Annotated in this window: 53 protein-coding genes and 1 pseudogene (2 of these 54 only partly in view); 13 read left to right on the top strand and 41 right to left on the bottom strand. The window is 29.5% G+C overall.

Features of this window, described 5'->3' with window-relative positions; all coding sequences use genetic code 11:
- On the bottom strand, positions 1-1,079 hold the start of the coding sequence (locus PHEL85_RS02285) for an ABC transporter permease (protein ID WP_036822994.1). Its footprint begins 1,414 nt before the window's first position; 1,079 of the gene's 2,493 nt are visible here — the first part of the coding sequence; it begins with the start codon at positions 1,077-1,079; its stop codon lies beyond the left edge, outside the window.
- A 44-nt stretch (positions 1,080-1,123) separates the two neighbouring features.
- On the bottom strand, positions 1,124-1,813 hold the full coding sequence (locus tag PHEL85_RS02280; protein ID WP_036820518.1) for an ABC transporter ATP-binding protein: 690 nt from the start codon (positions 1,811-1,813) through the stop codon (positions 1,124-1,126).
- A gap of 101 nt (positions 1,814-1,914) precedes the next feature.
- Between PHEL85_RS02280 and PHEL85_RS02275 the strand changes: the two genes are divergently transcribed.
- On the top strand, positions 1,915-2,652 hold the full coding sequence (locus PHEL85_RS02275; RefSeq protein ID WP_052108425.1) for an arylesterase: 738 nt from the start codon (positions 1,915-1,917) through the stop codon (positions 2,650-2,652).
- Positions 2,653-2,689: 37 nt separating this feature from the next.
- Here PHEL85_RS02275 and PHEL85_RS02270 read toward each other — a convergent pair whose 3' ends face one another.
- The 4 genes from PHEL85_RS02270 to PHEL85_RS02255 are packed head-to-tail and all read right to left on the bottom strand — an operon-like array spanning position 2,690 to position 6,063.
- Positions 2,690-3,505, bottom strand: a complete 816-nt coding sequence (locus tag PHEL85_RS02270; protein WP_036820516.1) for an SDR family NAD(P)-dependent oxidoreductase — start codon at positions 3,503-3,505, stop codon at positions 2,690-2,692.
- A gap of 1 nt (position 3,506) precedes the next feature.
- On the bottom strand, positions 3,507-4,475 hold the full coding sequence (locus tag PHEL85_RS02265; RefSeq protein ID WP_036820513.1) for an LLM class oxidoreductase: 969 nt from the start codon (positions 4,473-4,475) through the stop codon (positions 3,507-3,509).
- Between the two features lie 32 nt (positions 4,476-4,507).
- The gene (locus PHEL85_RS02260) at positions 4,508-5,374 is read right to left on the bottom strand and encodes a DUF4437 domain-containing protein (protein ID WP_036822989.1); all 867 of its coding nucleotides are present in this window, start codon (positions 5,372-5,374) and stop codon (positions 4,508-4,510) included.
- A 14-nt stretch (positions 5,375-5,388) separates the two neighbouring features.
- Complete coding sequence (locus tag PHEL85_RS02255) at positions 5,389-6,063, bottom strand: NAD(P)H-dependent oxidoreductase (protein WP_036820510.1); 675 nt, start codon at positions 6,061-6,063, stop codon at positions 5,389-5,391.
- A gap of 218 nt (positions 6,064-6,281) precedes the next feature.
- Here PHEL85_RS02255 and PHEL85_RS02250 point away from each other — a divergent pair, with 218 nt between their 5' ends.
- Complete coding sequence (locus tag PHEL85_RS02250) at positions 6,282-6,626, top strand: winged helix-turn-helix transcriptional regulator (protein ID WP_036820507.1); 345 nt, start codon at positions 6,282-6,284, stop codon at positions 6,624-6,626.
- Between the two features lie 52 nt (positions 6,627-6,678).
- Here the strand turns inward: PHEL85_RS02250 and PHEL85_RS02245 are convergent, their stop codons facing one another.
- Entirely contained in the window at positions 6,679-7,221 is a 543-nt protein-coding gene (locus PHEL85_RS02245) for a fused DSP-PTPase phosphatase/NAD kinase-like protein (RefSeq protein ID WP_052108424.1), read from the bottom strand.
- 364 nt (positions 7,222-7,585) lie between these two features.
- Between PHEL85_RS02245 and PHEL85_RS02240 the strand changes: the two genes are divergently transcribed.
- The 3 genes and pseudogenes from PHEL85_RS02240 to PHEL85_RS02230 form a co-directional block, all read left to right on the top strand.
- Positions 7,586-8,446 carry an outer membrane beta-barrel protein gene (locus tag PHEL85_RS02240; protein ID WP_036820504.1) on the top strand — a complete coding sequence of 287 codons (861 nt, stop codon included), beginning with the start codon at positions 7,586-7,588 and terminating at the stop codon, positions 8,444-8,446.
- Between the two features lie 362 nt (positions 8,447-8,808).
- Complete coding sequence (locus PHEL85_RS17585; protein ID WP_081965061.1) at positions 8,809-12,096, top strand: CotH kinase family protein; 3,288 nt, start codon at positions 8,809-8,811, stop codon at positions 12,094-12,096.
- A pseudogene (locus PHEL85_RS02230) lies at positions 12,093-12,353 on the top strand (winged helix-turn-helix transcriptional regulator); the annotation flags it as partial. The gene PHEL85_RS17585 and the pseudogene PHEL85_RS02230, both read left to right, overlap by 4 nt.
- Positions 12,354-12,455: 102 nt before the next feature.
- Here PHEL85_RS02230 and PHEL85_RS02225 read toward each other — a convergent pair.
- Both PHEL85_RS02225 and PHEL85_RS02220 read right to left on the bottom strand, forming a co-directional pair.
- A complete protein-coding gene (locus tag PHEL85_RS02225) occupies positions 12,456-12,656 on the bottom strand; it encodes a hypothetical protein (RefSeq protein ID WP_036820502.1) in 201 nt (66 codons plus the stop codon).
- A gap of 40 nt (positions 12,657-12,696) precedes the next feature.
- On the bottom strand, positions 12,697-13,170 hold the full coding sequence (locus PHEL85_RS02220; protein WP_036820499.1) for a hypothetical protein: 474 nt from the start codon (positions 13,168-13,170) through the stop codon (positions 12,697-12,699).
- Positions 13,171-13,348: 178 nt separating this feature from the next.
- Here PHEL85_RS02220 and PHEL85_RS02215 point away from each other — a divergent pair, with 178 nt between their 5' ends.
- A complete protein-coding gene (locus tag PHEL85_RS02215; RefSeq protein WP_036820496.1) occupies positions 13,349-14,386 on the top strand; it encodes a helix-turn-helix domain-containing protein in 1,038 nt (345 codons plus the stop codon).
- Between the two features lie 8 nt (positions 14,387-14,394).
- Here the strand turns inward: PHEL85_RS02215 and PHEL85_RS02210 are convergent, their stop codons facing one another.
- Genes PHEL85_RS02210 through PHEL85_RS02200 form a run of 3 tightly spaced genes read right to left on the bottom strand, consistent with a single transcriptional unit; the run spans position 14,395 to position 17,268 of the window.
- Entirely contained in the window at positions 14,395-15,201 is an 807-nt protein-coding gene (locus PHEL85_RS02210; protein WP_052108422.1) for a patatin-like phospholipase family protein, read from the bottom strand.
- 13 nt (positions 15,202-15,214) lie between these two features.
- Positions 15,215-16,639, bottom strand: a complete 1,425-nt coding sequence (gene cls, locus PHEL85_RS02205) for a cardiolipin synthase (protein ID WP_036820492.1) — start codon at positions 16,637-16,639, stop codon at positions 15,215-15,217.
- Positions 16,639-17,268: an SOS response-associated peptidase family protein gene (locus PHEL85_RS02200; RefSeq protein WP_036820491.1), complete on the bottom strand. Its 630-nt coding sequence runs from the start codon at positions 17,266-17,268 to the stop codon at positions 16,639-16,641. Before PHEL85_RS02200 ends, cls begins: the two co-directional genes overlap by 1 nt.
- 256 nt (positions 17,269-17,524) lie before the next feature.
- Here PHEL85_RS02200 and PHEL85_RS17580 point away from each other — a divergent pair, with 256 nt between their 5' ends.
- Together PHEL85_RS17580 and PHEL85_RS02185 are read left to right on the top strand one after the other, a co-directional pair.
- Entirely contained in the window at positions 17,525-17,689 is a 165-nt protein-coding gene (locus tag PHEL85_RS17580) for a DUF1328 family protein (protein ID WP_036820489.1), read from the top strand.
- Between the two features lie 641 nt (positions 17,690-18,330).
- Positions 18,331-19,302, top strand: coding sequence for an IS110 family transposase (locus PHEL85_RS02185; protein WP_036820483.1), 972 nt, complete (start codon positions 18,331-18,333; stop codon positions 19,300-19,302).
- A gap of 221 nt (positions 19,303-19,523) precedes the next feature.
- Here the strand turns inward: PHEL85_RS02185 and PHEL85_RS02180 are convergent, their stop codons facing one another.
- The 4 genes from PHEL85_RS02180 to PHEL85_RS02165 form a co-directional block, all read right to left on the bottom strand.
- A complete protein-coding gene (locus PHEL85_RS02180) occupies positions 19,524-20,405 on the bottom strand; it encodes a carbohydrate kinase family protein (RefSeq protein ID WP_036820479.1) in 882 nt (293 codons plus the stop codon).
- A 3-nt stretch (positions 20,406-20,408) separates the two neighbouring features.
- Positions 20,409-21,902, bottom strand: coding sequence for a mannitol dehydrogenase family protein (locus PHEL85_RS02175; RefSeq protein ID WP_036820476.1), 1,494 nt, complete (start codon positions 21,900-21,902; stop codon positions 20,409-20,411).
- A gap of 5 nt (positions 21,903-21,907) precedes the next feature.
- Complete coding sequence (locus tag PHEL85_RS02170; RefSeq protein WP_036820473.1) at positions 21,908-23,623, bottom strand: purine-cytosine permease family protein; 1,716 nt, start codon at positions 23,621-23,623, stop codon at positions 21,908-21,910.
- A gap of 107 nt (positions 23,624-23,730) precedes the next feature.
- Positions 23,731-24,603, bottom strand: a complete 873-nt coding sequence (locus tag PHEL85_RS02165) for a hypothetical protein (protein ID WP_052108421.1) — start codon at positions 24,601-24,603, stop codon at positions 23,731-23,733.
- A 317-nt stretch (positions 24,604-24,920) separates the two neighbouring features.
- On the opposite strand from PHEL85_RS02165, the gene PHEL85_RS02160 reads away from it, so the two are divergent.
- Together PHEL85_RS02160 and hxpB are read left to right on the top strand one after the other, a co-directional pair.
- Complete coding sequence (locus tag PHEL85_RS02160) at positions 24,921-25,658, top strand: NUDIX hydrolase (RefSeq protein ID WP_036820471.1); 738 nt, start codon at positions 24,921-24,923, stop codon at positions 25,656-25,658.
- Positions 25,658-26,305, top strand: coding sequence for a hexitol phosphatase HxpB (hxpB, locus tag PHEL85_RS02155; protein WP_036820469.1), 648 nt, complete (start codon positions 25,658-25,660; stop codon positions 26,303-26,305). Before PHEL85_RS02160 ends, hxpB begins: the two co-directional genes overlap by 1 nt.
- 392 nt (positions 26,306-26,697) lie before the next feature.
- On the opposite strand, the gene PHEL85_RS02150 is transcribed toward hxpB, so the two are convergent.
- From PHEL85_RS02150 to PHEL85_RS02135, 4 genes are all read right to left on the bottom strand, one after another.
- On the bottom strand, positions 26,698-27,837 hold the full coding sequence (locus tag PHEL85_RS02150) for an MFS transporter (protein WP_036820466.1): 1,140 nt from the start codon (positions 27,835-27,837) through the stop codon (positions 26,698-26,700).
- A 236-nt stretch (positions 27,838-28,073) separates the two neighbouring features.
- Positions 28,074-29,291, bottom strand: coding sequence for an ABC transporter permease (locus tag PHEL85_RS02145; RefSeq protein ID WP_036820463.1), 1,218 nt, complete (start codon positions 29,289-29,291; stop codon positions 28,074-28,076).
- A 9-nt stretch (positions 29,292-29,300) separates the two neighbouring features.
- Entirely contained in the window at positions 29,301-30,044 is a 744-nt protein-coding gene (locus PHEL85_RS02140) for an ABC transporter ATP-binding protein (protein ID WP_036820461.1), read from the bottom strand.
- 9 nt (positions 30,045-30,053) lie between these two features.
- Positions 30,054-31,274, bottom strand: coding sequence for an efflux RND transporter periplasmic adaptor subunit (locus tag PHEL85_RS02135; RefSeq protein WP_052108420.1), 1,221 nt, complete (start codon positions 31,272-31,274; stop codon positions 30,054-30,056).
- A 303-nt stretch (positions 31,275-31,577) separates the two neighbouring features.
- On the opposite strand from PHEL85_RS02135, the gene PHEL85_RS02130 reads away from it, so the two are divergent.
- From PHEL85_RS02130 to PHEL85_RS02120, 3 genes are all read left to right on the top strand, one after another.
- Positions 31,578-32,549, top strand: a complete 972-nt coding sequence (locus PHEL85_RS02130) for a sugar phosphate isomerase/epimerase family protein (protein ID WP_036820458.1) — start codon at positions 31,578-31,580, stop codon at positions 32,547-32,549.
- Between the two features lie 132 nt (positions 32,550-32,681).
- The gene (locus PHEL85_RS02125) at positions 32,682-33,293 is read left to right on the top strand and encodes a DEAD/DEAH box helicase (protein ID WP_036820456.1); all 612 of its coding nucleotides are present in this window, start codon (positions 32,682-32,684) and stop codon (positions 33,291-33,293) included.
- Positions 33,294-33,372: 79 nt separating this feature from the next.
- On the top strand, positions 33,373-34,014 hold the full coding sequence (locus tag PHEL85_RS02120; RefSeq protein ID WP_036820454.1) for a thiamine phosphate synthase: 642 nt from the start codon (positions 33,373-33,375) through the stop codon (positions 34,012-34,014).
- A 14-nt stretch (positions 34,015-34,028) separates the two neighbouring features.
- Here the strand turns inward: PHEL85_RS02120 and PHEL85_RS18070 are convergent, their stop codons facing one another.
- The 21 genes from PHEL85_RS18070 to PHEL85_RS02005 form a co-directional block, all read right to left on the bottom strand.
- A complete protein-coding gene (locus tag PHEL85_RS18070; RefSeq protein WP_081965060.1) occupies positions 34,029-34,556 on the bottom strand; it encodes a LysM peptidoglycan-binding domain-containing protein in 528 nt (175 codons plus the stop codon).
- A 247-nt stretch (positions 34,557-34,803) separates the two neighbouring features.
- Entirely contained in the window at positions 34,804-35,397 is a 594-nt protein-coding gene (locus tag PHEL85_RS02110; RefSeq protein ID WP_036820448.1) for a DUF6515 family protein, read from the bottom strand.
- Positions 35,398-35,584: 187 nt separating this feature from the next.
- The gene (locus PHEL85_RS02105) at positions 35,585-35,887 is read right to left on the bottom strand and encodes a hypothetical protein (protein WP_036820446.1); all 303 of its coding nucleotides are present in this window, start codon (positions 35,885-35,887) and stop codon (positions 35,585-35,587) included.
- Between the two features lie 134 nt (positions 35,888-36,021).
- Positions 36,022-36,750 (bottom strand): LytR/AlgR family response regulator transcription factor, encoded by a 729-nt coding sequence (locus tag PHEL85_RS02100; RefSeq protein ID WP_036820444.1) that lies wholly within the window; start codon positions 36,748-36,750, stop codon positions 36,022-36,024.
- A gap of 4 nt (positions 36,751-36,754) precedes the next feature.
- Positions 36,755-37,789 carry a sensor histidine kinase gene (locus PHEL85_RS02095; protein ID WP_036820443.1) on the bottom strand — a complete coding sequence of 345 codons (1,035 nt, stop codon included), beginning with the start codon at positions 37,787-37,789 and terminating at the stop codon, positions 36,755-36,757.
- Positions 37,790-37,824: 35 nt separating this feature from the next.
- Positions 37,825-40,206 carry an outer membrane beta-barrel family protein gene (locus PHEL85_RS02090; RefSeq protein WP_036820442.1) on the bottom strand — a complete coding sequence of 794 codons (2,382 nt, stop codon included), beginning with the start codon at positions 40,204-40,206 and terminating at the stop codon, positions 37,825-37,827.
- Positions 40,207-40,297: 91 nt separating this feature from the next.
- Positions 40,298-41,518, bottom strand: a complete 1,221-nt coding sequence (locus PHEL85_RS02085) for an ABC transporter permease (protein WP_036820439.1) — start codon at positions 41,516-41,518, stop codon at positions 40,298-40,300.
- Positions 41,519-41,520: 2 nt separating this feature from the next.
- Complete coding sequence (locus tag PHEL85_RS02080; RefSeq protein ID WP_036820436.1) at positions 41,521-42,264, bottom strand: ABC transporter ATP-binding protein; 744 nt, start codon at positions 42,262-42,264, stop codon at positions 41,521-41,523.
- A gap of 6 nt (positions 42,265-42,270) precedes the next feature.
- Positions 42,271-43,473 (bottom strand): efflux RND transporter periplasmic adaptor subunit, encoded by a 1,203-nt coding sequence (locus tag PHEL85_RS02075; RefSeq protein ID WP_036820433.1) that lies wholly within the window; start codon positions 43,471-43,473, stop codon positions 42,271-42,273.
- Between the two features lie 11 nt (positions 43,474-43,484).
- Positions 43,485-44,813 (bottom strand): TolC family protein, encoded by a 1,329-nt coding sequence (locus PHEL85_RS02070; RefSeq protein ID WP_036820430.1) that lies wholly within the window; start codon positions 44,811-44,813, stop codon positions 43,485-43,487.
- A gap of 251 nt (positions 44,814-45,064) precedes the next feature.
- Positions 45,065-46,753, bottom strand: a complete 1,689-nt coding sequence (locus PHEL85_RS02065) for a patatin-like phospholipase family protein (protein ID WP_036820428.1) — start codon at positions 46,751-46,753, stop codon at positions 45,065-45,067.
- A 272-nt stretch (positions 46,754-47,025) separates the two neighbouring features.
- Positions 47,026-47,391 carry a GerW family sporulation protein gene (locus tag PHEL85_RS02055; RefSeq protein ID WP_036820420.1) on the bottom strand — a complete coding sequence of 122 codons (366 nt, stop codon included), beginning with the start codon at positions 47,389-47,391 and terminating at the stop codon, positions 47,026-47,028.
- Between the two features lie 820 nt (positions 47,392-48,211).
- Positions 48,212-48,553 (bottom strand): UvrD-helicase domain-containing protein, encoded by a 342-nt coding sequence (locus PHEL85_RS02040; RefSeq protein ID WP_036820412.1) that lies wholly within the window; start codon positions 48,551-48,553, stop codon positions 48,212-48,214.
- A 41-nt stretch (positions 48,554-48,594) separates the two neighbouring features.
- Positions 48,595-48,732: a DUF4357 domain-containing protein gene (locus PHEL85_RS17570; protein WP_081965059.1), complete on the bottom strand. Its 138-nt coding sequence runs from the start codon at positions 48,730-48,732 to the stop codon at positions 48,595-48,597.
- A 14-nt stretch (positions 48,733-48,746) separates the two neighbouring features.
- Complete coding sequence (locus PHEL85_RS02035; RefSeq protein ID WP_036820410.1) at positions 48,747-49,004, bottom strand: type I restriction-modification system subunit M N-terminal domain-containing protein; 258 nt, start codon at positions 49,002-49,004, stop codon at positions 48,747-48,749.
- A 564-nt stretch (positions 49,005-49,568) separates the two neighbouring features.
- Positions 49,569-50,540: an IS110 family transposase gene (locus tag PHEL85_RS02030; RefSeq protein WP_036820407.1), complete on the bottom strand. Its 972-nt coding sequence runs from the start codon at positions 50,538-50,540 to the stop codon at positions 49,569-49,571.
- Between the two features lie 267 nt (positions 50,541-50,807).
- Positions 50,808-51,179 carry an HU family DNA-binding protein gene (locus PHEL85_RS02025; protein WP_036820404.1) on the bottom strand — a complete coding sequence of 124 codons (372 nt, stop codon included), beginning with the start codon at positions 51,177-51,179 and terminating at the stop codon, positions 50,808-50,810.
- A gap of 833 nt (positions 51,180-52,012) precedes the next feature.
- Complete coding sequence (locus PHEL85_RS02020) at positions 52,013-52,192, bottom strand: hypothetical protein (RefSeq protein WP_036820401.1); 180 nt, start codon at positions 52,190-52,192, stop codon at positions 52,013-52,015.
- Positions 52,193-52,218: 26 nt separating this feature from the next.
- Entirely contained in the window at positions 52,219-55,248 is a 3,030-nt protein-coding gene (locus PHEL85_RS02015) for a LamG-like jellyroll fold domain-containing protein (protein ID WP_036820398.1), read from the bottom strand.
- Between the two features lie 120 nt (positions 55,249-55,368).
- Positions 55,369-56,100 carry a LytR/AlgR family response regulator transcription factor gene (locus PHEL85_RS02010; RefSeq protein ID WP_036820396.1) on the bottom strand — a complete coding sequence of 244 codons (732 nt, stop codon included), beginning with the start codon at positions 56,098-56,100 and terminating at the stop codon, positions 55,369-55,371.
- A protein-coding gene (locus PHEL85_RS02005; protein ID WP_036820392.1) for a sensor histidine kinase crosses the window boundary here: on the bottom strand, positions 56,093-57,671 show its 3' portion. Its footprint extends 158 nt past the window's final position; only the last 1,579 of its 1,737 coding nucleotides appear in the window; its start codon lies off the right edge, out of view; the stop codon is at positions 56,093-56,095. Before PHEL85_RS02005 ends, PHEL85_RS02010 begins: the two co-directional genes overlap by 8 nt.

The following is a 57,671-nucleotide window of genomic DNA, read 5'->3' as shown; positions in this document are numbered from 1 at the left end:
AGTGGTAATAATGCAAATAAAACAGACATGATAACTCCTAAAATAATTCCGATTATGATGGGTTGAAATGAAATAGATATTTCTACATTAAAAGGTAAAAAGTCTTGTAAAATATAAGGAAAAGCAAATTGTAAACTTGTTCCGATGGCAGAACCAATGAGGCCACCAATGAAACCAATTCCTATAATTTGAATCAAATAAATTAAAAACGATTGCTTTCTTGAAGCGCCTAAACATTTTAAAACAGCAACGTTTTTTAATTTTTCTTTGATGTAAATATGTACTGAGCTTGCAATACCAATACAACCCAATAATAATGCAATAAAGGCAACTAAATTTAAAAACCGACTCACATTATCATATCTTCTTCCTAAACGTTGACTAGTACTTGTATGGGTATCTAAATCTGCATTTTCATCATCTAAAATAGGGTCAATTTTTTTGTCTAGTAACTCTAAATCCATTTCTGGTGCTTTAAAGAAATATTGGTATTCTTTTCTGCTTCCTACTTGTAATAGTTCTGTTTGTTCTAAAAACCGAAACGGAATTAAAACGCTTGGTGCTACAGAAGATGAAATTGCTGTGCTTCCAGGAATTGATTTTAAAGCGCCAATAATTGGCAACGTAACTTTTCCTAGTTTGATAGAATCTCCACTTTTTAAATTATATTGTAACAACAAAGTTGCATCTACTAAAGCACCTCCTAATTTTTGATAGTTTTTTGCAGCATTTACTGGAACTGTGGTTAAATTTCCATAAAAAGGAAAACTACCTTCTAATGCTCTTACTTTTACTAATTTTGTACCTTCAGTTTTAGGAAAAGCAGCCATTGAAACAAAGTTTACTTCCGAGGCATCTGCTCCTAAAGAATCAATAATTTTCAATACTTTTTCGGAGGGTTCTTTTCTACTATCTATAATAAAATCTGCCCCCATTAAGGCTTTTGATTGTTTTTTAATATTCTGTTTTAAATTATCGCTAAACAATTGAATGGAAACCACAGCCGCAATTCCTAAAATTATAGACGCCATAAAAAGCATCAATCTAGAAATGCTTGCTTTACCATCTCTCCAAGCCATTTTTAAAAGCCAGTTAAAATTTGCTTTTGATTTTTTGTTGCTCATTAATTGTTGGCTATTTTTTCGTTAGAAATGATCTTCCCTCCTTTTAGCCTTAAAATTTGTTGGGTTCTATTTGCTAAATCTAAATCGTGTGTAATAATCACTAAAGTTGTACCTGCTTCTTTATTCAACTCAAAAAGTAACTGAATTACTTTTTCGCCAGTTTCTTCATCTAAATTTCCTGTAGGTTCATCAGCAAATAAAATAGAAGGTTTGTTAGAGAATGCTCTAGCCAAAGCAACTCTTTGTTGTTCTCCTCCAGACAATTGCGATGGATAATGATGCAATCGATCTCCCAAACCTACCTTTGTTAATAATTCAATTCCAAATTTAGCAGCATTTTTTTTGCCTTGTAATTCTAAAGGAACAATCACATTTTCCAAGGCTGTTAATGTTGGTAATAACTGAAAGTTTTGAAAAATAAAACCGACCTCTTTGTTTCGTAATTCAGCAAGTTCATCTTCACTCAAATTTTGTAAAGATGTTCCGCATAATTCTACGGTTCCAGAAGTTGGATAATCTAACCCTGCACACAAACCTAATAAAGTAGTTTTTCCACTTCCAGAAGGCCCAACAATAGAGAAAATACTTCCTTTTTCTACTTCAAAAGAAATATTACTAATTACTGTTAATTTTTTTGAACCACTGGTATAAGTTTTCTCTAAATCATTAATCTTTAATATCTTTGACATTAATTTTTTATTTAATTGAAAAATAATTCCTCTAAGCGCTGCTTCGAGGTTTCCGTTAAAACTGTCCTTCCTGTGTGAACAGGAATCTAAAAAACATACTGATGCTGAAAAATAATCATTTGAAGAGAAATAGCAACAATCAAACAAGAACAATTTTCTTAAAGATATGTTATTTTTTATTCTTAATTCTATTGATTTCTTGTAAAAAAGAGGTCACAAATAAAGAAGTTACTTCTAATGAAATAAACCCTAAAACAGCAATTGATACTACTAAAAACAATAGTTTAAAAAGAATTGTTTTTTTTGGTGATAGTTTAACAGCTGGTTATGGTTTAGACGATATTAATGAGGCTTTTCCAGGAATCATTCAAAATAAAATAGATTCTTTACATTTAGCATATATTGTTGTGAATTCTGGTGTTAGTGGAGAAACTTCTGCTGGAGGAAAAAATAGAATAGAATGGGTATTGAATCAAAAACCCACTATTTTTGTTTTAGAACTAGGCGCAAATGATGGTTTAAGAGGTGTGCCTTTAAAAGAAACAAAAACGAACTTACAAACAATAATAACTACTGTAAAAGAAAAATATCCTACAACAAAAATGGTGCTAGCAGGTATGCAAATTCCACCAAATATGGGGCAAGAATACACCTCAGAATTTAAAAATATTTTTCCTTCATTGGCTCAAAAAAATGATTTATATTTTATTCCGTTTTTATTAGAAAATGTTGGTGGAATAGCCAATTTAAATCAACCTGATGGAATTCATCCAACAAAAGAAGGTCATCAAGTTTTGGCTAAAAATGTCTGGAACGTTTTAAAGCCGATACTCAAATAAATGATCCTCTTAATGCATAATTCAATTTTATAAAGGGCTACAAACCTAAAAGTAATGCTTCTGTTTTTTCTAACAATACCGAAATTAAATTTTTATCATAAGCATCTGTATGTGCTGGTGCAAAACAACCTTTAATTTCGCCTTTATCATTATCAAAATATTTACCAGAATCATTTTTATAGCTATTAGACAAAGCTAAATCATACAAAATATCAACACCTTTTTCTGCAGGCGACCAATGTTGCCCATAAGCTTCTTTTACCATTTTCGTATTTAATAAAGAACCAGGATTTACTGCAATAATGTTAATATTTGATTCTTGTTTTGCTAAATGAAAACTCCACATTGTTAACGCTAATTTACTTTGAGCATAACTGTTATTTTCAGCAACCTGTTCTTTTCCTGTTAAAACATTTTCAGAAACTGGTGCTTGTGCTGCAGAACTTAAATTGATAATTCTTGGAGCTTTTGATAGTCTTAAATTAGGAAGTATTTCATTTGTTAATAGATAAGGTGCTAAATAATTAACAACTATTCTAATGTCTAAACCAGCTTTGTTTAAAGTATTTTTAGTTTTAAAAACTCCTGCGTTATTGATTAAAACATCAATTATTGGGATTTCTTTTTTTATTTTTTTTGCTATTTTTTTTACAGCTTCTATATTTGAAAAATCGGCTACAAACCCGCTAACATTCTCGTTATTACAAATTTCTTTTATTTCAGAAATAACAGCATTTACTTTTGCCTCATTTCTACCATGAATATAAACCGAATGGCCTTCTTTTGCTAGTTTTAGAGCAGTAAGTTTTCCTATTCCGTCTGTACTTCCTGTTATTAGAATTGTTTTAATCATGCTATTTATTTTTTTCTAAGGAATGAAATTCGGGTAAAATTTTATGAGCAATTAATTCTAATGTCTCATCTATATTCATAGCATTGAAACGTAAGTTTAATGCTAAATGATTGACACCTATTTTACGTAATTTATCTATATAATCTATAAAATAATTGATTCCTAAACGAAATCCGAGTTGTATGGGTTGAGGCTTAAAATCTGCAAGATGATGTAAATCTAAGTATAAAGGTTGCATAAATGGTTTATCAAATTCTTGCGATTCTTCAATCAATTTCCTCCAATGTTTAATCTTAATTTGTTGATCGTGTAAATCGCGTGGATAATTCATCCAACCATCAGCATTTTTAACATTCCATTCTAAAGTTTGTCTACTTCCACCGGTAATTAACATGGGTATTTTATGTGATGTAGATTTGGGTAACATATCAATATTCCCCTGTAAACTTCCATAATTTTGGGTCTTAAAAGTTGGGAAATTATTTTGAACTTTACGGATATAATCAAAGGATTCTCTAAACAGTTCTCCTCTTTTTTCATATTCAATTCCCATTGCAGGATATTCTTCAAAACGATCTCCAGAAGCTACCCCTAATAATAATCTTCCATTAGATAATTGATCTATAGTTGCTGCAGATTTAGCTACGTTTAATGGGTGATGTAACGGTAAAGCAATGCTAGAAAATCCTAATGCAATATCCGAAGTTTGTCCTGCTAAATAACCTAAATAGGTAAAAGGATCAAAAGTTTGACCTGCATCTCCAAAGTTTGGAACATTAAACGGAATGTCTCGAATCCAAATGGCTTTAAAACCTAAATTTTCTACTTGTTTTACACGTTTTAAATGATCTTGCATTGTGGAAACTGTACCTATTGAATAATTTTCTATAGGCACGACTACTCCAATACTTAACTCATTTTGTTTAAAAACAGCATTGTAGGCTTTATTTATGTTTTCAAATACTTTCATAGGTACTCTTTTAAAATAAATGCAGCAACTAATTATTTTGAAGACACTACAAAATTACCATTTGTACGAAGATAAATAATAACTTCTTCATTAATACTAATGAAATGTTTAGAATTTTCAGTAGCACTAAATGTACTGCCAGGAGCTAACACATAATTTTTAGGATTACTTGGCATTTGATAGTTAATATTACCTTGAATTACAATACCTCTAAAAATTTTTCCTTCACTTAAAATTTTACCTTTAAAACCAGGTGCAATTTTTATGAATGTACCATACAATTCTTGGTTGTGTTTGTTTCCCCAAAGAAATGCCGCTTTAATTTTATGGTTTTCCGAATTTTCAATCCATGAAATATCTGAAGCATCTAACCAAACTAGATTTGACTTATCAACATTAATTGGTCGTTCTCCATTATCAAAAGCAGCTTCTGTTGGATGTACCAAATAAGGTCCTTTTTCAATTTCTATATAAGCTACATTTTCTGAAGCATTTGCTGCTGTAATATGTGCTTCACCTTCTGGTTGAGTCCAATACGATCCTGCTGGCATCCACATTTTTTCTGCATGTGGATCGTCGTTATGAATAGAACCACTAATAACAATTCCATGATAAGACACATTATGAATATGTGGTGGTGACGAAAACCCTTTTGTAAATTTGGCTAAAAATCCTGTTGCCTCATTTGCTTTTCGGTCTCCCCAAATAGTTCCTGCTTTGGGACTGTTTTCTCCTCTTGCAGGATTCAATTGTTCCCATTCTATCTCTGAAGCTAATTTTACTTTGTTTGTAACCTTGGTAATTGATATAGCATTGCTTTTCGCTGTATTACTTTCAACTTTGTTTTTACAGCTAATACCTAAAGCTAAAAATAGAATTAAGATGATGTATTTCTTCATTTTAAATGTTTTTATTATTTCCAAGTTACAATATCTTCAAAATTTCTTCTTGATTTACCAAATTCTGGGTCAGCTTTTCTGTAACCAAATGCCACCATAAAAGATAAACCATATTTGTCTGTATCTATGTCAAATTTTTCTCTTAACAAGGCTTCAGCTTTTTCTTGGTGAAATCCTTCTATAGGACAAGAATCAATGCCTATTAAAGCTGCAGATGTCATCATATTCCCTAAAGCAATATAGGTTTGTTTAGAAGACCAATCAAATAGTTTTTTATCAGTATCTAAATCAAAATCACGCTCTTGAAACTCTCTGTAAAACTTAGAATACATTTCGATAACATCTTCTGGCAATTGTTTAACCTCTTTCATCATGTGCATAATGTAATCTGCATCGTGTTTTACCATGGGTGCTTTCATACTTAAACCTAAAACAAAATGACTTGCTGTATCTAATTTTAAAGGTGCTCCCCAAGCTACAGGTTTTAACAATTCTCTTAATTCTTTGTCTTGTACCACTACAAAATGCCAAGGCTCAAACCCAAAAGAACTTGGCGACAAGTTTGCTGTTTTTAAAATATAATTGATATTCTCCTCTGAAACTTTTTTACTGACATCAAATTCTTTTGTAGCGTGTCTGTATTGAAATGCATTTAAAATTTCTTGTTTTGCAATGTTTGGTGTATTCATTATTATCTGTTTTATGAAAATTATTATACTATAAATACTATAGTCACAAAAGTATATATAGTATTTAAATACCACAATAACGGTCAAAAATTATAGTATAAATAAAATTTACAAATGACTAATTATCAGTATTTTATAAAATAAAATATTTACTATAAAAAATATAGTTGTGTAAATATATATAGTACTATATATTTGTAAAATAATTAAATAGTATTATGTATAAATTTAGAGGAAAAGAATACCCTTGCTGTGCTAGTTTAACCATGGGAATTATTGGAGGAAAATGGAAAACTGTAATTTTATTTCATCTAATTGATGGAACGCTACGATATAATGAGTTAAGAAAGGAAATGCCAACGGTTACTGAACGTACTTTAAGTTTACAATTAAAGACTTTGGAAGAAGATGGCATCGTTAAAAGAAAAGTATATACTTCTAAACCTCCTTTAAAAGTAGAATATTCTTTAACTAATTTTGGTAAAACATTAATTCCTATAATACAATCTATTGCAGAATGGGGCGTTTTTGCGGTTGAAAAAAAAGGAGTAATATTAGAATAAGTATTTTTTATTCTTTTATAAATGTTACTTCGCTCCAATTTAATAGAAAATATTAATTTAATTGTTTTTTTAGTTTTTGAATGTCTAAATTTTCTAATAAAACCAATAAATTAGGGTACATTTTATAATGATATCCTAAATTCTTTTTCTGAAATTCTTTAATAGCTTTCTCTTTAGACCAATTTTCAATTACCATTCTATAGGCAGCTATTATAGATCCTGTTCTATCTGAACCATGCCAACAATGCACTAAAACAGGTTGTTTAGAATCTTTAATTACATGTAAAATATTTAAAATATCCTTTTCATTTAATTCTTTAGTTTTTAGAGGAATATGTACCAAATTAAAGTTAAAGTTCTTTGCTTTTTTCTTATTATTTTTAAGTCTCCTTAAATTAAGAATGGTCTTTACTCCCATCAATTCAAGTTCTTTAAACCCTTTTTTGCTAGGTTGCTCAGATCGATACAACATAGCATTTATTTTATATAAATTTCTAAAATGTTTAGATTCAACTTTTTTTAAAGGCAATTCTTGTCCGTAATGGAAATTTATTACTCCTAAATAAAAAAAGATTATTATAAATTTTTTTTTCATCGTTTACTTTTTCATTATTTAATCAATAATTATGCTAAACCTGTTTTAATTTCAAAAAAATAAAATTTGCTTAGAATACCAGTTCGTTTTTAACCTTTTAACAACTAAATAATTCACTCCAATTTTAATTCTTAAATCATCAAAAAAATCAATTATAGAAGCTATCTATTTTAAACAGATTACTTTAACTTATTTGTCTTTTTTTACTTTAATTTAGTTCAATTATAAATAACCATAAAAGCCTTATAAAACCCACATTTAAACACTATAATTAGTGAGTAAAATTTTGTAAAAAAGTACCTTTGTAAACGATTTATTTTCAATCAAAATTTATAAAATAAATATTACAAATAGAATACACAAAATGAAACATTATATCATAGCATTTGCAGCATTTTTAATTAGTGCAACTTCTTTTGCTCAATTTCAAATATCAGCTAGTACTGGTTATGCAATAGGTAGTGCAGGAATGAAAATAGGAGAAAAAATAAATATTTCGGAAACTGAAAACACCTATGGTAGTTATGGTGAAGGTTTTAATTTACAATTAAGAGGGACTTACTTTTTTAATGAAACCTTTGGTGTAGATTTAGCATTTGGATATTTAAATGGTGCAGACCAAACCGTGTCTAAAGTTACCTTACCAAATACAGATGTAAATGCCATTGCAAGAGCACGTGCTTTTGGAGCATCAACTTCTATTGTGTATCAATTTACTAATAATATTTATGGACGTTTTGGTGCATTGATAAAATTAGGCGGTAAAACAGAAGCTGTTGTGTATAAAAAATCTATTTTTTCGGATGCACAAGCAACTGCTATAGGATTACCTAGTGGATCGTATTCTGAAACGAATTATGTTGAGGATTATCATGGACATTTTCCTTTGGGTTTAGTTGCTGCTCTTGGTTATAAGTTTGATTTAAACACGAACTTAAGCCTTTTTGTTGAAGCAGAATATTATGGAATTAGTTTAAAACGAAAAGACTCTGAAATTACAGAATTTAATACTGATTTTGTTTTATCTGATGGCACAGTAGCTGTTAGTAATGTATATTCTTTAGATAATTTGCCTGCTGATGTTTATAAAGAATCTACTTATGTAGATAATTTGTCTAATACAAATACAGATGGTTCAAAAAAATTATCACAAAAAGTACCTTATTCTTCATTTGGGATAAACTTTGGAATCACATATAAATTTGAAGTTTCTAGTAAGAAATAATAATTCAATTTTTATTCAAAGAGCTATAATTTATAAACGTTATAGCTCTTTTTTTATGTTTTTTTCTTAACGATTACTAAATTAAGTTCAGCATAGGCAAATCAATCAAAATTTACTTTATTGATATTATTGATTTTTTTAAAATACATTATTCTAAAAAAAAACATCGATAACGATTTAATTATGAACACAATACATAAATTATAATAAAATCTATTGTATAGGTTTTGTATGGTGAGTTTACCAAGAATTTGCATTTAAATTAATTAAATTAGCATTATTACAAATCATATATTATTTGAAGAATCATTTTTTTGTTTAAAAATAATAAGAGATTTAATCTAACCACTAAAAACTTTCCAATGATTGAAAAAAAACATAGGTTTCAAATAATCATTTTATTCGTATTTTTTATATTTAATTTAAAAGCTCAAACAGTTAGAATAAATGAACTAGTTTCATCAAATTCTGTTTATTCAGACGAAGATGGAGATACTCCAGATTGGTTAGAAATTCATAATTCTGGAAACCAAGATATTTCAATTATTGATTGGTCTTTATCTGATGATGTAAATGATCTTACAAAATGGACATTTCCAGATATTACATTAACTCCTAATGAGTATTTGCTTTTATGGGCTTCATCAAAAAATATTTCTACATTTTCTTATCCTAGAACACTTATAAATCAAGGAGATGAATTTAACTATTTAATCCCTACTTCTGAGCCCAATTCTAATTGGAAAACCTTCAATTTTGATGATTCAAGTTGGTCTTCAGGTATTTCTGGGTTTGGATATGATGATGGTGATGATGCAACGGTTATTCCAAATGGCACACAATCTGTTTACCTTAGAAAAACTTTTACCATCAATAACCTCTCTACGATTTCTTCATTAATTTTAGATTTAGATTATGATGATGCATTTGTTGCTTATATAAATGGTACTGAAATAGCAAGAGCAAATATTATAGGTACACCACCAGTATATAATTCAGCAACAATTACAGATCATGAGGCTCAAATTTATTCTGGAGGAAAACCTGAAAGGTTCTTAATAACAAATTTCAATTCAATATTAAATGAGGGTGAAAATATTTTAACCATTCAAGCACACAATATCAGCTCTTCTTCGTCAGATTTTACCATAATACCATTCTTGTCGGCAGCTTTTTCTACACCTAATAATTCTGGAATTGATCCACCAGCTATTTTAGAATTAACAAAAAACAATCTTCATACAAATTTTAAAATATCATCAAGTTCAGAAACACTATACTTAACGAATTCATCTGGCACTATAGAACATCAAATAGTTGCAAATAATTTACCTCAGAATACCTCTATCGGAACTTCTATAACCTCTGGAGAGATTGTAAGTTATGCAGAAACTACACCAGGTTATGAGAATTCTAATCAAGAATATGTAGGAAGTATTCAAAATGAAGTTGTTTTTTCTCACCAAGGTGGTGTTATTAATACACCAATAAGCCTAGTATTATCTGGAAATACTGAAGGAGAAATAATTCGATATACAACTGATGGAACTATTCCATCTGAAATTTCATATATATATACAAATCCTATTGAAATTAATGAGAATACTACTGTACAAGCACAATTGTTTTTAGCAAATTATTTACCTTCTTCTGTTTATACAAAATCATATATTCTGAATACAAGTAATATGTCATTTACCGATAGTAATTTACCTATTGTTATTATTACAACGGATAATGGTGCGACTATTCCTGATGAACCAAAAATACTTGGTACAATGAAAATAATTCAAAGACCTAATGGTGCTAGAAATTTTCTAACTGATGCCAATAATGAAGATTTTTTAAATTATTCAGGAATTATTGGTATCGAAACTAGAGGTTCTTCATCTCAAACACTGGATAAAAAACCCTATGGAATTGATACTTTAGAAGATGATGGTATAGAAGATAAAGGTGTAGAGTTATTAGGAATGCCTAAAGAAGATGATTGGATCTTAAATTCCTTTGCTTTTGATGATAGTATGATGCGTGATTATATTAGTTATGAAATGGCAAGAAAAATGGGACAATACGCAGTAAATTTAAAATATTGTGAAGTTGTTTTGAATGGCGAATACATAGGTTTATATGCACTTTCAGAAAAAATAAAACGTGATGGAGATCGAGTAGATATTTCAAAATTAGCTGATGATGAAAATTCGTACCCAGAAATTACAGGAGGTTATATTTTACAAACTGATAGACCTACTGCTGAAGACCCTGAGGCTTGGTATAATAATGGAGCAGGTTATATTCACGAAAAACCAAATTCAGATGATATTACTTCACAGCAATCTTCATATATAGAAAGTGTTTTTAGAAATTTTGATCAAAACGCTAATAATTCAAATATTATAAATGGTTATCCTTCTATTATAGATGTACCTTCTTTTGTAGATTATATGTTAATGGCAGAAATCTCTTCAAATGTAGATGCCTATGCTTTAAGTACCTATTATCATAAAGATCGAGGAGGAAAATTAAGAGCTGGTCCTGTTTGGGATTATAATTTAACCTATGGAAATGATTTATTTAACGCATTTGGTACTTATTATGATCGAAGTTTCACAAATGTTTGGCAATTTCAATATAGTAATACTGGATCTTATATTTGGAGCAGTCTTTTTTACAATCCAGAATTTAAATGTTATTTATCTAAACGTTTTAATGAAGTCACAGTTAGTGGAGAATCTTTGAGTTATGACTATATATCTGAGTTAATAGACAGTACTGTGGCTTTAATTTCTGAAGCTGTAGTTCGTGAAAATGAAAAATGGAATACTATTAATGATTTTTCTGGAGAAATAACCAACATGAAAAGCTGGTTGCAAGAAAGAATTACTTGGATGAAAAATAACCTTGGGCAATTTAATGATTGTAATACTATTGAAATGCCCTCTCTAGTGATTACCAAAATTGATTACAATCCGCAAGAAACTGACATATTTACAGAAAGTGATGATTTAGAATTTATTGAAATTAAAAATACAGGAACTACAACTGTTAACCTTACTGGAGTTTATTTAGTAAAACTTGGGGTTTCTTATCAATTTCCAAATAATGCAACTCTTGAAGCTGGAAATGTTATTTATTTAGCTGGAGATGTTACTACTTTTGAAAACAAATATGGTTTTGCTCCCTTTGATACATTTGAAAGAGATTTATCTAATAAGAATCATAATTTAGTATTAGCAGACGCATTTGGTAATGTAATTGATCAAGTTGAATATTTTGATAAAGATCCTTGGCCAGAAGCTGCAGATGGAGATGGGTTTTATTTAGAATTAATAGATGTTAACTCAGACAATGCAATGGCTACTAATTGGATAGCAAGTTCAAATACTGTTTTAAATACAAATGATTTTAATAAGAATAATGTTAAATTCACTGTGTATCCTAATCCAACGGCAGGAAAATTAATATTGAGTTCAAAACAAACAATACAAGAAATTTCAATTTTTAATCTTCTTGGTCAGAAAATAAAAAGCCTTGAAGTTAATTTTAAATCAGGAGAAATTAATATTAGTGAACTTCATAACGGAACCTACTTTTTAAGTTTAAAACTTATCAATGATGTTCGAATTTCAACTAGGATTATTAAAAAATAATTCATTTAATTGATAAAACACTACGTTATAATGAGTTGAGAAAAGAAATGCCAACTGTTACAAAACGTACTTTAAGTTTGCAGCTAAAGACATTAGAAGAAGATGGAATCATAAAAAGAAAAGTATTTACATCTAAACCTCCATTAAAAGTGGAGTATTCTTTAACTGATTTTGGTAAAACATTAGTTCCGGTAATTAAATCTATTGCTAATTGGGGAATTTATGCTGTTGAAAAAAAAGGAAAAATTGTTGTTTAAGAGTTAACATTAGTTTTTTAGTATTTTTTATTACAATAGATTTTAATCTACTATTAAGATGCTTACTAGGTTTACACCTATAAAATAGATTTAATAAAGTTGTTACTTTTTACTTACTAAAAAACTAGCAATAAGTGCTACTATACCAATACCTATGCTTATGTAAGCATTATCATTGTTTTGAGATTCAAATTCTGCAATTCCAATATCTAAAGAGGCTTCTGGTGTAATAAGTTCATATCCTCCGTAAATTAATAGTGCTAATCCGGCAATTATTAAAATAGTTTTAATCGTTTTATTCATGGTTATAAATTTTAAAGTTATAAGTTTTAAGGTTTTTTTATTAAAATTGGTATCTTATACCTAAGGCAATATCTAAGTCTAAATCGTTACTATAATTATCATTAAAGCCTAGTTCTGGTCTAATATCTAAAGACATTATAAGAGGAATATTAAAATTATATTCTATCCCCAAGTCTGCAGCGGCTAAAATAAAAGCGCCATTATTATCTAGAGAATCAAAAGACCCTACTCCTGCACCTGCACCTACAAACCAGTTAAAATTATTATCTATAGCATATACCCATTGATAGAGTCCTACAAGTTTAAATGCATCTACATCATTTGAGTTTCTATAACCTAAATCAAATTCTAACCGGTTATTGTTTGATACATATCGTTGATACGAGATTTCTCCTCCAAATCCGTCATTATCACCTACTCTAAGACCCAAGGCATTTTTAGAGATATCTTGTGCAGAAATTGTTGCACTCATTAATAAAATTGTACTAAAAAGTATTGTTTTTAAATATTTCATTATTATTGTTTTTAAGTTCATTACAAAGATACAGTCTATGTTTATGGCTGTTTTGCTCATATCAAATTGATGTTAGCTCATTTAAAATATTCGATTTTTTAAAAATACTTTAGGGTATCTTTAAAAAAAAATCACAAGCAACCTTAATTAGTTTATATTTATAACCAAAATAATAAGGTTGAAAACAATAACTATTACTGCAACAAGTACAGAAGGTAGCGTTAGACAAATTAGAGATGCTATTGGAGGTAAAATAACGGAACGTTGGGGAGAGTATATTTTAGAAGTTGATAACGAAAATGCGAAAGGAACAATTACCTTCATTACTTTTGAATGGGGAGGTAGTACTTTAGAGTATAATATTACTTTTTTAGAAGATATTACTTTAATTATGAATACTTCGGAGTTTAACCCAATCCATTTTACCTATACTTCTCTAGGACATTGTTATCACCGATTTGAGTTAGAGGACAAGAAAAGAAAGCTAGAGCAATTTCAATCTGTAATTATAACCAGTAAAGATGATGGTTATAACTATGGCTATTTTGAAAAAGACGTAAAAATACACATTCATGTGATTCAAATAAGCAGAGTAAAGTTTATTAAAAAACGTTTAAATGATGCTTCTATTTTAAATCAACATTTATATAAGGTTTTTCATGATCAGCAACACGAAAAAGTATTTGCTTATTTTGGTACTTATAATTTAAAATTAGCGAATCTTATAAAACAATATGATAAAGTAAAGCAAAAAGGAATGATTAGAATTCTGATAAAAGAAGGTATTGTATATCAAATTTTATCTGAACATATGTTACAGCATGATAAAGATGTGAAACTAAAAAAACAACCGAATACGTCACTTACTAAAAAAGAATTAAATAGTGTTCGAAAAATTGCTGAAAAGATTTTAAAAGATGTTTCTAAAGATTATACGGTTGAAGAATTAGCTAATATAAGCGGGTTAACACAAGCAAAACTACAAGAAGGGTTTAAATCGTTATACACCAGAACAGTCACAGAATACATTCGTCATATTCGATTAGAAGAAGCAAGAGATTTAATGAATACCACAGATTTAAACATCTCTCAAATTGTATATACAATTGGTTTTAGTAGTAGAAGTTATTTTTCAAAAATATTTAAAAAGAAATACAATATTAGTCCAAGTGAGTTTATAAAAAACAAACAAGAAGCAGATATAAAAGTAGCTTAATAAATAATTTAGTTCGTTTTTTTTACTTGTTTAGTTTTTAAGAAAGACTTACATTTTTTATAAATTTCCTCTGCTTCTTTAGTGTCTAAACCCGAATAATTAGATAAAGGAAAACGAATCGTAAGATCTGTAATATAGAATTTAAAACTTACCGCAGAATGAGCCATTAAATAAGTAGCTTGTGTTACTACTTTTAAGGTAGAATTTAATTCTTCTTGAGTTCGTTTTGGAGGATCACTAACATAGCTTCCTATTAAAGGTAAATCTGATTTTTCAAAAGGCTTAATTGGAAAATTATCTAAAACACCACCATCTGAATACAAAACATTATTAATTTTAATAGGACTGAAAATACCAGGTATAGCACACGAAGCTAAAATGGGTTTCAATAATTTTCCTTTACTAAAATAACGTATTTTACCTTCTTGCATATTAGATGCCGTTATATATATGGGAATTTGTAATTCACTAAACTTAGATTTAATTTTATTTTCAATAGCATTTCTAAATAAGAGAGTATCAAAAATGCCTGCCTTTGAAATACTGAAAAAAGAAATTTTAAAAATACTAGTTTCTTTAAATACTTTTAAAATGTCTTTTGTGGGTACTCCTGAAGCATATAAAGAAGCAACTAATGCTCCACCACTACTCCCTGCAATAGCATTAATTTTTAAACCTAAAGCTTCAATTTTTTCAAGGAGGGCTAAATGTCCTGTAGATTTAACACCTCCACCTGATAAAACTAGATTTATAGGTATGTTTTTATCTAATTCTTCAAGTTTAGTAATGTTTTTTTGAATTATTTTTTTATTCATTATAGTGTGGTATTTATAATAACGGACTAAATACTTTTGCACATCCTTCTAATAATTTTGTTGTTAAAGGACGGTTTTTAAAAGAATTATAATCTAAAACCATGCAATTTTCTAAGCTTTTTCGGAAATCATTACTCAAGTTTTTAGTAATATTTTTATCATAAATAAGCGTATTTACTTCATAATTATATTCAAAACTTCTATAGTCAAAATTTCCAGATCCAATAGAAGCTATTTCGTCATCAATAATAATTAATTTACAGTGCGAAAAAGTAGTTTTTAATACACAAATTTTAATACCTGCTTCTAATAAGTCTTCAAAATTAGCAAACATACTGTGCTTTGCTAATATACTATCGTTATTTTTTGGAACTATAATTTTTACATCTACTCCACTTAAAACAGCCATTTTTAAGGCTTCTAATAATGCTTTATTTGGAATAAAATAGGGGTTTTGAATGTAAATAGATTTTTCTGCTGTATGTATCATCATAAGATATTGATGTAATATAGAGAGGTATTTTAAATCGGGTCCACCAGCAACAATTTGTATTAAAGAAGTTCCTTTTTCTTTTTGAAAAGGAAGATAAAAATCGTTTGTTAATAATACTTCATTACTAGCAAAATAATAGTCTTTAATAAAAATTCTATGTAAATGATCTACCGCAGGTCCCTCAACTTTTAAATGCAAATCATCCCAGATACCCAAATTTGAATTTGCTTTTATATACTTATCAGAAACATTAACTCCGCCTGTAAAAGCTACTACTCCATCAATAATAGCTATTTTACGATGATTTCTATAATTTAGAGTTGATAAAATTGTGCCTATTTTAAAAGGTAGTATAGAATGTGTTTTTGCGCCTAAATTTTCAAGCTTTTTAACAGCGCTGTTTTTCCATCCATTACTACCCAAAGCATCATATAAAATTCTAATTTCTACACCTTTTTTAATTTTTTCTGTAAATAAACTAATTAATTTATCTAACAATTCTCCTTCTTCTAAAATATAATATTGAATATGAATGAATTTTTCAGCTTTAGAAAAGGCCTCAAAAATTTCATCAAAAGTAAGCGCCCCATCTTTTAAAAGTTGAATACTATTTCCTTGAACAACCGGAAAACCAGAGCTTCTTTGTAATAACTTACCTATACGACCAAACTTGTCTGTATTAAATTTATAAGTAAATTTTTCAATATTTTTACTTTTATGATTTAAATCGTATAATTTTCTTTTTGCATTAAAATTAAGTGTAAAAAACTTAAATTTCTTTCTGTTTACACCAAAAAGTATATAGAAAACAACTCCTAAGATTGGAAAAATGATTACAATTAAAAGCCAACCAATAGATCTTGCAGGTCTATTTCCGTATAAAAGTATACTAAAAATTGCCCAAAGGGTACTAACTCCATAAATACTATAAAAAGCAATTAACATTAAGAGGCTATTTTTTGAACTTTAAATTTAGTAATATATGGCTTAGAAACAATATAGTTAATGTCTTTAATTTCAGTATTTTTATCTAACCAAATATTTTTTAAAATTTCTGGTATTTGTAAAGGCATTACTTCGTATAAATTATTAATAGACGCTACAGATGAATTGGCATCTGTATTTACTACAGAACATGTTACAAAACCATCTTCTAAAACATTATATATTCCTGCTAAATAAAATGGCCTTAAAGGCTTTTTTTCTACTAGGTAACTCGTAATTTTTTTTCCTGTGAGCTGATGCGTATAAAAACCCGTTACAATAATTAAACACCTACGTTTTGCTAGTGCATCTTTATATAATACATTTTCTGAAATCTCAGTTTTATTTACATGTAATGTTGTTTTTAAGCGCTGAAATTTTTTCCAATCTCCTTCAAAATTTTGTGGCAAAATCCCCCAAATACCTTGTGTAATTATATTGGGAAAATCCATTGTAATAATTGAAACTGTTTGTTCTTTATACCCATCTATTTTTAACCTGGGTTTGTAGATGTTTGGATATTTAAAATCTACACCTAATTCTTCTTTAATTAAAGTTTTACTTGCTGTATTTGATAAGCTATATTTCATTTTAATTAGGTTATTATAGTTTTTGATATCTTCTCATTTCTAATTTATTTTTATGATCAGAACAAAATTATAATGAAATCCTATTTTTTCTTAATTCATATCAATTCAATCTTTGCTCATTTCAAAAATGAAAAAAAACTACTTATTTGCATTTGAGTTAATATCAATTTTATATGAGCAAAAGCAAATAATAGTTCTATTCTAACTTTGTAGTGTAAATAAAAAATAATTATTAACCATTTAAAAACTTTATATTATGTTACGTTGGACAATCACATTTATTATCATCGCATTAATAGCAGGAATTTTAGGATTTACCGGTATAGCTGGTGCAGCTGCAGGATTTGCAAAAATTTTATTCTTTATCTTTTTAGTATTGTTTGTAATCTCTTTAATTAGAGGAAGAACAAATAAAATTTAGTATATATATAATTAAAAATATTGAAATTTTTACTTAAGTATTACAGGAGAGAACTTCTTTGTATTGCATAACAAATTTGAAGAATTATATACAGATGCTCGTAGTAAAATTGATGAAATAGCTGATTGAATGAATACGATTTTAACTTAAAAACTCAATCTATTTACAGTTTAGTAAACTACGCTTCTGTATTTTCTGTTGTATTATAGTGAAACTCCACTGCAGTGTCCAAACTACTTATTATTTGATTCCCTAATCTAGTTGAGGACAAGCTTTGAACACTTAGCCGTTTCATCTCTTTTGAATTCTTACTGAAATTATAGTATGTCGGGGTGGTAATTTTAGTTAATATTATGTCTCTTGTCTCTTGTTTCCTTTTTTCTAATAACATAATATAACTGTCATCCTATGTTTGTAAAATATAATAATCTGTTTTAAAAAAGTTTAAATTAGATTTAATATTTAACAAGAAAAGTAAGGGTAAAGGAAAAGATTATAGTCCGTCATTTGTCATTAAAGACCGTTCGCAATGCTAATCACTTTACCTCTTACTACATAAACTTGAACAGATCATTAGACGTCTAAGTCTGTATTTAGGATTGATAAGTAAATGTAGTAATTTTTCTATAAAAACATTTGATATGAGTAAAATTATAGGAATTGATATTAGTAAGCAAACCTTTGATGTTTCTTATTTAGAAAAAGATAAATGGATACACAAAATTTTTAAAAATCAAAATAGAGGATTTGAGCAATTTACTAAATTGATTGGTACATCAGACTGGATTGTAATGGAGGCTAGTGGTCCTTATTATGTTCAGTTAGCAACTTTTTTACATGCATCTAATTTTAATGTATGTGTATTAAATCCATTGATAATTAGAAGATATAGTCAAACAAGATTATATAGAGCAAAAACGGATAAAAAAGACGCAAAGACAATTGCCGAATATGGTGCTCAATATGAGTTAAAAAGATGGTGCCCAGAGAGTAAACCTAGTATAGAGATTAAACAACTTTACACAGCTTTAGAATTACTAAAAAAACAAAAACATCAAACAAAAAGACAACTAGAATCCTTTGAAGTAACAGGTTTGTTGAGTCCTGATCTTAGAAAAGAATTAAAACAAGTACTAATATTATTAATAAGACACATAGATAAGTTTGAGAAAAAGATAGAGCAAATAGGGAAATTAGCCTATAAAGACACGGTCGAAAGAATAAAAACAATTCCAGGGATCGGGCTGAAAACGGCTATTATGATGAGTGTTATTACAGACAATTTTACAAAATTTGAAAATTATAAACAACTCACAGCTTTTGTAGGTTTTAGCCCAAGATTATATCAATCAGGAACAAGTGTAAAGGGAAAGGGACATATTTGTAAAATGGGAAAACCACAAATTAGAAAGTTATTATACTTGTGTTCTTGGTCTGCAAAAAGAGTGAATAAAACGTGTATGGAAATGTATAAGAGACTAAAAGAAAAAGGAAAACCCGATAGAGTTATTAAAATCGCAATAGCAAATAAGTTAATAAAACAGATTTTTGCTATCGCAAAAAACAAAAAATATTACAATGAAAACCATCAAAGTTTATATTGCATAAATTAAAAAAAAAATAACTAAAAATAATAGTTTTTTAACACAGATCATTACGAGGACGTTAGGACGTGGTAATCTGTTTATTGAATCGTTTTAATTTATGAAGTTACTTGTTTAAATATTATTCTTTACTATAAACATAAAAAATATCCTTAACATAGCTTTTTAAGCTTTTAAAGATAGTTTTTACTATTTACTAAAATACTATTGCTAATGCGTATTGAAAAGCTTTAAAAATCTACAAACTTGTTAATCTCTTCTTTTTTAATTTGAGGGTTTGCTCCTTCACTCCCAGCTACTATAGCACCAATTGCACAAGCAAAGTCTATTGCTCTTTGTGGTGAGATCCCTTTTAACAATTTATTGGTTAAGGATGCTAAAAAAGAATCTCCTGCTCCTACTGTATCTATAACTTCTATTTTATAACCACTGTTATGATAAAAGACATCATTATAATATAAAATAGCTCCATCACCACCTTTTGTTACACAAATAGACTTTGTTTTGGTTTCTTTAGCTATAAATTGAATTGTCTCTTCTAAAGAATCCGATTCAGATTTAAGCTCTTTGGCTATTTCAAAAATTTCATCATCATTAAATTTAATAAAATCTGCTTCATTCATTAACGTCTTTAAAACTTCTAAGGTATAATGAGGAGCTCTCAAATTGATGTCAAATATTTTATATTTTGCTATTTTTAAAAGTTGATATAAAGTATCTCTAGAGACATCATTTCTTGCCACTAAACTACCAAAGATAAAAGCGTCAGAATTTTCAGTAATTTGTTTTGCTTTTTCTGTAAGCTTAATGTTATCCCAAGCTCTAGGGAAATTAATGGTATAGGTAGCAGTCCCTTTTGCGTCTAAAATAACTGCTACTACTCCTGTTTTTAAAGTTGAATCTATTTGAATGTTTTCAGTTACTACTCCTCTATTTATTATAAAATCTTTAATTTCTTTTCCTTCAGTATCGTCTCCTATCCTTGTAATTATAGCAACGTTATTTTCTAAAGATTGTAATCTTAAAGCAACATTTAAAGGAGCTCCACCAATTTTTTTATGGTTCGGAAATACATCCCATAAAACCTCACCATAACAAACTATATTTTTCATAAACTATAAATTAAGAATAGAATTATTCATTGTTATTATACATTTTTCTACACCATACTTTACAATATTGTGATAAGAAGTTGTGTAGGCATTTACAAATGTTTCAGCATCTTTTAATTTTCCGAAAATCGATGCTATTTCTAAAAATGCTGCAGGATTCTCTTTTGCCGCTACTGCTTTTTCATTTAAGATAGTCTTCATTGCATCTTTTATTATTAAAGGTTCGCTATTTTCATTTTTACCTAAACTGTAAACTGCCCAAGCAGCTATCACAAAAGATGCAAATCCAATAGACCCCTTGTTTTCTAGTTGTTTGTTTACGGTTGGTAAAATAAATATTGGAAATTTTGCAGAACTTTCTGAACAAATTCGATCTATTTGATCTTTAATATAGATGTTTCCAAACCTTTGTAATAAAGATTTTTTATACTCTTTTAAATTAACACCCTCTAAACCTGCTAAAGTGGGTGTTACTTCAAGATTCATATAATTGTTTAAAAAGCGTTGTATTTCTTCATTGTTCACAGACTCATCAATGGTTGCATAGCCCATTAAATCACCTAAAATTCCTAATACAGAATGTCCTGCATTTAATAAACTTAATTTCATTTTTTCAAACGGTACAACATCATCAACAAACTGAGCTCCTACAGTTTCCCAGGCAGGTCTTCCAGCTGCAAAGTTATCTTCGATAACCCATTGTTTAAAAGGTTCGCAAACTACTGGCCATGCATCATCAATACCATATGTTTCTTTTAAACTAGAAATGTATGTAGTACTTGTTGCTGGTGTAATTCTATCTACCATTGCATTTGGGAATGATACGTTTTCATTAATCCATGTAACTAATGTTGGTTCAGCTACTTTTACATAACTCAATAACATTTTTTCTGCCATATGTCCGTTTCCTTGAATATTATCACAAGATTGAATGGTAATACCTTCTAATCCTTTTTCTTTACGCATTTTTAAAGCTTGGGTTATATAACCAAAAATTGTTTTTGGCGCTTTAGGATTCTCTAAATCATATTGAATGGCAGGGGTTTCGAAATTAAATTCGCCTGTTGCTTCATTATAATTATAACCACCCTCTGTAATTGTTAAAGAGATGATTTTAATAGCTGGACTCGCCATTTTCTCAATCACCTTCATCGGATTTTCAGGAGCGTATAACATTTCTACTATAGAACCGATTACTCTTTTTGTTAAAGTACCGTCTAATTCTTTTACAACTAAAGTGTATAAACCATCTTGCTCTTTAAGAGTATTGTAAATTTTAGCATCATATTCTAATAATGCAACACCACAAATACCCCAATTTCCTGCTGTTTCATTTTGCAACAATTGATCTGTATAATAGGCTTCGTGTGCTCTATGAAAGCCACCAACGCCAACATGTACAATACCTGCTTTTACTTTAGATCTATCGTATTGGGGGATAGAAACAGTTTCTGATAATTGAGGTAAATTCTGGCTATTTAATTTATATGTTTTCATGATGTTTAAGATTTTTTAGATTTTCCACGTTTAAGTGCCCAGTATGCAGTAACAAAGTAAATTAATGTACAGATAAATGCATATTGATAAAATATTTCACGGTTTTGTATGTACACAGCTTCGTTTGAACTACCAAATAGAACAATACAAGCGAGTACTAATGTGATTAATAATACAAGTAAAGAAATGATTCTTAATACTTTTGTAAAAATTGAATTGTCTATAACTGGTACTTCCTCTTCTTTTGATTTTTCTTCTTGAAAAGCTTCAATATTTTGATAGTATATTTTTTCTTTATTTGCTGCTTCAGGATATTTGTCTTTTGCTCCATAACGACCTGCTAAGAACGTATAGATTAGTATCGTAAAAATCCAAGTAGGTATAAATAGATAATAGAAAGACATTACATTTAAAGCATTTAACCCAAAACCGAATACAAGACCTAATCCCCAAGAGGCTATAGCTGGCGTACTAAATGTTAATTGACGGTAATGAGACCAATATCTTGTATACCCAATTTTAGGAAATATTTGATGTTCTGCAAATACAATTGCTCCTACGGGTACTACTAATAATCCTGCATAGGTAAGTAAAGGTAATATTTGAGAAAATACAAAAGGGAAACAAGCTACAATCATGGTAACCAACCCTACAATTATGGTTGTTTTTTTACGTGATTGTTTTTGAAAAATTGCTTGTGCAGCTAAACCAGCTCTGTAAAGGTTTGCAACAGCGGTAGTCCAACCAGCTACAATTACAATCACAAATCCAGACCAACCTAATGCGTAATATGCAACATCACCTGGATCAAGTTCTACAATAGTTTTTCCAAGAATAATAGCAGCACCTGCTCCCATAATACCTGCGGATATCCATGCAACATAATGACCAAACATCATACCTGTACTTGTTGCTAATCCGTAAGATTTCTTTTTAGCAAAACGCAGTAAAGCCATATCAATAAGTCCGAAATGAGTAATTGTATTAGCAGCCCAAGCAAAACCGATTACTTCTGTCAACCCGATTCCTGCTTCTCCGTTACTATTAATCCCTGTCCATATCGATTGGTTTCCTAAAGTTAAAAAATCACTCCATCCATTAGGAATTGGTTTTCCTAATACTTCTAAAGATAAAGCAGGTAAAAGAACAAAGGCGCCACAAGTAAACATTACAAATAACCAGGGAGCACAAATTCCAGAAAATTCTGAAACTGCTTTAAAACCATATATAGCAATCGAAACAACAACAGAACCTACAATTAAAACGATTACTATAAACCATGTATTGGTAGGATACCAATTAAGTTGCGCCGGTATATCAAAAGCAAAACGTACTGCAGTGGCAGACACTGTAATCATCGCGGCAGAAATCACTGTAAAAATAATAACATTAGCCCAATTGTAAAGCTTTGTCATTGAGTCTCCCGCTATTTTATTAAGATAGGTGTATAAACTTAATCGCGTATCCACAGCAATTGGTGAAGTAATAAATCTCCAACTTAAAACAGCTAAAATATTACCAATTAATAAACCTAAAATAATATCTTTAGTAGTTGCTCCTAAAGCAACAAAAGTAGCTCCAATAACAAACTCAGTAGCGGCGACATGCTCTGCAGCATATAGACCCGAAAAATGAGTCCAATTATGTAATTTATGTTTTGCAACTGGTAATTGTTCTTCTTCTAAGTTGTTAAACTCTTGAAAGTTATTGGATTTGTCCATAATATTTTTATTTGAAATTAAATGTTATTGTATTTTTTTGCAATGACAAGTATATTAAGTTGTAATAAAGAATTGATAAAACTGCTGTGTACTATTTGTTGTTCTATTTAAAATAATGTGATGTCTAATTGTAATACTGTAATTTCTTTTTCGGGGTTCCACATAGCGGTAGCTTCTACAGGTAAACTAAAGTTAGCTATTTTTACTTTCTTACTTAAGGTAGCACCTACGTTAATAATGTTTCCTTTGCTTTCTGTATAAAAAGTTTTATCAGTAGCTAAAGACCAAGCTCCACCTGCAAATAAAGATAAATTAGCGTCTCCTTTTTCCCAAACCTTGCTTTTAAGCTCTAAATATTGTGTCCAAGAATCTTTAAGATAACCATCCGATTGTACTTCATAATCACCAGAACCACCACCAATAATCGTCGCTAAATATAAAGACGTGTTTTGGGTAAGGTTGTATCCGAAGCTAATGTCTACAAAATTATATCCTTGTGTTTTATCATAACTCCAATAATGTAATTCATCTCCTCTTTCCTCTACACCCGTATAATTATTATGTGTAATGGCTTCCATAAAGAATTTATCAGAAAAACGATAAGAAGTATATATTGTAAATTCTTTATAATTAGCATTTACATATTGTTGTTCTGTAGCATTCCAAACATCAGTACCTGCAAAACTAGCGCCTCCCCAAACACCTAATGTAAATTTACTATCCTTAGAATTGTATTCAAGGTTTGTAGCAAATACAGCTCCCGAATGCACTACAAATCCATGCCATGTATGCATGTTCTTTAAATGAGCGCCAATTGTAAATGCTTGGTATTCATCTTCTGTATTATTTTCTTGAGAATGGATTGTCTGAAAATTTAATAAAACAATTAGGCTAAACATTAGAGTTGACAAACTTATAAGCTTGTTAGTTCTTGCAGAAGGTATACTTCTTTGTTTTAAATGTTGTTCTGTTAGTTTCATTATCTCTGTTTTATATATTATACTGATGGTAATTGAAAACTTTTAAATAAAGCGTCTTTTTGACGTTTACTATGCAAATGTATATAAAAAAATAATACAAACTTCTAAAAAGGGTTAAAAAAAATACTCTAAATTACCTTTATAATATTCTAAATTGATATAAATAAGGGGTTTTGGATACTTTTAAGCATGTTGAAATAAATTTATTTTCAGGGTTTATTAAAATTTAAAAGGTCATATTTTAATAAATAGTGTATATTTGACGTTTATTAGTTACTTATAAAATAATTATGTAATATTACATCTCAAATTATAATATGGAAATTAAGAAAATCTTAAATTTATCGGTAGATTGTGTTGTTTTTGGTTATGATACAGACACAAAATCTTTAAATGTTTTATTGATAAAACGTTATTTAGAAACTAAATCTGGTGATGAGGTACTTGTTGATGATTATGTGTTAACAGGATATCACGTATATGAGAATGAAACGTTAGATGATTCTGCTTCTAGAGTATTAGAAGAGTTAACAGGATTAACCAATATCTATAAAAAGCAGTTTAAGGCTTTTGGAGACCCTAACCGATTGTCGGGGCCTAAAGATTTAATCTGGATTAAAAATGAAGATTTTAACTTAAGAACCGTTACTATTGCTTACTATTTTCTATTAAAAACAGAAGAAGTTGATTTAAAGAAGAATATTTCTAAAGCAAAATGGTTTTCTATTAATGAATTACCAGAGTTAGGTTTTGATCATGAGCAAATTATACTAGAAGCTTATGAAGATCTAAAAATAAAATGTTTGCAAGACCCCATCATTTTTGAGTTATTACCTGACAAGTTTACTATTAATGATGTGCAAGATGCCTATCAATCTATCTTAGGAATCGAAATAGATAATAGAAACTTTAGAAGGAAATTAATCAATAAAAAATACATTGTTTCCTTAGATGAAAAACAAGTTGGAGTCTCAAAAAAACCAGCCCAATTATATATGTTTAGTAAAGATATTTATGACAAAATGTTTCAAAAAAATTATTTAATTAGCATTTAATGGGTACAAACACTTTTATTTTTGATATGGACGGGGTTATTATTGATTCTGAACCTTTCTGGAGACAAGCACAAATTGATATCTTATTAAAATACAACACAACAATTACTGTAGCAGATTGTATACAATATACAATGGGAAAAAGAATTGATGATGTTGCACGTACTTGGTGTCAATTACATTCTTTAAAAGTGTATCCTCAAATATTAGAACAAGAAATTATTACTGCCGTTGCCTATTTAATTAGTGAAAAAGGAAACGCTAAACAGGGTTTATATGAATTGTTAGGGTTTCTAAAAGAAAACAATTTTCATATTGCTTTAGCAACCTCTTCTAGTCAGCCCATTATTAATGCTGTTTTTAACAGATTATCGATTGCTCATTATTTTGATGTTGTTTGTAGTGCTGATGACGAAGTTTATGGGAAACCTCATCCTGCTGTGTATTTAAAAGTAGCTAAAAAGTTAGGTGTGCAATCAACTAATTGTTTGGTTTTAGAAGATAGTGTTACAGGTTTAATTGCTGCAAAAGCTGCTTCTATGAAAACAATTGTAATTCCTGAAGATAAAACAGATACTCGGTTTACTATGGCGGATGTAACGTTAACTTCTATGTTAGAGATTATTGATTATTTAAAGGTTGATTAAATAATATTTAAAGTTGTTATTTATTCTTTTGCATTGACTGTTCGAATCTGCTCGAAGACCGTTGTTATGTATTTTAATTTGGAATGTTTTATCTCTTATTCTTTTTTCCATTGCTGAAAAAAGAACCAAAAAAATCTAGACTTCCTATAATTTCATTGAATTCTACAAGAAATTTCACTATCGTGTCCAGACCGTTGCACTCTTTGGACACTTAGCCGTTTCATTCCTTTTGAATTCTTACTGAATTTATAGTATGTCGGGGTTGAGGTTTAAGTTTAGTTATCTATTACTAGAGTAAATATGATCTAAACTTTATTCTACATGGTGTTCGAGCGGAGTCGAGAAGGGATTTAGTGTGTTGCTTCTCGACTTCGCTCGAAGACCGTTATGTTTTAAATCTTTTTTAAATGATTAAAAACACTTAATGTTAATGGAATAAACAGAAACCCACCAATGATAAATACAATAAACGCTTTTTGCAAGCCAAAAGATTCTGCTAAATACCCAATTAAAGGAGGACCTAAAAACATACCTACTGTAGAATAGGTTCCTACAATTGAAATAACGATTCCTGTAGAATATTTTTTTGCTTTACCTGCCAAAATAAATGTCATCGGAAAAAGACCTGAAACACCTATCCCTACTAAACAAAATCCAATTAGCGCAGGCCAAAATTCAGGAACAATTACAGCAATTGAAACACCACTCATTATTAAAATGGAACTTAAAAAGTATAATTTTTTCATCCCAAAATAATCGATCAATTTGTCTATTGTTAATCTATAAATAGACATACAAATCATAAAAAGTAAATATCCGTATGTAAAAACTTCCTCCTTTACTACATCTTTAAAATAAACGCCATTCCAATCGTACATTCCTCCTTCACAAATTGCAGCAAGAAACACCATTAAACCCAAAAGCATAATGTATTTGTTGGGTTTTTCTAACTTAAATTTATTTCCAGCATTCGCCTTATCATTTTTTATTAAATAAGGATATGCAATAAAAATAGTAATCAATGTAAAAATAGCAACCATTAAAAAATGCATTTGAATAGAAACGTTTAGTTTCAACATTAAAGTTGTAAACAAAACGCCTATGATTCCTCCAATACTCCATAAACCATGAAAAGCACCAACAATACGTTTTTCAAATTTTTCTTGTAAAAAAATAGATTGTGTATTTATTGATATGTTTAAAACTCTTAGACTTACTGCAAATAGAAATAGCGCAAAAATAAGTAAGGGTAAACTCGTTGAAAAACCAATTAACAATAGTGCTATAGAAAAGAATACATAGGCAAATTGTTGGGGTATTCTACTATCATACTTAGATACCAAACAACCAGAAAGAGGAATACCAATAACAGCACTTGCTGGCATTATCATTAACATATTACCCAATTGCTCTTCACTAAAATTAAAATTGTCTTTTATTGTTGGAATTCTTGATGCCCAAGAAGAAAAACAAATACCTGATAATAAAAAATAGGTTGAAAGTGAAATGCGTTGTAAATTTCTTTCTTGCATTTGTAAAAATATTTGAATGCAAAAATACTTCTTTTGAAGTATTGAAAGGAGTTTTATATTTAATTTATGATAGCAATTACTAACCGTCTTTTTATGCTTATTAAGTAAACTTTTATCTTCTAAAAATTTATTTATAGAAGGGTAAAGTACAAAAAAAGTGTTTTTAGTAGTATTGATAATAAAACAGCTTTATTAATAAAAATAGTAACTATTAATTATACAAAAAACTCGTTAAATTACTCATATCTTAAAGCATCAATAGGGTTTAATCTTGCTGCTTTTCTAGCGGGAAAATAGCCAAAAACAACACCAACCAATACTGAAAAACCAAAACCAATTAATATTGAGTTTACGTCTGTAGGAATGTAAAAATCAGTTGCTTTGTAAATAATTTGATTCCCAATAATACCTAATAATATACCTAAAACACCACCTGCTAAACTTAACACAATAGCTTCAATTAAAAATTGGGTTAAAATATCACTTTCTCTTGCTCCAATAGCTAATCGAGTTCCTATTTCTCGTGTTCGCTCTGTAACAGAAACCAACATAATATTCATAATTCCAATGCCTCCAACAATTAATGAAATACTTGCAATTGCTCCTAAAATTAAGGTTAATATACCTGTTACATTCCCTGTTATTTCTTGAAGTTCTATTTGTGTCATAATTTCAAAATCATCATCTTCACCTTCTTTTATTCTATGTGATTCTCTTAAGAGTTCTGTGGCTTCAATTTTGGCATCTACAATATGATTCTCGCTTAATGCACTTGCCATAATCATATTATATCCACTTCGATGGCCATATAATCTGTTTAAAATGGTCGTATAAGGTGCAATTAGCATATCATCTTGATCTTGTCCCATGGTACCTTTTCCTTCTTCTTTTAAAAGACCAATAATAGTAAATGGAACTTTATTAATTCTAATTTGATGACCTACAGGATCTGTTCCTGCAAAAAGTTCTTCTTTTATAGTTTCACCAATAACACAATATTTTCTTGCAGAATTTACATCTTCCTCAGTAAAAACATCACCAGAAACAATTTCTCTGCTTAAAATTTCAAAGTAATCAGATGAGACTCCATAAATAGTTGTCGATTTATTTCCTTGCGGGCCAATAGCTCGCACTCCACTTGCAATAAACGGAGAGAGTTTTGACATCCATATTGAGTTTTTCTGTAAAATATCGAAATCTTTTTTTTCAATACGTCTCCCCATTCTAACATCAATACCTGCCCTATGTTCTTTTTTGGTAGTAATCATTAACAAATTAGTTCCCAATCCAGATATTTGGTTTTGAACTTCTTGGGTTGCTCCTTCTCCTGCAGAAATCGTCATAATAACAGCAGCCACACCAATTATAATACCTAGTGCTGTAAGTAGACTTCGAGTTCTATTTTTATTTATAGACTTAAAAGCGACTTTAAATGTTTTTAGTAATTGTTTCATTACGTGAGATTATGTGATCAATTCTAAATCTTTTAAAGCACTTTCTTTAGTACTTCTATTATGAATTAGTTCATCAGTTAATACATGACCATCTCTTAAATAAATGATGCGTTTTGCAAATTGAGCTATTTCAGGTTCATGAGTAATCATTAAAATGGTTTTTCCTTCATTATTTAACGTAACAAATAAATCTGCAATATCAATACTAGTTCTGCTATCTAAATTACCTGTTGCTTCATCAGATAAAATGAGTGCAGGGTTGTTTACCAAAGCTCTGGCAATAGCTACACGTTGCTGTTGCCCTCCCGATAGTTCATTCGTTTTATGGTGTGTACGATTTCCCAAACCAACTTGTTCTAATGCTTTTTTTGCGAGTTCTTTTGAATTAGAAAAACGCCCTGTTCTGTCATAAACTAACGGTAATTCTACATTTTCAAGTGCCGTTGTACGAGCTAATAAATTATAGCTTTGAAAAATGAATCCTATTTTTTGATTGCGGATGTCTGCAAGTTCATTTTTGTTTAATGTATTTACAAATACGCCGTCTAAATAATATTCGCCCGATGAAGGCTGATCCAAACATCCTAAAATGTGTAACAAGGTTGATTTTCCAGAACCTGAAGATCCCATAATCGCAACAAATTCACCTTCTTCAATACTAATATTTATCTCAGAAAGTGCGTGCACTTCTATATCTCCATTTATAAATACACGACCTAATTTTTTAGTTTCTATGACTTTCTTTTTTGGCATCCTCTTTTATTATTTAGATTTAATACCATAGATTGCTTTTATATTTTTATTTAGCTCAATATCATCACTTAATAAATGTTTAATTTCTGATTGTAACCCTGTTTTTATACCAATTTCAATAAATTCAAAATCGATATTTCCATCATCATTTTTATAGAAAAAACCACCTATTTTTGGAGGTAAACTTTTTTTGAACCTTGCAGGAACATACGTTTCTTCATTGTTAATTGCTATTGTAAACTTTTTATAAATAGAATCTGGAAGATTGTTTTTAGCTTTTTCTTCTAAAACTGGTTTTATTGTTTTAAGCATATATTCGTTAGGTCTAAAACGTAATGCTGAATTATTTATAAGAAATACATTGCTAGCTTTTTGGGTAATAAACTCAAGGTTTGCTGTCATTCCTGGTAGCAACAACCTATCAGAATTATCTACATCAACAACAACTTGGTAATTTACTACGTTATTTACCTCTATTGGTTGCAAGCGAATTTGACTAACAAAACCCATAAACTCTTTTTCAGGATATGTTTGTACACTAAAACGAACATTCATCTTACTTTTAACATACCCTATGTCGCTTTCATCTACATCTGCTAAAATTTGCATTTTAGAAAGGTCTTCTGCAATAATAAAAAGTTTTGGTGTTGCAAATGAAGCTGCTACTGTTTGTCCTTCTTCAACACTTCGTTCTGTAATTGTACCACTTATTGGAGAAGTAATATGTGCAAACTGCATATTAACCTGAATGTTATTCACATTTGCAGAAGCAGCTTTTGTGGCTCCCCTAGCTTGTTCATAAGTATATTTTACATTCGAAAATTCTTGTTGTGCTATGACCCCTTTTTCAAACAATATTTTACTTCTTTCATATTCTTCTTTAGCCTGGTTTAATTGTGCTTTACTTACAGCTAAATTAGCTTGAGCACTTATTAAGCTTGTTTTTAATAATTTTAAATCCATTTCAGCTAACAGTTGTCCAGCTTTTACCTTCTCATTATAATCAACATATATTCTTTTTATTGTCCCAGAAATTTGTGTTCCTATTTCAACGGTATTAATAGCCTCTAAAGTTCCTGTGCTCGAAACTACAGATTCAATGTTTCCTTTTTCTATTGAGGTATAAGTGAACTCTATATTTTTGGCAGCTACTTTAGGTTTTAGCACAATAAAATAAACTAAAATCCCTATTGCTAAAATTAATGGAATAATCCATTTTATTTTTTTCATAATTAGTTTAATTATAGATATAATATCAAAAATAGGTTGAAAAAACTCATCTTACAATGACCTAAATCAATAAAGAACATACATTTTATTTATTCATCTTTTTGTCATTTAAAACAGTGCATTTTTATCCTATTAAATAACAAAAACAGTGTTGAATTTTCGTTGTTGTAGTTTGTTAATTTTAGCTATTAAATATATAAACCGTAAATAGAATATTGTTTTTTAATAAAACTGGTTAACCAATTTTATGTATCTTAGCTTAGTGTATGTTTTTTTATTATTTAAACCAAAATCTATATAGCAATGAATAAGAAAATAGAGAACTTTTCTAGAAGAGAATTTACCAAACTTTCTGGGTTGGCCTTAAGTGCCATTCCATTTATGTCTTTTACATCGCCGTTTTTACAAACACCTTTTATTGCATCTGAAGAGAAACTAAATGTACATTTGTTTTCTAAGCACCTACAATTTCTTGATTATAATAACATGTCTGAAGCTGCTGCAGAAATGGGTTTTGATGGACTTGATTTAACGGTTAGAAGAAAAGGACATGTATTGCCAACAAGAGTTTCTGAAGATTTACCAAAAGCTGTTGAGGCTATGAAAAAGTGTGGACTTATGCCCAAAATGATGTCTACCAATGTTTGGGATGCACATGATAAAACAAATATTAATGTGCTAGAAACTGCAAGTAAATTAGGTTTTAGTCATTACAGAACAGATTGGTTAAAATACTCTGAAGGAATTGCTATAACTGAAAGTCAAACTATATTTGGAAAAAATGCAAAAGAATTAGAACTTCTAAATAAAAAATTAGGACTTATTGGAGGTTATCAAAATAATTCTGGAATGAATGTTGGGGCACCAGTTTGGGATTTGCTTCCAATTTTAGAAGCTACAAAGGGTCAATTTATGGGAAGTCAATACGATATTAGACATGCTGTAATTGAAGGTGGTGAAAGTTGGGAATTGGGATTAAGACGTATAAAACCATATATAAACTCTATTGTATTAAAAGATGCTAAGTGGGGAGTTGTTGATGGAAAATGGCAACCAATAAATGTTCCTTTAGGTGAAGGTATGGTTGATTTTAATCGTTACTTTTCTTTGCTAAAAAAATATAAAATAAATGTACCTGTTTCCTTGCATGTAGAATACGATTTGGGTGGTGCAGAAAAAGGATCTAACAAAATAATGATTCCTAAAAAAGAAGTCTTTAAACGTATTCAAAAAGATTTAATTTTTATAAAAGATGCCTGGAAAAATGCAGAATAATTTTAAAGGTTCATTTGAAAAATATTAAGGTATAAAAAGTGAATTTGTAAAAAGTGAGTTCTTAAAATAAGTACATCAATTAAGTTGTATATTTGCCCTCATTTTTATGCTTAACAATTACTTTTTTACACTATGCCTTTTAAAAAATTACATTCCGAAATAAAAGAGAAACTAGCAGACTTCGAAATAAGCACTCCTACACTATTTCAGACAAAAAGTATTCCTGTAATAAAAAGTGGGGCAAATCTTTTTTGTTCAGCTCCAAAAAATAGTGGTAAAACAACAACAATTATATTGACAACTCTACAGAAATTAAAATGTGTGGAAGTTGGATCTGCACCAAGAGCTGTTGTTTTAGTAAAAAATAATGAACAAGTATTGGCAATGTATGAAGCATTTATTGCGTATACAAGACATACTACTTTACGTGTTTATGGATGTGATGAAAAACAGCATATCGAGCTATTGAAATCAGAAATATTTGAAGGTGTAGACATACTTATTACTACACCAAATACAATGAATAAATTGTTGTTGTTAGAAGGTGTAAATACAACTCAATTAAAGATATTTAGTATTGATGATGCAGAGTTTTTAGTTGATAAAACTTCTTACGCTGCTGTTTTGGCAATTACACAAAGTATTCATAAATGTCAGTATGTAATTTATTCAGAAAAAACACATCCAACATTAAAACGTTTTGAATCTTATTTTATGCAATATGCTAAAAAAGTTTCAATTTAGATTTACTATAATTAATTAAAACTATTTCCTCTATTGCAATCGAGAAGTTATTTATAATTCTCAACAAAGAAACAAAAACATGGTAATACCTAAATTACATTATATCTCTCAAGGAAATTCTCCAAAAGAACATCTAGAAAACATTCAAAAAGCATGTTCTAGTGGTGCAGAATTAGTGGAATTATCTCTAAAAGGTATCTCAGAAAAAAAATATTTAAAATTAGCAGAGGAAGCTAGAGAAATTACGGCTCATTTTCAAACAAGATTGCTTATAACCTCATATTATAAAGTAGCGAAAACCATAAAAGCTGATGGTGTTCATTTAGAAAAAACGGACTCCTGCCCTACTATTGCAAGAACACATTTATATACTTGGCAAATTATTGGAGCAACAGCAAATACCATACAAGATTGTGAAAAATTATTGAGTAAAGAAATCGATTATATTCGTTTAAGCCCTTTTAAATCTTCTACAAGTAAAAACAATATAGCAAACGTTTTAGGTTTAAAAGGATATGCTGCAATTATTGATTCTTTAAAAACAGAAACTCCTATTATAGGTTCTGGAGGCATAACTACAGAAGATGTTACAGCTATTTTAGAAACTGGTATTTCTGGAATTGGAGTTTCTACTGAAATTACACGCGATTTTAATTTAATTAGAAAATTTAATCAATTATTGAGAGCTTCTTCTATTGACGAGCAACGTTATACTTTATAAAAAGTAGTTACCAATTATTTAAATCTAATTTTTTGGCCTATAGAAATCAAGTTGGAATCTAAATTGTTGATTCTTTTTAAATCACTCACTGAAATCTTAAACATTTTAGAAATATAATATAAAGTATCTTCTTTTTTTACAACGTATTCATTAGAAGCTACTTCATCAATTTTTTTATTAATATTATTAATTAATATTATCTGATTAATTTTGATATTATTAAAATTAATGTTGGCGTTTAAATCTTTTAATTGAGACATTGTAATTCCGTAAGTTCTAGAAATAGAAGATAATGTTTCTCCTTTTTTAACAGAATGAATAAGAGAATTATTAGAGTTTAAAATAGCAAGATTATTATGTTCAGACTCACTATTAGATGCTTTTTTTGAGATATCTGTAACAATTTCTCCTGTTTTAATATTCATATAAGCTTTTTTACCATCTAACACTATTTCATCAAATTCTGCAGCTGAATTATTTTTCTGTGAAAACGTACTTAACGAACTTAGGATTATTGCTAAACAAATAAATTTTTTCATCATTTTTTAATTTAAAAAGACAATTATATAATTTAAAAATTCAATAAACAAGTAATAATAAACTTGTTTTAGACCTTATCAATGGAACCTACTAACGATTTTACTACTCTCAAAAGATTTAAAAATTACTAAACAACACTTCAAGATAATTTTTATGCATAATAAAAATGCTGTATAATCAAAAAAAAGAGAAGGAGTATCATTTAATAATGATACTCCTTCTCAACAATTAACTAACCAAACTAAATCTTTATTTCATTTCTATGACACCTACTACTTCATAAGCTCTAGTACCATTCACTTGTATTTTTTCATATAAAATGTTGGCAAACTCATAATAGGTTTGTCCATCTATAGTTACTTTCTCATAATCATTAGGTAATTCATAAACAATTGTACCAACTTCTGGATCTACTACTTCGTATTCATTGTTTATTTGCACATAAAAAACACCTTCTACATTATAATAATTACGGTTATTAAATCTTATAGTTCTATAATTTCTTGGTAAAATATTTATTCTAAAACCTAATTTTGGGGTAATTACAATATATCGACCTCTAGAATACGTGTAAAATCTATTATTGGCATAGTAATAATTATGCCCTTTATGTTTAATAATTTTTCTATTAGGTATGTTTCTTACTGATACTATTTTTCGTTGCTTTTTTTTATACGTTACTTTTGTTCTTGGTACTCTTTTACTAACAGTTCTATTGCTAGTATTTCTTTTTACAGTTGTCTTTTTTACTTTTGAATCTCTCCTTGTTTGAGCAGAAGTTTGTAGTGTAAATGAAGCTAAAAGTAATGCAGCTATTCCGTATATTTTTATCTGTGATTTCATAATTTATTAATTTTCTATCTTCTACTTCTTAGACCTGATTATTGGTTAATAGTTTAAAAAGATAGTTGTTAAAAATATATTAAAAAGTAAAAAAATAGTGATGTATTTTCTTTTTTAAGCTCAATTTCTAAAGAGATAACTACTTTAATATTTCTGATTAGAAATCCCTTTTTGATATCTGTTTCTGTTACTCTAATAAGGCAAGTAAACCTTTTAACTCTGTAAGGTTTATACTAAAATTATTGTCTGTATCTAATACATTAAAATTTTCTTCTATTGCACCAATAGCTTCTGTATTACCAATGGTAGCATCTTTGTTAATATCTAATAAGTTAAAAAGACTAGAAATTTCTTTTTCTGTAGAGTTTGAGTTTAAAGAACTTAATAAAGTTGCAGCTTGTTTAATATTTGTTGGAGATCCAATGTTTTTTATACTATTACAATTTAGCAAGGTCATCATTAAAACTAATGATAGTAAGATTTTCTTCATAAATAGATATTTAAATTTTTAATATTTATTCAAAAGTAGCTCTACATATTACTATCACAAAACGGAATAGACGAAGCGTGATTATTTACCTCTCAATGAAGTAAATTTATAGAAGAAGCTAAAAGTAAATACTGTTATAAAGAGTTGTTATTTATAAATTCTAAGAATTTTGGTTTGTATTGTTCAGAAACTGTTATCCGCTGTTTATTGATAACGATTTGACTTCTTTCTATAACCTCAACATTATTTAAGGATACAATAAAAGACCTGTGCACACGCAAAAATTGAGTATTGGGTAATTCTTCTTCAATTAATTTTAAACTCATTAATGTTAAAATAGGTTTAGGCTCGTCTTTTAAATATATTTTGATATAATCCTTTAAACCTTCAAAATATAAAACATCTGCCAATTTAATACGTAGTTGCTTGTATTCTGATTTAACAAATAGGAACTCTTTTTCTTTAGAAACAATTGATTCTTGCTTTCCTTTTACCATAGAAAACCAAGTACTTGCTTTATTTGCTGCAGATAAAAACTCAGCATAATCAAAAGGTTTTAGTAAGTAATCTAAAGCTTCCACCTTAAAACCTTCTAGAGCATATTGATCAAAAGCTGTAGTAAAAATTACACGTGTTTCTTTAGGTAGCATTTTAGAAAATTCTAACCCAGTTAAATCTGGCATTTGAATATCTAAAAAAAGTAAATCTACAGTTTCTTCTTTTATAAACTCTAAAGCTTCAATAGCACTACTACACTTTTTTTTAAGATCTAAGAAAGGTGTTTTTTTTACATAACTTTCTACCAGTTTTAGAGCCATTGGCTCATCATCTACAATAACACAGGTAATTTTAACAGCGCTCATAAGTTTATGTTTCTAATTCTAAATTTACTAAAAAACGATTGTCTTTTACACTGGTTTTAAAACTATATTTATTTGGATATAATAATTGAAGACGCTTTTCTAGATTTTGTAATCCTATTCCAGACCCACTTTTATCTGTAGTTTGTTTTGGGTAATTATCGTTTTTAATAGTAAATAAAACTTTTTGATCTTTACAAGTCATATTTATTTCTATCAAACTTTCGTTATGTGCAGAAACTCCATGTTTAAAAGCGTTTTCTATTAAAGAAATAAACAACAAAGGAGCAATTTTTACACCTGTTTCTTCTGAAGGAAAATGATAATTTACGATTGTTTTATCTGAAACGCGTAACTTCATTAAATCGATATACTTTTTCATAAAATCGATTTCTTTTGATAATAAAATTTGCTCAACATTTGTTTCGTATAACATATATCGCATTAATTTACTTAAACTATGTATAGAACTTTTAGCTTGTTCTGGAGAGATATCTACCATTGAATAAATATTATTCAATGAATTAAAAAAGAAATGTGGTTGTAATTGATATCGTAAATGTTGTATTTCTGATTTTAACTTAAAATTAGCTGCTTCTTTACGTTCTGCTTCTGTTTGTACCCATCGTTTTGTTGATTTTAAAGCAATTGAAAACAATAAAGGTGCCATGTAAGAGAGTATTTGTACATAAATAAACATCTTAAATGGAGGTCTTCCACCTTCAGTTTCTGTAGATCGTTTTTTTACAAGATCCTGATAAAAAGTGTCTTCTATATATTCCTTTAAGAATAAGAAAAAAACAATAATTAAAACGTTTATAATGATAAACTGAACCATTTTTTTAGGAAATAAAAACCGATCAATTAATACAAAATAATTGAAATAAAAGATAATAGCAGAAAATACTAACGGAATCCAAAAATGCGCAATTACTCTATTGATTTCTTGTGCTTGTCCATAAGATAATAAATAGGGCATACAGAATAACATAAACCAAACAAGTAAATGTGATAAGACTGCTATTTTTTTATTTTTATGCATATTTTTTATTTTGAAACTTCTATTGTATGAAACAATTACCTTCTTCTACCTCCTGAATATGTCATTGCTTCTCCTTTACCAAACCCATAACTGATACCTAAAGTAATAAAGCGACCTCTTTGACTAAAACTATAGGTTTCAAAGGTTGGTTGGTAAACATAACTTTCTTGGATTCTAGATTCAAATAAGTCTCTAACACCCAAATTTATAATTGCTTTTCCTTTAAATATTTTTTTTCGTACTCCTAAATCTAAAAAGGCATATCCTGTTACATTACCTTGAACAGTCTCGAAACTAGATTGATATCTTCCTGTTAATTCAACATCAATATCTGCTGGTAAACCTATTTTAGAACCAAACCTTGATGACCATTGACTTCCAGAAAAATTAAAAATTTGCGTTTCATTAGTTCCAATTCTATCAAAATAATTGAAATTAAAATCACCAGTTAATGTAAGCCAATTATTGGGTCTATATTTTCCATTTGTTTCAAAACCAATGGTTGCATTTGTACCAATATTTTCTGGAGTTGTAATCGTAACATTATTCTCAAAAGTTGAAACACGTTCTATTACAGCTGTTGTATATTTATGATAAATACTTGAACTTAATGAAGCTTTTCCTATTTTGTAAATACTTGTTAACTCATAAGAATCTGTAAACTCTGGCTGTAAATTTGGATTTCCTACACGCACATTAAAGTTATTTCTGATATTAAAAAAGGGATTCAAATCCCATAATCTTGGTCTAAATATTCGTCTTGAATAACCTGCTTGAAACGACACATTATCACTTACTTTATAAGACGTATGTAATGTTGGAAAAAAGTTACTAAAATTCTGTTCGTTAGATTCATTGGTGTTGGTTAAAAGTGTTTTTAAATTAGTTTGTTCTACTCTAAGTCCTGCTTTTATACCCCATTTTTCTTTTTCGTAAGCAGCTGTTGCATAAAACCCAAACACTTTTTGGTTGTATTCAAAATTATTAGTTAATTCTTCATTTACAACATAAACATCATTAATTAAACCTCTAACTTCATAATCATTTCCTACATCATTAATTACATATTGCGCACCTGTTTCTAAAGTGTAAGTATCGTTAATCGGATTGGTGTAATCTGCTTTAAAAGTATAATCTGCTTGCTGAAAATCTGTTTCTGTTTCTTGGTTACTATTGTTATCTGTACCACTTATTGTAGTATTTGTAAAATGAGAAGATTGGTCTTTTCCGAAGAAACGTCCTAAAGCACTAAGTTGAAATGTATGCTCTTCATTATTTTTAAATTGTTTTTTATAATTAAGCTCGTAACTGTATTTTGGGTTGGTAGCATCTGTTGTTTCATTTCTTACCCAATTAGAAATAAGGTCGTTATTAGAATCGAAATAACTAAAATTTGTTTCCGAAGGTTGCTCTTCAATTTCATAAGCAAAATTACCTGATAAAGTTAAAACGTTTAAATCGTTAATATGATAATCTGTACCTAGAGTAATGTTGTAAAAAGTCTCGTTTCTATATTCTATTCCATCACTATAAATAACTTCATTATCGGTTAAGTTTTTATTAATAGCTTCAGAATCTTTAGGTAAAGAACGATAACCAGCGCCTAATTGTGCAAATAAATTAAAGTTTTCTGTTCTTCGGTTTAAACTCAATCCTACACTATGATTATCTGGAATACCTGTATTTATTGATACAGATCCATTCCAACCTTTTTTCTCATCCTTCTTTAAAATAATGTTTAAAATACCTGCTGTTCCAGAAGCTTCATATTTAGCAGAAGGATTTGTAATAACTTCAATACTTTCAATCATATCAGCAGTAATAGTTCCTAAAGCATTGCTAGATTCATCAGCCAAAACAGATGGTTTACCGTTTATTAATATTTGCACTCCAGAACTACCTCTTAAGCTTATTTCTCCTTCTATACTAACGGTTACAGAAGGTACATTATTAAGTACTTCTAAAGCACTTGCGCCTGTACTACTAATATCTGCTCCAACATTAAAAACACGTTTATCTAATTTAAAAACAGTTTTAGAAACTTCACTAGTTACCACCACTTCATCAAGAGCTTCATTGTCTGTAACAAGTGCAATTTTTCCTAAAATTACTTTTCCATTCGTAATCTTAAACTCGGTTATCGTTTTTGTTTCAAAACCCATAAAACTTATTTCTACATAGAAATTGGTTTTTGACGTAGAAATACTAAATCTTCCATTATCATCTGATGTTGTCCCTGAAATAATTTTCTTAGTATTCTTATCATTAATCACCACTGTTGCATAAGGAATAGGTTGAGAAGTTGTGTCTTCTACTAATATTCCTGTAATCTTAATAACTTTATCTTGAGCAATTGTATAATTACTCATCAATAAAAAGATTAATACAGATAAAGAGTTATTAATGATTTTTTTCATTTTATGATACTTTATGGAATTCATTTATCTTTTGATTGTTTTTTAATCCGCCAAGATAATACTATTTCATAAGACAATATTAGCGTATTAATTATTCGTAACGTAAAGCTGTTATTGGGTCTAATGCTGATGCTTTTCTTGCAGGATACCATCCAAAGAAAATACCTGTTAAAGCACACACTGCAAAAGATATGATGATAGAATACAAAGCAACACTTGTAGGCCAGTTTAAGAATTTCTCTATAAAAACCGTGGCCGAAAGCCCTAAAATTACCCCTAAAATTCCACCAGTGATACTTATTAAAATAGCTTCAATTAAAAACTGCATTAAAATATCTGAGCCCTTACCTCCTACTGCCATTCGTAAACCTATTTCTTTGGTACGTTCTTTCACAGAAACATACATAATATTCATAATACCAATACCACCAATTAATAACGAGATACTTGCAACTGCCACTAGTAGAATGGTTAACATTTCACTCGTTGAACTAAAGGTTGAAATTAATTCTTCCATAGAACGTACGGTAAAATCATCATCTTCAGTAGCTGTTAATTTGTGTTGCGAACGTAAAATATCTGTTACTTGTGTTACTGCTTCAGGAGCATCATCTTCACTAATAGCAGAAGCCATAATTTGATTTAAATAATCGATGGCCAAAATACGTTTTTGAACTGTTGTGTAAGGTGCAATCACTACATCATCTTGATCTTGTCCAAAAGTATTTTCTCCTTTTTCTTCTAATACCCCAATTACTTTAAACGGAATATTATTAAATCGAATCATTTGTCCAACTGGTTCTTGTCCATCAGGAAACACATTATCAACAACAGTTTGTCCAATTAACACCACCTTAGAGGCTGTTTGTACAGCAATATCTGTAAACATACTTCCACTTTGTAAACCAACAACTTTTATATTAAGATAGTCTGGATTTACACCATAAATAGTACTTGGCCAGTTGTTAGAACCATTAATAACTTGACCACCACTATTTACAACGGGTGTAATATAACTTAACAATTCACTTTTTTCTTTTATAACTTCATAATCTTGAAGGGTTAATGTTTGTACATTACCACCACTTCCTCTTGCAGGACCTCTATCATCTGCACCAGGTCTAATGGTAATCATGTTAGAACCCATTGCAGAAATTGTTGTACGAATGCTTTCTTTAGAACCTTCTCCAATAGCCAACATCGCAATTACAGATGCAACACCAATAATAATACCTAACATGGTTAGCAATGTTCTTGTTTTATTAAGAACGATGGCTTTAAATGCGATTTTTAATAAATTTAATAGTCTCATAATTAATCTTCTTGTTTAGGTAATTTTGCTAATTCTTCTGTTGCAGACAGTACATTCGTATTTTTATAATCTTTAATAATGTTTCCGTCTCTTAAAACAATGGTTCTATGGCTAAATAATGCAATATCTGGTTCGTGAGTTACAAATACTATAGTGATACCTTGTTTGTTTAACTCTTGAAAAATAGACATGATTTCGTAGGCTGTTCTTGTGTCTAGATTTCCTGTAGCCTCATCTGCTAGAATCATAACTGGGTTGTTTACCAATGATCTTGCAATAGCCACACGTTGTTGTTGTCCTCCTGAAAGTTGGGAAGGTGTGTGATCCATTCTTTCTTTTAAACCAACCATTTCTATGGCTTTTATAGCCCTGTCACGTCGCTCTTCTGAAGATACTTTACTATTGTAGAACAAGGGTAATTCTACATTTTCTAATGCCGATGTTCTTGCCAATAAATTATACGATTGAAAAATAAAGCCTATTTTTTCGTTTCGTATAGTAGCCAATTGGTTTCTAGTTAAATCCTTCATTTTTACTCCATCAATTTCGTAAATTCCAGAAGTAGGTTGGTCTAAACAGCCTAAAATATTTAACAAAGTACTTTTTCCTGAACCACTAGAGCCCATTATGGTCACAAATTCGCCTTCATTTATTGTGAAAGAGATCCCTCGTAAAGCATGAACAGTTTCAGGCCCCATGATAAACTCTCGTTTTAAATCTTCTATTTTTATAATTTCTTTAGGCATGGCTTTTTATTTTTTCTTTGATCCTGGACGTTGTGGCATAAAAGGACTTTCATTTGTACCACCTGCACTTGCCTCAGATTTAGCAACACCTTTTAAACTGTATACTAATTTATCGCCTTGAGTTATTCCGCTTAAAACCTGTACGTTTACACCATCACTAGCACCTAATGTCACTACTTTTGAAGTTATAACACCATTGGCACCTAACACCCAAAGTGTTGTATTTTCATTGCTACTACTAGTGTCGCTAATTGGTAAATTGTGTTGTGAATTATATTCTGCTAACATTTGTGCGTTTGGTTTAAAATTTATTGCTTTAGCTTCAGCTGTTAAAACATTATTTAGCTCTAAAGTATAAATAGAAATGGTTGCTGTTAACCCTGGTTTTAGTTTTAAATCTTCATTTTCAGCTTTAATAACTACTGTATACGTCACTACATTTGAAGTAACTGTTGGATCTAAACGTATCTGTGTTACAACACCATTAAAGATTTCACCTATATAAGCATCTACCGTAAATGTGACACGTTGTCCATCTTTAACTTGTCCAATATCAGCTTCATCAACATCAGCCTCAACTTGCATTTCTTTTAAATCTTGTGCAATAGTAAAAAGTGTTGGTGTACTATAACTTGCAGCAACTGTTTGACCTTCATCTATATCTCTAGAAAGTACTACCCCATCTATAGGCGAATAAATATTAGCATATCCTAAATTTGTTTTAGCAGATTGTAAATCAGATAAACGTTGTGTAACTGTCCCTTTTGCTGTTTCGTAATTATAAGTTGCTTCATCGAAATCAGCCTTACTAATTACTTGGTTATCATACAACGATTTTTGTCTGTCATAAATCGTCTTCATATAATTTCTTTGCGTTACTGCGTTGTCGTAAGATGCTTGCGCTTGTGTTTTAGAGGCTCTTAAATTCGTTTTATCTAATTCTGCAATTAATTGCCCTTCTTTAACCACACTATTATAATCTACATATATTTTTTCTACTACTCCAGATACTTGTGTACCAACATCTACTTGATTTGTAGGTTCTATAGTTCCTGTTGCTGTAACCATGGTAGTTACATTTGCTTTTTTTGCAGTGATTGTTTTTGCTTCTATTATCATAGCATCATCTCCATTTAAAAAGAAGTATCCTGCAATAGCAAATAGTACGATTACAATGCTGCCTATGATGATGTTTTTATTTTTTTTCATGATTCTATTGATTAAAGTTTGATGTCGTTTCCTTGATAAAATTGTAATAATTGGTGGTATAAAATATTTAAGTATTTTGCTTGTAAATAGTTTTGTTGTGCATTGGTAAATGTATTTTGACTAATCACTAAATCGGTTGTACTTAAACCACCCAATTCGTATTTTTTTTGCGCGAGTTTATAACTTTGTTCTGCACTAACCTTAGAAGCTTCTGCCGCAATTACTTGTTCTTGTGCAGATACTGCATTTTGATAAGCAGTTTCTACTTTTTTATACACCTCTTTTTCTGTAGATAATTTTTGTATTTCTGCTTTTTCTATATTGATGGAAGCAGTTTGTACAGCACTTTTAGTTTGATTTCTATTAAAAATCGGAATCGTTAATGACAATCCTAATTTCTGATTGAAATTCACATCAAACTGATCAGAAAATGTACTTGTATTGATACTTGTATAACCAGACCCCATACTTCCTGATAAAGCTAGTGTTGGTAAAAATCCACCTTTTGCAATGTCTAGTTCTTTTTCGTTTGCTTCAATATTTAAATTACTTGCTTTAATTTCTGGTAAAAATCCTAAAGCTTTACTATAGACATCAACCTTGTTCAATTCTAGGTTTACTAAATCCATATTTTCATCAATAGTTTCAATTTCTATATCTTGTAATGGTGATAATTCTAATAATTGTTTTAGAGCTATTATGTATTGTTGATATTCATTTTTAGCGGTAATAACATTGTATTTGTTTGTAGCTGCCTGACTTTGAGCTTCTGTATAATCACTTAAAGAAATTGTACCCGCATCTAAACGAGATTTTGCTCTTAAAACTTCTTTTTCTGAAGCTGCTAAGTTATTTTCTGATATCAAAATACTTTCTTTACTATACAGCGTTTGCAAATACGTTTCTAAAAGATTTAAAACAATGTTATTCTTTTCTACTTCTTCTTGAAAAAAACTTTGATCTAACAGTAGTTTATTTTGTTTAATCTGATTGTTAATTTGGTTTCCTTGAAACAATGTCATTGAACTGTTTATACCAACATTTGTGCTATGTATTTGATCTGTTACATAATCACTACTAATTGGATCAATGGTATTTCCGTTAGAAAAACTTTGAGAAGCACTCCCAAATAAATTGGGTAATCTTGCTGATTTTACTTTGTTATAATCTATTTCAGCAATACTTTTATTGAGCGTTGCATCTTTAACTGTAATATTATTTTCTAAAGCATATGTAATACAATCTTGTAAAGACCATATTTTTGGTGATGTGTTAGAAGCTTCTTGTGCGAATGAAATTTGCACAAATAAGAAACTTGCAATGATGAAGTATAATTTCATTTTTAAGGTGTTTTAATTGAACACTTCAAAGGTGAAACTATATGTATTCTTATAAAAAAGTAATAGAAGTTTGAGAGTATTGACTATACAGAAAGTCCTTTTTTATCGATGAGTTTTTTTGGTGTTTTGAATTTTTACGAAAATTAAAAAATTGGTCAGTTATAAAAATCGATTATTATACAGCCTTTATACTTTATTTTTTTTCTATTGATGAATACTAAATCAAGTTCAGCACAAGCATCATCAAAAACTTATTTACTTTTACCAACCTTTAACGCTTCCACTAAAAACAAAGGGTTTTTGTTAAACTCTTTCCAATCTTTTAAAAGTAATTTATAAAGATCGTCAATAGCAACAGTATCTATATTTTCTTGTATTTCAGGGTCTTTTTTTAAATCTAAAATATAATCTAGTAATTTATAACAGGTAGTAAACTGTCCGCAAGAAATAAGTGAGTCCATTCTGTTTTTAGAAATATCTGTTTTGTCCCACCATAAAGTGGTAAGTGTTTCAGAAGCAATTAACCCAATGCTTTTTAAAACTTTACTAGGTGCAGGTTTTATGTCTTTTTTATAACTAAATGTATTTGTATAGGCTGTTTTTTCGCCATTTAATTCATACACAGTAGCTGTAATCTTTTTATGCTTTAAAGAAGGTGTTGCGTATAATAAATCGTAATTTAAACGGCGTATTTGTTTTAAAAAGATGTCATTTACCATGGTAACTGTAGAAGTTGCACGGTCTTTAAGCATGCGTTGTATCAAATTAATATTTAGGTTATTAAAACTTGTAATATCATCTACAAGTACTGCAGGTACATTCTTTTTAAATAGGTTTTTAAACCAATTAATTCCAATACTTTTTGCGATTCCACCAAGAATTCCAAATGAGGTTAATGTAAGCCCGATACCTGTAAGTATACTTCCTAATATATACAAAGAGGTCCAAGCAGTATTGCTAATAATTTTAAAAGAGTTTAAAAGTATCATTAAAATACCAACAACTAATAAAAGCCAATACAAAGGTTTTAGGCTAATAAAACTTAGAATTTTAGCAATATTGTCTTTTAAACTAGTACTTTTATCAATAGAAGAAGTATCAGATTGCCATGGGTCCATTTTAAAACTTCCAACATCATTTACAATGATTAAATCTAGCTCACGTTTTCTGCTACTTTGTTTGCTAATATTTATCATACTTCCAATACCTTGATTGTCTGTAATGCCTCCATCCATAATTCCGATTCCATCTATAAAACGTTCTAAACTTTTTAAGGATTTGTAATCGGTAGATTTTTGATCTTTGTAATAATCATCTGGATATACAATGGGTTCAAAACCTAATGGAAAACAGGAAGATGAAGCAACAATATCTCCCAATTGAGTTTTGTATTGCATTTTTTTAATCTGACTGTTGTGCAAAGGTTTATTACCAAAATTACCTGTGTTTTGAAATCGAAATGGTAATCCGAATGAAAAATCGGTCGCATTAAAACATACGTGTTTTAAATGATCTGATTGAGTGTTTTCAAAAAGCTCAAAACTTCCTTTAAAGATATCCATATCTGCATAGGTTAACGCAAATGCATTAATCAGTGATCGTTTTTTATGTGGATGCTGTTTCCAAACGTTATCATCTTCTAATTTGTTGATTGCCGTGGCTAAAAGTTTGTCGTTTTCTGGTGTAAATAAGTTGTAAAATTTTGTATAAAAGTCTTCAAAATTATAATTGGGTTCTTGTGTTGCTTTTGCATACGCCATTCCTAATAAGGTACCTCCACTTACTGTACTGATTGCTTCTACATTGTTTAACAATGAGTTTTCTTTATATTTAATTTTGTTTAAATAAGAAATTACTCCAAGTCCAAAAAATGTTGCGCGATACCCTCCTCCACTAAAACAAAGTCCGATACTTTCAAAAGGTTTAAAATCGTTTTTCATAGCTATTTTATTTTTTAAAAGTTGTTCTATAAAAATAGGGATTTAAAATTAAATGTAAGCAGATATAGTACATGTTTTAATAGGTGTTTTTACCTGATTACTATGGTTTTTCTTTAGATTTTATTCTTAAATACAGCTACTACTCACAATATCTATCTGAATTTGTATCAGAATTATTATTGTTCCCTGATACAGGTAAGTACATTCAGCAAAAAAAACTGAATATGTTTTTTGAAAACATATTCAGTTCTAAAGATTACAAAGAAAAAAACTTATAAAGCTGGTTCCATTCTTTTATCAACAACTTTTTCAATTAAATCTGGTATTTTTTCAAATGCTGCAGCTAATCCGTGCGTTTTTCCTGCTTCAACAAAAGAAATTTTATCTCCTTTTGTTACCAAAAAACCAATAGGTTCTATCCCTACTCCAGCACCTGCTCCCATGCCTTGTCCTTTACCTTTTGTTTTTGCATCTGTGCCTTCTCCTCCACCAGATCCAAATCCCATACCTACTTTAATAACAGGTACGCATTTAAATTCTCCTAAATCAAACTGTTCCCCTATAACAGTATTTGTGTTTGCTTCCGTTTTCATAAACTCAGTAATCTGGTTTAATAATTCTTCAAAATGTAGTTCCATAATATTTCGTTTTATATGTTAATAAATGATTTAATAATATTAATGGGGCTGTTCTCTATTTCTAAAACTAATTCATTTTTATTTTGAAAGTTTACACTGAAACTTCCTTTATAAAAATTTATAAATGTTACTAAGGGGTATAATTTTGCATTTAAAATACAATCTCCTGTGTCTATATTTAACCAGAATTGCTTTACCTTAAAAGAACGTAAAACTTTTATTATCTGGCTAAAATTGATGCTTTTATGCTTCTTTTTCACGATCTTATTTTCTTTTTTCTTCTTTGTTTTTATACGTTTAGCTTTAAACGGATAAAAATAAAAGGTCAAAAAAAAACTTCAAGTTTCACTCTTAAGATTTCTTCTGAATGATATTCTGCGCTAACTTTTGCCAATCCTTTTATGTGAACATAATATTGGTTTGTAGTTGTAGCTACAAATAGTACAACAGGTACAAATAACAGGTACAATATCAATGCTAAAAACAGCATCAAAAAAATAGTGAGAACCATCATGTAATTTTATATAAAAGAACAAAAAATACACATTTAACACAATGACCTACATCATGTTAACTAAATAGTTATTAACATTTTAAAAATGATAATTCTTATAATTACACTTAATGCTGATAACATCTACCACTTGCATTCTTTGTTTTTCGTTTACAACGTGAACCTGTTTTTGTTTTCCCCGTGCATTGTGTTGCTATAGCTTTCTTTTTGGAAGTTGTATTACTTTTATTTGTCGTTGTTAAGGAATTTGATGTTGTTTTCTTTTTTGAGGTAGATTTTGTATTTTCTAATGTTGGTTTGCAAACTTTACAAGCAGAATAACCTAATGATTTTTCTTTCTTTAGCTATTTCTTTTGGCTTATTACCACTGGTTTCTAATACCTTTTTGTAGAACCCTGTTTTATCCGCAGATAAAATCATACGGTCTACCATTTCATTAGCCGCATTTTTTGTAAAAGTGATGGCTAGAATACTTTTAGAATCTGCTTGCTCATCATTTATTAAGTAGTTTATTTTTTGAAGTAAAGTATTTGTTTTTCCAGAGCCAGCATCTGCTAATACTAAAATTCTTTTTTCTGATGAAAGTACTGCTTTTCGTTGTTGGTCATTTAAGGTACTTAAGTTTGTGCGAGTAATTACTTTTTGCATAGGGGGATATTTTTTATTATTACTTTTCTTTTTTTATTTTTTTACTTCCTTTTTAATTCATCTAACGTTTTACCTTCTTTGTCTTTCCACTTTGTCCAACCATTAGTAGAGCGTCCTAAAATTGTTGCAGCAGCAGCACTTGGAGAATTAAAGATGTAATCCTGCTGAAAAACATACATATCATTATCTTCTTTTAAGAATACCTTCTGCTAATAGGCGATTCTTCTCTAATGGCTTCTAAAGTGTCTTTATCTGTTACTTTTTTAAAGTCAGTTACTTTTTCACCAACCAATAACTCGTTGGCATATAATAATTGTTTTTCAGAAAGGTATTTGTAGAAAATAAATCCAAGGATATAATCACGATAATCGTCTGCGCTTATTTTTCCGCGTAATAAATTGGCAATTCCCCAAAGTTGTGACTCTAGTATTTTTTTATGGTCTTCTGACATTCTAAATAAGATTGGTTTTGCATTTTTTTTTTGAAGACTAAATGTAGCAATCTTTCACCTATTATAGAAGGAAAAAAGTGGGAAATGTAACGGAAATATAGAAGTGGCAGGCTAACGCGCTCAGTATACAGGTTGTATAGGGTATTTTTAGTTGATAACTCGTCCGTTTTGTTGATAAGTGGGTATTTTTTAACCCTCATTGCGCTTGTCCTCAACTCGGTTTAGTACCTAATAAAGCAATCTTTTTGATGATTTAGAATAAAATGATGAGATTACCACGTCTTTTTTGCTTAATTCCTAGCAAAAAGCGTCACAATAACGATTTGAGAATCACATTAGGAGGCAACTTTTACGCCATCCGTATGCAATTTGCATTGCATCCGTACGCGATACAAGTTGCATGCGTTCGCAATTTTGACTAAAAAGCAACAAAAAGGCATAAAAAAACCTCAATAACACGGGGTTATTGAGGTTTGATATCATTAAAATAATTGAGATTCCTCAATCGTACCTCATTTCGGAATGATCTGTGTTAAAAAACTATTATTTTTAGTTATTTTTTTTTTAATTTATGCAATATAAACTTTGATGGTTTTCATTGTAATATTTTTTGTTTTTTGCGATAGCAAAAATCTGTTTTATTAACTTATTTGCTATTGCGATTTTAATAACTCTCTCGGGTTTTCCTTTTTCTTTTAGTCTCTTATACATTTCCATACACGTTTTATTCACTCTTTTTGCAGACCAAGAACACAAGTATAATAACTTTCTAATTTGTGGTTTTCCCATTTTACAAATATGTCCCTTTCCCTTTACACTTGTTCCTGATTGATATAATCTTGGGCTAAAACCTACAAAAGCTGTGAGTTGTTTATAATTTTCAAATTTTGTAAAATTGTCTGTAATAACACTCATCATAATAGCCGTTTTCAGCCCGATCCCTGGAATTGTTTTTATTCTTTCGACCGTGTCTTTATAGGCTAATTTCCCTATTTGCTCTATCTTTTTCTCAAACTTATCTATGCGTCTTATTAATAATATTAGTACTTGTTTTAATTCTTTTCTAAGATCAGGACTCAACAAACCTGTTACTTCAAAGGATTCTAGTTGTCTTTTTGTTTGATGTTTTTGTTTTTTTAGTAATTCTAAAGCTGTGTAAAGTTGTTTAATCTCTATACTAGGTTTACTCTCTGGGCACCATCTTTTTAACTCATATTGAGCACCATATTCGGCAATTGTCTTTGCGTCTTTTTTATCCGTTTTTGCTCTATATAATCTTGTTTGACTATATCTTCTAATTATCAATGGATTTAATACACATACATTAAAATTAGATGCATGTAAAAAAGTTGCTAACTGAACATAATAAGGACCACTAGCCTCCATTACAATCCAGTCTGATGTACCAATCAATTTAGTAAATTGCTCAAATCCTCTATTTTGATTTTTAAAAATTTTGTGTATCCATTTATCTTTTTCTAAATAAGAAACATCAAAGGTTTGCTTACTAATATCAATTCCTATAATTTTACTCATATCAAATGTTTTTATAGAAAAATTACTACATTTACTTATCAATCCTAAATACAGACTTAGACGTCTAATGATCTGTTCAAGTTTATGTAGTAAGAGGTAAAGTGATTAGCATTGCGAACGGTCTTTAATGACAAATGACGGACTATAATCTTTTCCTTTACCCTTACTTTTCTTGTTAAATATTAAATCTAATTTAAACTTTTTTAAAACAGATTATTATATTTTACAAACATAGGATGACAACCGAAACAAAGACCGCTTCTTAGACTAACTCGCTTTCTGAAAAGACAAGGTTTGTAATAATTCAGCAGGACGAAACAGAATTCGAGATTTAGTAACAGCACTTGCAGTTACTTCTGCTTCTGTATCAAAGCCTTCCGAACTTAAGCCTACTTGAAAATTCCCTAATTTCCCCAAACGAACAATGCGTCCTTCTTTGAGTTCTCTCACAATGTTTTTTTCTAACACGTTTAGTACTGCCAAACAATCGGTGTCTGTTACCGTACATTGCTCAGAAATCATTTCTGCTAAAGATTCGAAGTCTACACTTCCGTTGGCTTTTACAGCCGCATAATATTTTGGCGTTGCTGTAAAATCTTGAGGGTTTTTCCTCGGTATTATTTTGAATTGAATACTCATATTCTTTTGTATTTAAAAATTAAAATTCTTCTTATAATCTTTATTTTTAGAGGCGTTATAAAGGACTTCCTCTTTGGGTACGCTTTAAAAACTCTGCAATAGTTTGCCCAACCACACACGTTTTTTGTGTAGTTCAACTACAAGCAAGGGTGATGCCTATAGGAGTTTTCGCTAAAAAATTAAGTCATGTTCTTACCAAATTGCAGTTTGTTGGACTGCTTTAAAATATTAACTAATTATTTTTGGTAAGCTTTAAGAAGAATTGTAATTTTATGGTCTCAAGATGAAACTACACACTTCTTAAAGTGTTACCGTTTTAAAAAAAGCCTTAAAACAACATTTTTAAGGTTTTTTGCTTTTTACAAAGATACGACATCATTTGTTTTTTAAGAATGAAGTTATCAACAGTTTATAGGCACTTTTGTTTAGTTTAGTAAACTAAAACTAACAGTATCAAGGCTTTTGACATAACTGCTGTATCTTTATGATGTAAAATTAAGGCCTTTATTTTTCTATACAAGAGGATACTTATTCACAAATCCCTTGAAGTTTTCAACGTTTTTTAAAAAAAGCTACTTTTAAAAATGAATAATTACCATTAATGACTCTTTTTTGGGTACTTATTAACATGGAATCATACCGAGAAGAATAGTACTTAAATAAATAACTGTCTTTTTTTCCTTATTTATTACTTGAAAAAAAGACAAAAGAAACTATATACATTTTTAAAAAAAACTCACAGAAAAAAGCCCAATTATACTATATTGGACTTTTAACATAATTGAAATCTGGGCGGGGGGATTTCATTTTCTTTTAGAATGAATTTTTATCAATTAAAAACCTTCTCCAGGAGCTTCTGGGCTTGCAGCTTGTGCTTTTTGAGGGTTTAAAATTAAATATGTTCCTAAAGCTGTTAGTGCAGCATATTTACCATAATTCCCTATTTTTTTAATTGCATCTTTACGAGAAATTTCTTGCGCTGTATCTTGAGTATTTTTTTCCTTATTCTTCATGATGTTATGTCTTTTAATTCTCGGTATTATTCTAAAATTATTTTCTTGTTCAATGTTCCTTTTTCAGTTTGTAACTCAACTAGATAAACACCTGTGGTTAATTTTGGTAAAGAAATATCTTTTACACCATTTGCTTGAAATGTTGAATTCAATACTACTTCTCTGAGAATAGTATACACTTTTATAGAAGCGTGTTTGCCTTGTAATCCTGCTATTCTTAAAGTAGTAGCATCTGTTTTATAAATGCTGATGTTTTGCAATGGAAAATTAGTGTCTATATTTAGTGCTTTGCCTGTAGTAGTGTGTAAATAAAACCTTCCAATTCCGTTTAAAGCTGTTGTTAAAGTAACTTTATAAGTACTATTTGTTTCATCTAAACGAGTAAATGTATTTGTTTCCCTATCTTCTAAAAAAACTTTTATATCATTTGGTAAGTTTAAAGCTTCTGTAGAAAATGCAATCTCTAAACCGGTTGCTGCATTTACACCAATAGGAATAATCATGTTTTCATAATTTGCATCTGGTAAAGACTGCTTCATAAAGTTTACTCCTTCGTTATTGCTAACCAATTGAGAATATAGATTAAAACTAGAAGATTGTCCTGTAAATATTCCAATATCAAACCTTGGGTCTAAACCAGTAGTTTTATCAGATAAGTAATTAATTTCGGTAGACTTAGTTCTAGAACCATCATTAAGTGTTACTATTATTTTTGGGTTGACAGTTCTGTAAAAAGTAGAGCTTACTTGATGGCTCTGCATTGCTTTGGTAAATGTTACAGACGTAGAAGCTACATTCGCATTTACAAAGAACCCTTGACCTGGATGAATTTGACCCGTTGTTAATGATTGGTATTCACCTACACCTCCATTTGCACTTGCATTCCAAATATAAATAGCTTCGTGCGTATCTGTTAATGGTGTAGTATTTGCTGCTAAAAAAGTAGCAATGTTTATATAAGCAGGAAAAGGATTACCTACTAAAGTCCATCTGTTTTGATTTGCTCCACCAATATCATTGGCTGTAATAGTTGGGTTTATTGGTGGTGCAGGAAAAGTCCCCATAAAACTATAGTTACCAGTTCCTGTTCTTTTTAGAGAATACCCTGTTCCAGAACCAAAAGTAGTTGCTGTACCCGAATCTTGAAAATAGACCCAATCTCCATCTGCATCACTTGTATTTATATACCGTGCAAGGGCTTCATTTGGTAGATTGGTTGCAATACTATTTGCGGTGTTCCAAGTATCATCATATTGTTCTCCTGTAACAGGAGAAGAAACTAAATGCCATTTATCATCTGGGGCATTTACATTATAAATAAAATCTCCATTTACAGTAGCTGTACCCTCTAAAATTAAAGAACCTCCACTTTCTATAGTTACTGAAGAGGAAGCGTCTATAGTAATCTCATTTGCAACCGCACCTGTACTAGCACTAATTATCGGTTTTCTGGCTATATTTGGTATTAAAAGATCACTAGTAGTTGTTGGTATTGCCTCTGAAGTCCAATTTGTAGTAGTTGCCCAATTTGTATCTGTTGCACCTGTCCAAATATCATCTGCTATTCTTATATTACTAATTCGTTCACTAGGACTGATCCCACTGGCTGCAGTTACAGTAAAGGATGTTACATTGTTGAAGCCTAAAAATATAACTCCAGAACCAGTATGCGTTATTGCAACACCTGTTGAAGCAGTAATAGTCCAGGTATCTGGAATACTTATTTCTATACTGGCTACATTAACACCCCTAGAAAAAGTAGTAGTAGTAACAGTTGTTGTTGAAGTTAGAGATAAGCATTTTTCCACCGTATGCCACCAATAACCATCATCATTAGTACTCGCAGTAATTCCATTAATGGTTTCACTACCAGAATTATTACATGATTCTTCAGTGGTTAAATCACCTGAGAAAATTCTATTTGCCAAAAAAGTTATAATACCATGTTTTATATATCCCTCTATACCCGTTGTAGTTACCTCTATTTTTGTAACTGTAGTTTGTATGTTTGGTGGATTTACTTCATCTTCAGCCACCACATACACATCATAAGCTACGCCTGCTGTTAGGCCTGTAACACTAAAAGCATTGGTAAAAGCTGCTGAACTTACTTCTGCACTACCACTAGCAACTGCGCTAGAACCAAGATTGCCTGTACCAGCTTTTACCTCTGCAGGTGTTGGTGCTGTTGCATTATTTGTTAATACTACATAATAAATTTTTCCTGCTTCATCAATATCTGTGTTTAAAGTAAAACTTGTTTCTGTGATACTTACTGCTGATGGGGTGCTATTTTCAAAAATTGGTGGGATTGTACCACCAATAAACGGATTCGTTTCAGCATAGACCCAATTAGATGTTAGTCCTGTTAAAGTAAACCCACTTAAAGTTCCGCTATAATTATTACTAGTAGCATCCGTTAATGTAGTAACACTAGTATTATCTGCATTATGTGTTCCTTGATTAAATTTATAATACGCTACAAGATCCGTTTCTGTACCTACTAATTCATTATCTTTATTACTAGAGATCTCTGAAGCTGTTCTTGCGTCTTTCCAAACTCTAACACCATCTATATCACCTAAAAAAAATTCTGAATCACTAGTACTACCAATGATCAATGGAATACTTGGATTAGAAGTTGTATTGAATCCTGCTGCAATAGTTCCTACAGAAACCCCATTTTTAAAAACTTCTGTAGTAGTACTTGTTATAACAAATGCTAGATGGTACCATTCATCAGAATTAATAGTTGTAGATATTGTATAAAAACCTGCTCCATTATAAATACCAATGGTATTATTAGTGTTATTAATATGCAAGCTCCACCTTGTAGCCGCACCTAGACCATTTCTTACAGCAGCAAAACATTGATTATTGGCGCTTGATTGAGGGCGAACCCAAGTCTCTATAGTTCCTGTTGTAAAATCGAATTCACTGTTATAAGCAATAGTTACTTGATCGTTTGTACCATCAAAATTTAAATGTGTGCCTTGTTGTGCATTAACAGTAATTGATACTAGTAAAAAGAATACGAAAGTTATTTTTTTTATCATTGTTTTTAGCTTTGGTTACTAAAAATAAATAGTAAAAATAATCTAGCCAAAAATATGTGATGTATGCCTACTTTTTTGTGAAGTATGCTGTTTTTTCTTCTTTACGAACGTAAAAAAAAGTTATAAAGTGGAAAATAATGCTTCAATTTCTTTTTTATAAGTTTGAGATACAGGTATATCTACATTGTTAATGGTGACAAAATCTTTTCCTAAAACAGCTACTTTTTCCTTATTTATAATATACCGTTGATGGATTTGATGAAAAACTGTCGGGGGTAGTAATTTTTGAAATTCTGATAATTTACTTCTTACAACATGTGTTTTTTCTTTTAATTTTAGCTCTAGATAATTTCCATCAGATTTTATAAAAAAAATATCTTCTATTTTTAGTTTTACTCTTATATGCTTATCTTTTATATAAATAACATTATTTAAAATAGTACCTGAATCTGAAGTAATTGTCTCTTTTTGATTGTCTAAAAAATTTTGAATTGCAATACTAATAGTTGTTATTAAAGTTGGTTCTTGATAGGGTTTCATTAAATACCCATTTGGTTTGGTTTCTATAACTCCTTTTAATGTTTTCTGATCTCCATAAGCTGTTAAAAATACAATAGGTACGTTTAAATATTTACGTATTTGTTGTGCCAACCAAATACCATTTTTAGGTCCTGCTAAATTAATATCCAATAAGACTAAATCTACTGCGGTTTCTTGTAATATTCCCCATGCCTTTTCTGCTTTTGCTGCAGAACCAATTACTTCATAATCATTTCTTAAAAGCATTTGTTCTAAAGCGACTCTAGATATTGCCATATCTTCAACAATAAAAATTTTTAGACCATTATACATCTGTATCGTATTTATTTTTAAAAATAAAACGGTAGGTTAATCCGCCTTCATTAATAACCTCTAATTGTGCATCTATTTCTTCTGCAAACATTTTAATTAACTTTAAGCCTAATGTTTTATGTGTACTTTCTTTTAATTTTTTAGGCAAACCAACACCATTGTCTGAATAGGTAAATTTGTATTGTTTGCCTTTTATCTTTTCTAAAGAAACAACAATAACTCCTTTATCATCTTTAAAAGCATGTTTTAAAGAATTTGTAATCAATTCATTTAAAATTAACCCTAACGTTGTAGCATAATCTATTGGTAATGAAACATTTTTAGTATCTAAATTGTATACAATATTTTTACTTGGTGAGAATTGAAGAAGTCTACTTCCTAACTCTTTTAGATACTGATCTATAGATATTAACGATACAGTATCATCTTGATATAGCATTTCGTGCACTAAAGCTATAGAACTTATCTGCTTTTGTGATTCTTTTACCATAGCGGATGTTTTTGGATCATTATGCTTGTTTGCTTGTAAATACAATAAGCTAGAAGTTAGTTGTAAATTATTTTTAACTCTGTGATGAATTTCTTTGAGTAAAACCGTTTTTTGCTCTAATATATCTTCAATCTTAAATTTGTCTTTTCTCGATTTTATAAAAAAGAGAAGAAGAAGTAATAATAATATTCCAAAACAAAACAATATAAAGTATTGTACTCTTATCTCTTTCTCGTTTAGGATTATTTGGTTGTCTTTTTTTTCATTTAAATATTTAGCTTCAATTTCAGCTATTTCTTTTTGCTTATTATTTTTAAGCAATTGTTCATTATAACTATGGTATAATTCATTATACTTAATAGCCTCTTTAAACTGGTGAGTTTTAACAAAATTATGAAACAAGCGTTTAGAAAAATCTTTTTGTCTTTCTAAATAATTAATTTTGGTCGCTAATTCTAAGCCTTGTTTAAAATAATCTCTAGCTTTTTTATATAGTTTTGGATTCTCGTTTTTGGGTGGAGCAATATTGTACTCAATTCTTAAAAACTCTTCGCGCCCAATATTATACAGAACATCACACATTTCTATTCCAAGGTCTAATTTTTCTGCAATATTAAAAGCCTTAAAATAATACTTTAAAGCTAAATCTTTTTTATTCTGGGATTCATAGACATATGCTAATTCATTGTAAGAATATATCAATAATTTGTTTGCTTTTAATTCTTCTGCAATTTGTATACTTTTTTTAGACAACCTAATTACTTCGTCCTTATCATCAAATTTATCAGCAATAATTGCAGCTCTTCTGTTATAATAGTATGCCAATACTTCTTTACGAATGATATTCTTTTTACTAATTTTTTCAGCTTCTTCTATTAAATAAAAAGATTTTTCAATTTCATCTATTGATCTGTAAAATTCTGCTAAATTAATTTTTGCTTCAAATAAACCATTGTAATTATTTAAATTATTAAAAATTTTCTCTGCTTTTAAATAAAAAACTAAAGCACTTTCAATGTTCCCTATTAATCTATTTGCTTTTCCAAATTTTAAATAATATTCTGCCAATAAAGCTTCATCA

Source organism: Polaribacter sp. Hel1_85 (genome assembly GCF_000766795.1).
GTDB lineage: Bacteria > Bacteroidota > Bacteroidia > Flavobacteriales > Flavobacteriaceae > Polaribacter.
This window is presented reverse-complemented; position numbering and strand designations above follow the sequence as displayed.

Bases quoted from the DNA above. Each gene is read 5' to 3' on its own strand.
- PHEL85_RS02225 (WP_036820502.1), bottom strand. From the start codon at position 12,656: ATGAATAAAACGATTAAAACTATTTTAATAATTGCCGGATTAGCACTA.
- PHEL85_RS02260 (WP_036822989.1), bottom strand. From the start codon at position 5,374: ATGAAGAAATACATCATCTTAATTCTATTTTTAGCTTTAGGTATTAGC.
- PHEL85_RS02120 (WP_036820454.1), top strand. From the start codon at position 33,373: ATGGTAATACCTAAATTACATTATATCTCTCAAGGAAATTCTCCAAAA.
- PHEL85_RS02145 (WP_036820463.1), bottom strand. From the start codon at position 29,291: ATGAAACAATTACTAAAAACATTTAAAGTCGCTTTTAAGTCTATAAAT.
- PHEL85_RS02185 (WP_036820483.1), top strand. From the start codon at position 18,331: ATGAGTAAAATTATAGGAATTGATATTAGTAAGCAAACCTTTGATGTT.
- PHEL85_RS02110 (WP_036820448.1), bottom strand. From the start codon at position 35,397: ATGAAATCACAGATAAAAATATACGGAATAGCTGCATTACTTTTAGCT.
- PHEL85_RS02240 (WP_036820504.1), top strand. From the start codon at position 7,586: ATGAAACATTATATCATAGCATTTGCAGCATTTTTAATTAGTGCAACT.
- PHEL85_RS02100 (WP_036820444.1), bottom strand. From the start codon at position 36,750: ATGAGCGCTGTTAAAATTACCTGTGTTATTGTAGATGATGAGCCAATG.
- PHEL85_RS17570 (WP_081965059.1), bottom strand. From the start codon at position 48,732: ATGTATGTTTTTCAGCAGGATTACATCTTTAATTCTCCAAGTGCTGCT.
- PHEL85_RS17580 (WP_036820489.1), top strand. From the start codon at position 17,525: ATGTTACGTTGGACAATCACATTTATTATCATCGCATTAATAGCAGGA.
- PHEL85_RS02020 (WP_036820401.1), bottom strand. From the start codon at position 52,192: ATGAAGAATAAGGAAAAAAATACTCAAGATACAGCGCAAGAAATTTCT.
- PHEL85_RS02140 (WP_036820461.1), bottom strand. From the start codon at position 30,044: ATGCCAAAAAAGAAAGTCATAGAAACTAAAAAATTAGGTCGTGTATTT.
- PHEL85_RS02200 (WP_036820491.1), bottom strand. From the start codon at position 17,268: ATGAAATATAGCTTATCAAATACAGCAAGTAAAACTTTAATTAAAGAA.
- PHEL85_RS02250 (WP_036820507.1), top strand. From the start codon at position 6,282: ATGTATAAATTTAGAGGAAAAGAATACCCTTGCTGTGCTAGTTTAACC.
- PHEL85_RS02070 (WP_036820430.1), bottom strand. From the start codon at position 44,813: ATGAAATTATACTTCATCATTGCAAGTTTCTTATTTGTGCAAATTTCA.
- PHEL85_RS02010 (WP_036820396.1), bottom strand. From the start codon at position 56,100: ATGTATAATGGTCTAAAAATTTTTATTGTTGAAGATATGGCAATATCT.
- PHEL85_RS02275 (WP_052108425.1), top strand. From the start codon at position 1,915: ATGCTGAAAAATAATCATTTGAAGAGAAATAGCAACAATCAAACAAGA.
- PHEL85_RS02175 (WP_036820476.1), bottom strand. From the start codon at position 21,902: ATGAAAACATATAAATTAAATAGCCAGAATTTACCTCAATTATCAGAA.
- PHEL85_RS02130 (WP_036820458.1), top strand. From the start codon at position 31,578: ATGAATAAGAAAATAGAGAACTTTTCTAGAAGAGAATTTACCAAACTT.
- PHEL85_RS17585 (WP_081965061.1), top strand. From the start codon at position 8,809: ATGATTGAAAAAAAACATAGGTTTCAAATAATCATTTTATTCGTATTT.
- cls (WP_036820492.1), bottom strand. From the start codon at position 16,639: ATGTTAATTGCTTTTTATAGTATTTATGGAGTTAGTACCCTTTGGGCA.
- PHEL85_RS02245 (WP_052108424.1), bottom strand. From the start codon at position 7,221: ATGAAAAAAAAATTTATAATAATCTTTTTTTATTTAGGAGTAATAAAT.
- PHEL85_RS02210 (WP_052108422.1), bottom strand. From the start codon at position 15,201: ATGAATAAAAAAATAATTCAAAAAAACATTACTAAACTTGAAGAATTA.
- PHEL85_RS02040 (WP_036820412.1), bottom strand. From the start codon at position 48,553: ATGCAAAAAGTAATTACTCGCACAAACTTAAGTACCTTAAATGACCAA.
- PHEL85_RS02030 (WP_036820407.1), bottom strand. From the start codon at position 50,540: ATGAGTAAAATTATAGGAATTGATATTAGTAAGCAAACCTTTGATGTT.
- PHEL85_RS02265 (WP_036820513.1), bottom strand. From the start codon at position 4,475: ATGAAAGTATTTGAAAACATAAATAAAGCCTACAATGCTGTTTTTAAA.
- PHEL85_RS02075 (WP_036820433.1), bottom strand. From the start codon at position 43,473: ATGAAAAAAAATAAAAACATCATCATAGGCAGCATTGTAATCGTACTA.
- PHEL85_RS02165 (WP_052108421.1), bottom strand. From the start codon at position 24,603: ATGAAACTAACAGAACAACATTTAAAACAAAGAAGTATACCTTCTGCA.
- PHEL85_RS02065 (WP_036820428.1), bottom strand. From the start codon at position 46,753: ATGAAAAACGATTTTAAACCTTTTGAAAGTATCGGACTTTGTTTTAGT.
- PHEL85_RS02095 (WP_036820443.1), bottom strand. From the start codon at position 37,789: ATGCATAAAAATAAAAAAATAGCAGTCTTATCACATTTACTTGTTTGG.
- PHEL85_RS02090 (WP_036820442.1), bottom strand. From the start codon at position 40,206: ATGAAAAAAATCATTAATAACTCTTTATCTGTATTAATCTTTTTATTG.
- PHEL85_RS02180 (WP_036820479.1), bottom strand. From the start codon at position 20,405: ATGAAAAATATAGTTTGTTATGGTGAGGTTTTATGGGATGTATTTCCG.
- PHEL85_RS02280 (WP_036820518.1), bottom strand. From the start codon at position 1,813: ATGTCAAAGATATTAAAGATTAATGATTTAGAGAAAACTTATACCAGT.
- PHEL85_RS02085 (WP_036820439.1), bottom strand. From the start codon at position 41,518: ATGAGACTATTAAATTTATTAAAAATCGCATTTAAAGCCATCGTTCTT.
- PHEL85_RS02270 (WP_036820516.1), bottom strand. From the start codon at position 3,505: ATGATTAAAACAATTCTAATAACAGGAAGTACAGACGGAATAGGAAAA.
- PHEL85_RS02035 (WP_036820410.1), bottom strand. From the start codon at position 49,004: ATGTCAGAAGACCATAAAAAAATACTAGAGTCACAACTTTGGGGAATT.
- PHEL85_RS02015 (WP_036820398.1), bottom strand. From the start codon at position 55,248: ATGATAAAAAAAATAACTTTCGTATTCTTTTTACTAGTATCAATTACT.
- PHEL85_RS02150 (WP_036820466.1), bottom strand. From the start codon at position 27,837: ATGCAAGAAAGAAATTTACAACGCATTTCACTTTCAACCTATTTTTTA.
- PHEL85_RS02105 (WP_036820446.1), bottom strand. From the start codon at position 35,887: ATGAAGAAAATCTTACTATCATTAGTTTTAATGATGACCTTGCTAAAT.
- hxpB (WP_036820469.1), top strand. From the start codon at position 25,658: ATGGGTACAAACACTTTTATTTTTGATATGGACGGGGTTATTATTGAT.
- PHEL85_RS02170 (WP_036820473.1), bottom strand. From the start codon at position 23,623: ATGGACAAATCCAATAACTTTCAAGAGTTTAACAACTTAGAAGAAGAA.
- PHEL85_RS02025 (WP_036820404.1), bottom strand. From the start codon at position 51,179: ATGAGTATTCAATTCAAAATAATACCGAGGAAAAACCCTCAAGATTTT.
- PHEL85_RS18070 (WP_081965060.1), bottom strand. From the start codon at position 34,556: ATGATGAAAAAATTTATTTGTTTAGCAATAATCCTAAGTTCGTTAAGT.
- PHEL85_RS02220 (WP_036820499.1), bottom strand. From the start codon at position 13,170: ATGAAATATTTAAAAACAATACTTTTTAGTACAATTTTATTAATGAGT.
- PHEL85_RS02160 (WP_036820471.1), top strand. From the start codon at position 24,921: ATGGAAATTAAGAAAATCTTAAATTTATCGGTAGATTGTGTTGTTTTT.
- PHEL85_RS02135 (WP_052108420.1), bottom strand. From the start codon at position 31,274: ATGAAAAAAATAAAATGGATTATTCCATTAATTTTAGCAATAGGGATT.
- PHEL85_RS02080 (WP_036820436.1), bottom strand. From the start codon at position 42,264: ATGCCTAAAGAAATTATAAAAATAGAAGATTTAAAACGAGAGTTTATC.
- PHEL85_RS02055 (WP_036820420.1), bottom strand. From the start codon at position 47,391: ATGGAACTACATTTTGAAGAATTATTAAACCAGATTACTGAGTTTATG.
- PHEL85_RS02255 (WP_036820510.1), bottom strand. From the start codon at position 6,063: ATGAATACACCAAACATTGCAAAACAAGAAATTTTAAATGCATTTCAA.
- PHEL85_RS02125 (WP_036820456.1), top strand. From the start codon at position 32,682: ATGCCTTTTAAAAAATTACATTCCGAAATAAAAGAGAAACTAGCAGAC.